Origin of the sequence: Neisseria sicca (assembly GCF_017753665.1) — a bacterium.
In the GTDB taxonomy this organism is placed as follows: domain Bacteria; phylum Pseudomonadota; class Gammaproteobacteria; order Burkholderiales; family Neisseriaceae; genus Neisseria; species Neisseria flava.
Window position 1 is genome coordinate 1,671,465 of the sequence record NZ_CP072524.1, and the last position, 57,137, is coordinate 1,728,601.

Consider the following 57,137-nt stretch of genomic DNA (forward strand, 5'->3'; position numbering starts at 1 on the left):
TCAGCGCGTAAAACAACGGCGGCTGCGGCATTTCCACCGCGCGCGTTTCCTTCAAACCCTGCGGCAGCGCGGCAAACACCGCCTGCCCCGTCGGATAGTGGTAATAACGCGACGTAAACGAGAGCAAATCACGCCAGTTTTCAGGCAGCGGCGGCTCGTCCGAAAAGGCCGTCTGAACACCCAAAATCCGCGCCGCGTCCATATCGGGCGCAATATCCGTTTCCCACACAATCCCGACCACGGTTTTGTTGCGGAAAGGCACAAGCACCCGCGTTCCCTGCGGCAGCCGCTCGGAATGGGAATAAGTCAAAAGGCCGTCTGAAAGCGGCACGTTTACGGCGATACGGTGGTAGTTCATACAGGCAGACAAATCGTTTTTTTGCGTATTTTAACAGCCGAAAGCTATTTTCAGACGATAAATTGAGCCTCAATACAATGCAGGCATGACAGAGGTTTGATACAATGCGGTTTTCTTGACACACGCCTATACTTAAAAATGAAAACCAAATTAATCAAAATCTTAGCCCCCATCGCTCTGATCTCACTGACCGCGTGCGGGCAAACCCCCGTTTCACAGGCAAATGCAGCGCCCTCTTCAGCCGCCAAGCCCGCCGCCCCCGTACAAGGCAAAGTCGGCGAAGCCTTGAAAGCCCGCCTCGAAAAAATTTACGAATCCCAAGGCCTGAAAGTCATCAGCGTCAGCGAAACCCCTATTCAAGGCATTTATGAAGTCGTTGTCAGCGGCAAACAAATCATTTACACCGATGCCAAAGGCGACTATATGTTCGTCGGCGATCTCATCGACGTCAACACGCGCAAAAGCCTGACCGACGAACGCGCCGCCGATTTGAACAAAATCGACTTCGCCACCCTGCCTTTAGACAAAGCCATCAAAGAAGTGCGCGGCAACGGCAGCCTGAAAGTCGCCGTCTTCTCCGACCCCGACTGCCCGTACTGCAAACGCTTGGAACACGAGTTTGAAAAAATGACCGACATCACGATTTACAACTTCATGATGCCGATTCCAAGCCTGCACCCCGATGCCGCGCGTAAAGCCGAAATCCTGTGGTGCCAGCCCAACCCGACCCAAGCCTGGACCGACTGGATGCGCAAAGGCAAATTCCCGAGCGGCAAAACCAATTGCGACAACCCCGTTGCCGAAACCACTTCTTTGGGCGAACAATTCGGCTTCAACGGCACACCTACCCTCGTTTTCCCGAACGGCCGCAGCCAAAGCGGATACAGCCCCATGCCGCATCTAAAAGAAATTATCGAGAAAAACCAGAAATAAGGTTGCCTGCCCTACGACAAAGGTCGTCTGAAAACCTCTACATAAGGTTTTCAGACGACCTTTGTCTTTGATTATCGGCTTGTTTATCGGACGAATCCCGTTATTTCACCTTAGTCGCCATCAGCGTATGCAACCGGCGGTTGTCGGCGCGGGCAACGGTGAACTGCAAGCCGCCGATAACGACTTTCTCGCCGCGCACGGGCAGGTGTCCCAATTCCTGAATGACCAGCCCGCCGATGCTGTCGGCTTCTTCGCTGCTGTAATCCGTACCGAAAAAGGCATTGATGTCTTCGATTTCGGTTACAGCATTGATACGCCAGCGTTCGGTGGAAACGGCGTGGATGTTGTCCGCGCTTTCGTCTTCATCAAACTCGTCTTCGATGTCGCCGACGATTTGCTCGATGATGTCTTCAAAGGTTACCAAACCTGATGTGCCGCCGTATTCGTCGATGACGATTGCCATGTGGTTGCGCTGCTCGCGGAATTCTTTCAAAAGCGCGTTCAGCGATTTGCCTTCGGGTACGAAAACGGCGGGACGAAGGATGGATTTGAGGTTGAACTGCTCGGGATTGAACATGTATTTGAGCAGGTCTTTGGCGTGCAGGATGCCGAGGACTTCGTCTTTGTCTTCGCCGATGACGGGGAAGCGGGAATGGGCGGTTTCGATGACGTAGGCGGTGATGCGCTCGATGCTGTCGTTTTCTTTCAAAACGTTCATATGGCTGCGGGTAATCATGGCATCGCGCACTTCCAAGTCGGAAAAGTCGAGGACTTTTTCCAGCCGCAAAAGTGTATCCGCGTCAAACACTTCCTGCTCGTGCGCCTGCCGCAGCAGGCTGAGTACGTCTTCGGCGGAATCAGGCTCGCCGGCAATTCGGGAAATCAAACGTTCGAAAAATGTCGGTTTCGACTGGGTGTCGTCCATTTCAGTATTCGTCCTCTTGGTAGGGGTTGGGATAACCTGCCGCCTGCATCAGGCGGATTTCGAGTGCCTCCATTGCTTCTGCCTCGGCCTCTTCGATGTGGTCGTAGCCCATCAGATGCAGCGTGCCGTGCATGGTCAGGTGGGCAAAATGCTGCTCGGCGGTTTTGCCCTGCTCAGCGGCTTCTTTTAACACGACTTGCGGGCAGATGATCAAATCGCCGCAGAGGTCGTCTGAAACTTGATCGGGCAGAATTTCGCCTTCGTTCAAGGCAAAACTCAACACATTGGTGGCGTAGTCTTTGCCGCGGTAATCGCGGTTGTAGGCGCGGGCTTCTTCTTCGTCCAGAAGAATCAAGCTGATGTCGGCGCGACGGTATTCGTTTTTCAACGCCGCCCATGCCCAGCGATAGAAATCGCGTTCGCTCGGAAGATTGGCGGCGGTTGAGGCGTTTTCAAAATTCAGGCAGAAACGTTGCCGCTGCAACGATAAGAAGGGATATTTTTTGGCGCGCTTCATGCTGTAAGGCTGTTGGTTTAAAATGTTTTTAGAGAATAAGTTTTATTTTACGGCAGTATGCACTACCATCATGCCAGTACACATTATAATTTATTTCCTTGCAACAGATATAGTTTAACGGCTTTTCCGACAGCTTCTCAGCGGAATACCTTTCAACCACGGTAATTTCAAATGAACAAATTTCTTTTCCCCATACTGATTGCCCTGACCGCCTGTTCCCCGCAAAACAAAATCGAAACATCGACCGCCAAACCGGCAGAAGTGAAAGTAGGAAAAAACAGCGGCGATACGGTCAAAATGACAGGAACAGTCCATTATTCGCTCGAACAGGCAGAATTTACCGCCGACGGAAAAACCTATTTCCTCAACGGCGGCGACAGCCTGATGGACCAAGTAGAAAAGAACCGCCTGAGTTCCGGCTCATATAACGTTACCCTGAACAATGTCTGCATTCTGGGAAAAGTGCTGACCAAAGAACAAAACCAAGGCAACGGATTTGGTCCTTTGGGCAAGTACAGTCAAGCAGTTACCGTAGAAAGTTTGTGTTAGACTGTCGAACTTCCCGCCCCATGAATTAGAAAATCAGAAACAGCAAATGAACCCGAAAAAACTCGTTATCGCCAGCCGTGAAAGCCTGCTTGCCATGTGGCAGGCAAAACATATCCAAGGTCGTCTGAAAACCCTGTATCCCGACTGCGAAGTCGAAATCTTGGGCATGACCACGCGCGGCGACCAGATTTTGGACAAAACCCTGTCGAAAATCGGCGGCAAAGGCCTGTTTATCAAAGAGCTGGAACAAGCCTTGCAGGACGGACGCGCCGATTTGGCAGTGCATTCGATTAAAGACGTGCCGATGGACTTGCCCGAAGGCTTCGCCCTTGCCGCCATCGGTGAGCGCGCCAATCCGTTTGACGCATTCGTATCCAACCAATACGCACGTTTGGAAGAAATGCCCAAAGGCGCCGTCGTCGGCACATCCAGCCTGCGCCGCGAAGCCCAGTTGCGCGCCCGCTATCCGCACTTAGTCATCAAACCCCTGCGCGGCAACGTGCAAACCCGCCTGTCCAAACTTGACAACGGCGAATACGATGCCATCATCCTCGCCGCCGCCGGATTGCAGCGTTTGGAACTGGACGAACGCATCCGCCTGATTCTCTCCGAAGCCGACAGCCTGCCCGCCGCCGGACAAGGCGCGTTGGGCATCGAAATCGCCGCACACCGCACCGACCTTTTGGACGTCTTGAAACCCTTAAACCACGACGTCACACACGCCTGCGTGACCGCCGAACGCGCCCTCGCCCGCGCTTTGGGCGGAAGCTGCCAAGTGCCGCTTGCCGCGTATTGCACCGAAGAAGACGGACTGCTCACCCTGCGCGGACTGGTCGGACACCCCGACGGCTCGGTAATCTTGCAGGCAGACGCGCAAGCCCCCGCCGCCTACGCCGACGCGCTTGGACGCGCAGTCGCCAAAAAGCTGGCGGACGACGGCGCGCAAGAATTGATTGAAGCCGTTTTGAAAGAACAAGCCGAATAAATCGGTTCGCAAGAAAAGGTCGTCTGAAAAACGTTTTCAGACGACCTTTTGCCATTCGCCGTCAAACTTGAAAGACGGCGCAAATAAGCGCAAAATGTTAACAAGTTAACCTATGAAGCGCGCAGCTTCCTTCTTTCCGACATCAAACAAACCTGCTGAAAAAGATTGGAAAACAAATGAGTAAAAAACTCCACCCGCAGACGCTCGCCATACGCGGCAGCAAAGAGCAAACCGAATACCGCGAACACAATCAGGCATTGTTCCTCACCAGCAGCTTCATGTGGGACAACGCCCAACACGCCGCCGATTTGTTTTCTAAAAAAATCAAAGGGTTCACTTATACCCGTACTGCCAATCCGACCACAGCCGCCTTTGAAAAACGCATTGCCGCCTTAGAAGGCGCGGAACGCGCGGTCACCACTTCGACCGGCATGTCCGCGATTCAGGCGGCGTTTTTCACCTTCCTGCAGACGGGCGACCATGTGATTTCCAGCCGCAGTCTGTTCGGCACGACCGTCGGCTTTATTAATAACATCGTCACCAAATTCGGCATCGAAGTGAGCCATGTGTCGCCGACCGATGTGGACGAATGGAAAGCCGCCGTCAAAGCCAACACCAAACTACTGTTTTTGGAAACACCGTCCAACCCCTTGGGCGAAGTGGCCGACTTGGAAGCCTTGGCGGAATTGGCGCACAGCATCGGCGCGCTTTTGGTGGTGGACAACAGCCTGCTGTCGCCCGTCGGCTCGCAGCCTTTGAAACACGGCGCGGATATTTCCGTTTCCTCCGCAACCAAATCCATCGACGGACACGGACGTGTGATGGGCGGCGTGTTGGCAGGTTCGGAAGAACTGATGACGCAGGTCGCCATGTATTGCAACTCTTGCGGGCTGGCGATGTCGCCGTTTAACGCATGGCAGTTGTTGAGCGGCGTAGAAACCCTGTCGCTGCGTTTGGAAAAACAGTTCGACAACGCTCTGAAAATCGCGCAATGGCTGCGGACACAGCCGCAAGTCCAAGCCGTGTACTACACCGGATTGCCCGACCATCCGCAGGCGGAGCTTATCCGCAAACAGCAAAACGGCGGCGGTATCGTGGTGGGTTTTGAAGTCGCTGACCAAGAAGCCGCGTGGAAAGTCGTCGATAGCGTCGAACTCTTCTCCCGTACCGCCAACCTCGGCGACGTGCGCTCGACCATTACCCACCCGTGGACAACCACACACGGCAGAATGCAGCCCGAAGAAAAACTCGCCGCCAATATCCGCCCCGGACTGGTTCGCCTGTCCGTCGGCTTGGAATACGTCGATGACTTGATCGACGATTTGAAACAGGCGTTGGCGCGTTAAGCCAAACGCCCGACGGACGGTATTTACCTGAGCCATTACATTTCAGACGACCTCTTGGCGTTTCAAAGGTCGTCTGAAAACATTAAAATACACACAACATCAAATAAGGAAATCGATTATGAGTGAAGCGGAATTTTCCGATTGGGCGATGAAAATCTGCCTGACCGGACTGGTTATCTTCTTGGGCTTTATCGTCTGGAACTTGGGTAAGGAATCCAAGGCAGGCAAATTCGGCATCGCGATTTTGTTCCTGGTCTTGGGCTTGGGCGTGTTCGGCTTTATTTTCAAAGAGGTGCTGATTAAATTCATCGCCCTGCCTTGAGTAGGTAAACAAAGAAGAATAAGGGAAAGGTCGTCTGAAAGAGCCCGTATCCGGGGTTTTCAGACAACCTTTGCATTTTGACAGCAAAGTTTAAGGTAGGAGTTTGGTACATCATTAAAGTATTACTGCCCGGAATTTGGCATGGCAAAGTCAATCAGATGGGTGAAGAAATGTTGATACCCATAAATACATGGCAACTTCAATAGAAAATCTCCTTACCGCTATTCCTGATTTGAATTCACGCCATATTTAGCAACGATGCCCGACAAAGCAGGCAGATGAAACTTTGGTAACAAGCGCATCAATTAAGCTGAAATCGCGGGCAAAGCATTAAAAGATAAAAAATAAACCCTTACTTTTTAGTAAGGGTTTATTAAGAATTTGGCACGCCCACGGGGAATCGAACCCCGGTTACCGCCGTGAAAGGGCGATGTCCTAACCGCTAGACGATGGGCGCGGATAAATAATGTTTTTTGGCGCACCCGGAGCGATTCGAACGCCCGACCCTCTGGTTCGTAGCCAGATACTCTATCCAACTGAGCTACGGGTGCATTTTCATCACTTCGCTTCTGCGCTGTGAATCAAGAAGACCGAATATTATAGAAACCTTTCCCTATTGTCCAGCCTTTAAATTCAATTTTCCCAGATAAAACATTAACATTTTGAAAATTAAAGAAATTAAATTACCTTAAAATCCCGGTTCCAGACAAATCCTGAGCCATTTTGGCGGCGGCATTGTCTGTCATACCGCCGACAAAATCTAAAATTTTCATATATGCCTGATACAGGCTGTCCGTTTCAAGTATGGGATTATGGTTTTTCAGAAGATCCAAGATTAAAGATTGGCGGACATCTAATTTCCGCTCAACCAGCAAGGCATGGGCAGCAGGGACAAACAAATCGAGTATCGACCCTAAGCACGGGAAAGTGGCAATTTCGGTCATCAGTTTGGTACGGTGGCGAAAGATGCGCGTGCGTGCGAGTTCTTTGGCTTTTTCCAAAGTGTTTTGGACCTGCGGGCTACACAAGGAAATCAAGTCTTTTCCTTTAAATTCGCCGCTTAATAAATCGGATTGGTGTTTCATGAAGGTTTGCGCGGCATCTTCGATGGCTTTGCCTATGGCAATGCCGCGCAGCATGGCGCAACGTTGGCGGCTGGATTGGGCATGCCATGTGCTTTCTTCAAAGGTCAGCTCAGACAAGACGCTTTCGACTTCGGTATCGGTCAGCAACTCAAGCTCCACTGCATCTTCCAAATCCAGCAATGCGTAACAGATATCGTCTGAAGCCTCCATCAGGTATGACAGCGGATGGCGTACCCATTGGTCGCAGCCTGCTTCGAGCAACCCCAACTCTGCTGCAACTCGGCGGATAAACGGCAGCTCGGTTTGATAAATATTGAATTTGGAACGCCCGCGCGGACCTTGGCTTGTCCACGGATATTTTATCAATGCGCCGATTGATGCCGCACTCAAACGCATCCCGCCCGCATCGGGATACATTTCCAAATTGGCGACAATGCGCAGACTGTGGGCATTGCCTTCGTAAGTTTGCACGTCGCTCAATTCGGCTTCGTTCAGCGATGTCAGAAAGCGGAGATTTTTTTCCTTTCTGAACCAATGGCGCAATGCGTCCTCACCCGTGTGCCCGAACGGAGGGTTACCCAAATCATGCGCCAAACAGGCGACTTGGACGACAGCGCCAATATCGCCCGGAGTATTGTTTTCAGGCAGGAATCCGCCGGCTTGCAACATGACACCGACGCGGTTACCCAAACTGCGTCCGACGCTGGCGACTTCGACACTATGTGTCAGCCGGTTGTGCGTCAGGTCATGTTCGGCAAGCGGGTGGACTTGGGTTTTCCTGCCCAACCGCCTGAATGCGCCGGAAAACACGACTCTATCGTAATCAATGTGGAAATCGGTACGCAGGGCATCGATACCCTCTTGTGTGGACGGCGTAACCGTAGGGATAATTTCGCCGTTTTTCGCACGGAAGCGTTGCGGGGAAAGCAGTTGGGACCAAGTCATTGCCATTGGGGTAATCCTGTTTGCGGTTGATTGAATATTTTTCAGGCGTTTTCAGACGACCTTTTAGGACGAGGATTGAAGGAACCGTGCTGCTCCCCGGTTCGCCAAAGCGTCCGCCTTTTCGTTTTCGGAATGCCCCGCGTGGCCTTTCACCCATGTCCACTGTAATTCGTGTTTATGCGACAAGGCATCGAGTTCTTTCCACAAATCGTCGTTTTTCACCGGTTTTTTGGCGGCGGTTTTCCAGCCGTTTTTCTTCCAGCCGTGTATCCAACCTTCCATACCGTTTTTGACGTATTGCGAGTCGGTACAAATCACGACGCGGCACGGTCGTTTGAGCGCCTTCAACCCTTCTATGACGGCGGTCAGCTCCATTCGGTTGTTCGTGGTTTCAGCCTCACCGCCGCACAATTCTTTTTCATGATTTCGGTAGCGCATCAATACGCCCCAGCCCCCAGCTCCCGGATTGCCTTTGCAGGCTCCGTCTGTATAAAGGTAAACGGTATCATCCATATATCGGTTTGTTTTGCAATTTGCACAATAAAGGCATTCATCTTATCACAAGGTTTGAATCCGCCAAGCGGCTTTGCCCCAAACAGGCATATAATATGCACCTTATCGAAAACAGATTGGAAGGACCGACAATGGATGGACAAATGGAACTTTTTTGCTATAAGGAACTGCCGGTTTGGCAGGCAGACGGGATTCCCGACGCGCTGCGGGCGGGTCATGCGTTTGACGAAGGGGAATGGGCTTGCCTGAACGTATTGCAAGGTCGTCTGAAATATTCGGAAGCAGACCATGCAACAAACACCGAGCTGACTGCCGAAGACGGCGATCAGATGATTGCGCCGCAGCAACAGTTTACGATCGAGCCTTTGACGGACGACGCGGAAATCAAGCTCTCGCTTTATTGCGCGGCAAAGGATTATTTCAATAAGAAATACGGCATGAGCGCGACCCATTCGGCAGTAGTGGCGGCTGAAAATATCGTTCCTGCGGGCAAGGCTTTGGATATGGGCTGCGGTCAGGGGCGCAATGCGCTGTTTTTAGGTTTGAAGGGATTCGATGTAACCGCCGTGGACAACAATCCGCAGGCGGTGCAAAACGTCAACGAGTTGGCGCGTATCGAAGGCTTGGACGTGCGGGCGTTGGAATATGATTTGAATGCCGCCAACCTTCAAGACCATTTCGACTATATCGTAGCGACGGTTGTGTTTATGTTCCTGCAACCGCGCTTTGTGCCTCAAGTGATTGCCGATATGCAGGCGCACACCAACCCCGGCGGCTACAACCTGATTGTTTCGGCGATGGACACCGAAGACTTCCCCTGCCCCATGCCTTTCCCGTTTAAATTCAAAGAAGGCGAGTTGCGCGAATACTACCGCGACTGGGAGATTGCCGAATACAAGGAAGAACTCGGCGCGATGCACGCGAAAGACGCGGCGGGCAATCCAATACAGTTTAAGTTTGTCACTATGTTGGCGAAAAAGCCTGAAGCGTAAACGAACAGGGTCGTCTGAAAGGTTTTCAGACAACCTTTTGATATCCGCTTTGTTACGGCGCTTTGAACTTTTCCTACCTGCAATCCGACCGGCAACCTCAAATCCGGATTGTGTCGGATAGAAGCGGTTTCCACCCAAACATGCCTTATCGTCAACTTCAAAAACAAAAAGGTCGTCTGAAATCTTTCAGACGACCTTTTATAATCAAATAATCAGTTGCTCAACACATCCACACCTTTGGGCGGGGTGAACTTAAATGCGCCGCGCGAGAGGTTGGGCTTGGTGTTCAAGCCGCCGAAGCTGATAGAGGTTTGGTTGCCGAAGCTGTCTTTCAGCTGCATGGCGGCGAGGTTGTCGCCTTTGAAGCCGATGCGGATGTATTGGTAGCCGGCGTTGTTTTTCTTAGGCGTTGCCAAGACGTAGTCGATGCCGTTGGACGAGCCGTCTTCTTTGAGGGAATAGCTGCTGTCAAGGGCGGTTTTGTTGGAGAGGATGGCAGCGGGGCTGTCGCCGATGGTTTGGTCTTGGGCGGACTTGGTCACTTGCGCCAAATCAACGTCGTAGAGCCAAATGGTTTGACCGTCGCCTACGATGGTTTGTTTGTAGGGCTTGGTGTATTCCCATTTGAAGAGGCCCGGACGCAGGATTTTGAAAGTACCGTGTGCGGTTTGGGTTTTCTTTTTGCCTTGGACGGTTTGGGTGAAGCTGCCGCTGATACCGTCGGCGTCATTGTTGAATTTTTTGAGTGCATCTACTGCGCCTGCCTGCGCGAAACCGATGGTTGCGGTCAGGGCAGAAGCAGCGAGAAGTTTGAACAGGTTGTGTTGTTTCATCATTATTTTTCCTTGTTGGAAGGGGTGTGGCGCCCAGTATCGATGTTACAAAATAACAATGCAAGCCGCTTATGGGCGGTTTACATTTTGCAAACAGTGTTTTCCGAGGGCTAATTTTTTGAAGCTGCGGGATTTTTTCCTGCGGAAAAGACAATCGGGTTTCACACTTCTTTAATGTATGCCGATTGTGCAAACTGTGGTATTTAATGGTTTTTGACGCGCAACGCCAAATTGTAAAGATTATATTCCTTATATTGTTTTTTTTAAACGCTATAATATTTGTTTTCCGAAAAACGGCGGACTTGGAATGAAACCTGATATCTATGCGTTGCTGGAACTTGCCCTGCTTTCAGACGACCCCGATGAAAAAGGACGGCTGACGGATGAGGCGTTTGCCGCCGTTCAGAACATAGACGGTGCTGAAGCAAACGCTGCGCCGTTGGACTTCCGCCACGCGGGACGGCCGCCGAAGCCTGTTTTGGTCGCGCCGTCGCAACTGACGCCGCGCAAGATGAACACGACCGAAGGCTATGCGGCGATGCTGCACGCGATTGCGCATATCGAGTTCAACGCCATCAATCTGGCTTTGGACGCGGCATACCGTTTCCGCACGCTGCCGTTTCAGTTTGTGCGCGACTGGGTACGGGTGGCGAAGGAAGAGGTGTACCACTTCCGCCTGATGCGCGAAAGGCTGCGCGCTTTCAGTTTCGATTACGGCGATTTCGAGGCGCACAACCATTTGTGGGACATGGCGTATAAAACCGCCTACGATCCGCTGCTGCGCATGGCATTGGTGCCGCGCGTATTGGAAGCGCGCGGGCTGGACGTTACGCCGGGGATACGCGCGAAGGTGGAGCAGCGCGGCGATTCGGAAACCTGCGGCGTGTTGGACATCATTTACCGCGACGAAGTGGGCCATGTCGCCATTGGCAACCATTGGTATCAATACCTCTGCCGCGAACGCGGCTTGGAACCTGTCGCCCTGTTCCGCGGTCTGATTGCCCGTTACGATATGTTTATCTTCCGCGGCTATGTGAACATCGAAGCGCGCGAAAAAGCAGGCTTCAGCCGCTTCGAGCTGGATATGTTGGAAGATTTCGAGCAGGGTTTGAAACAAGGCAAAAAGGTCGTCTGAAAACCCCGAATCCGGATTTTCAGACGACCTCTGTTGAGGAACGTTATGTCTCACCATCACGAACACCATCATCACGCACACGCCCACACCCATACAGCCAACAAAAAAGTATTGCGCGTGTCGTTTATCATCATCGCCGCCTTTATGCTGCTGGAAGCGTTCGGCGGCTGGCTGACTCACTCGCTCGCGTTGCTTTCCGACGCGGGGCATATGTTCAGCGACGCATTTTCCTTGGGCGTGGCGTTGTGGGCGTTCAAACTCGGCGAAAAAGAAACCACGCTGCAAAAGACCTTCGGCTACAAACGTTTTGAAATCCTCACCGCCATGTTCAACGGCTTGTCGCTGATGGTCATCGCCGCCCTGATTTTCTATGAAGCCGTCAAACGCCTGCTTTATCCGCCCGAAATCGCCACGCTGGGGATGCTTGTTATCAGCGTCGTCGGGCTGCTGGTCAACATCGGCGTGGCGGTTTACATGCTGAAAAACAGCGACACCGAAGCTAACGTCAACATGCGCGGCGCGTATCTGCACGTTTTAAGCGACCTTCTCGGCTCGGTCGGCGCGATTGCCGCCGCCGTACTCATGATGGCGTTCGGTTGGAAATGGGCGGATCCGCTCGCCAGCGTGTTCGTTGCCGCGCTAGTCGGACGCAGCGGCTGGAACCTGCTCAAACAAACGCTGCACATCCTCATGGAAGGCGCGCCCGAAAACATCCACACCGACGACCTGCTCGCCGTCATCCGCAACACCGATGGCGTCAAATCCGTCCATGACTTACACGTCTGGACGATTACCAGCAATATCAACGTATTATCCTGCCACATCGTCGTGGACGGCAGCATGACCGTTGCCGAATCCGAACAAATCGCCTACCGCATCGAACACGAGTTGTCCCACAAAAACATCGGACACTGCACCATCCAAATTGAAAGCGAACACCACCCGCATCCTGACAGCGTCTTGTGTGTCAACGAAACCGACGGCGCACACCATCACCACCACTAAACCCAAAGGTCGTCTGAAACCCTTTTCAGACGACCCCATCAAAAAACCAAAGGAAAACACATGATACAAGCCGTATTGTTCGACCTCGACGGCACGCTCGCCGACACCGCCCTAGACCTCGGCGGCGCACTCAACACCCTGCTCGCCCGCCACAACCTACCCGCAAAAAGCATGGACGAAATCCGCACCCAAGCCAGCCACGGCGCGGCAGGTCTGCTCAAACTCGGCGCAGGCATCACCCCCGACAATCCCGACTACGCCCAATGGCGCACCGAATACCTCGACGAATACGACAGCCGCTACGCCCAAGACACCGCCCTCTTCGACGGCGTGAACAAACTCATCGCCGAACTCGACAAACGCGGCATCAAATGGGGCATCATCACCAACAAACCCATGCGCTTCACCGATAAACTCGTCCCCAAACTCGGCTTCGTCATCCCGCCCGCCATCGTCGTCAGCGGCGACACCTGCGGCGAATCCAAACCCAGCGTCAAACCCATGCTGTATGCGTGCGAACAAATCCACGCCGATCCGCAACACACGGTTTACGTCGGCGACGCCGAACGCGACATGCAGGCCGGACGCAACACGGGCATGAAAACCGTCCTCGCCGAATGGGGCTACATTGCCCCCGAAGATCGTACCGAAACTTGGCAACCCGACTACCGCATCGCATCGCCTTTAGATTTGCTGAAGATTCTGTAAAACGAAAAAAGGTCGTCTGAAAATTTTCAGACGACCTTTTCTACATCACATTCAAATCAAACCGGATTACAGTTTCCACTCGCTCAGTTTGGCAGCGTAGGCTTCCAAGTCTGCAATCGGACGAGTTGCCACACCGCTCTCCATCGCTGCTTTGGCAGTAGCGGAAGCAACGCGCGGCAGCAGGCGGGAGTCGAACGGGGTCGGAATCAGGTATTCCGCGCCGAATTCGAATTTTTTACCGTAAGCGGCAACCACTTCTTCGGTTACCTCTTCCATTGCCAAATCTGCCAAGGCGTACACGCAGGCGCGTTTCATTTCTTCGTTGATGGTCGTCGCGCCGACATCCAACGCGCCGCGGAAGATGAATGGGAAGCACAATACATTGTTCACTTGATTCGGGAAGTCGGAACGGCCGGTGCCGATGACCACGTCAGGACGGGTTTCTTTTGCCAGCGGCGGCAGGATTTCGGGATTCGGGTTTGCCATGGCGAACACGATAGGCTTGGCGTTCATGGTGTTCAACATTTCAGGCGTCAGCAGGTTCGCGCCGGAGAGGCCCAAGAAGATGTCTTTGCCTTTGACGGCATCGGCAAGTACGCGTTGACCGTTGTCTTCAATGGCGTAGAACTGTTTGGACTCGTCCATGCGGTCTTTATCTTCGCGGGTTTTGTAAATCACGCCTTTGGAGTCGCAAACGGTTACGTTTTCGCGTTTCAGACCCAAATCGAGCAGTTGGTTCAAGCAGGCAATCGCAGCCGCACCCGCGCCGGAGCAAACCAAAGTCGCTTCTTCGATTTTACGGCCGGTATAGCGCAGGGCATTCAATACGGCGGCGGCGGTGATGATGGCGGTACCATGTTGATCGTCGTGGAATACGGGGATTTTGCAGCGTTTGCGCAATTCGCGTTCAACGTAAAAGCACTCCGGCGCTTTGATGTCTTCGAGGTTGATACCGCCGAAAGTCGGCTCCAGTGCGGCGATGATGTCCACCAGTTTTTGCGGGTCTTTTTCATCGATTTCGATGTCGAATACGTCCACACCGGCGAATTTTTTGAACAATACGCCTTTACCTTCCATCACAGGTTTGCCTGCCAATGCGCCGATGTCGCCCAAGCCCAAAACGGCGGTACCGTTGGAAATCACAGCGACCAAGTTGCCCTTGGCGGTATATTTGTACGCATTTTGCGGATCGGCATGGATTTCCATACAAGGAGCCGCGACGCCCGGCGAGTACGCCAAAGCCAAGTCTTTGGACGTGGCTAGCGATTTGGTGGGGGTAACGGAGACTTTACCCGGCACGGGGAATTCGTGAAATTTCAGTGCGGCTTCTTTTAATGAGTTTTCCATTTTTCGATCCTGTTGCGAGAGAGATGTTGAGACGAGGTCGTCTGAAACGTTGGTTTCGGGACGTTTGCCGCTACAAAATCATTTATTAATAAATAAACCTATTTTGTAACGGGCTGTAATTCTATCATGTTCCCAATACGGCGCATACCGCTATTTTCTATCTGAAACAGCTAATTTTGAGGCAAAACATATACTTTCAGACAACCTTCATTCGGTTTTAAATATCTATGCCAAAACTGCGCGCCAACGCATGTTCGATATCTGCCCTTACCTCTTCCAAACTCCGGTTGCTGTCAATGATTGCATAGCGTTCGGGATGCGCGGCGGCGCGTTCGAGATAAACAGCACGCACTCGGGTGAAAAAATCCGCCTTCTCCTGCTCGAAACGGTCTTTCTCGCGCGTCTGTCCGATACGCGCCATCGACACTTCCAGCGGCACATCCAGCAGCAAAGTCAAATCAGGACCAAACCCGCCCTGCACCCAATTTTCCAGCGTTTCAATATCCTGAAGGGGCACGCCGCGCCCACCACCCTGATACGCGAAAGTCGCATCGGTAAACCGGTCGGAAACGACATGAATGCCGTCCGCCAGCGCAGGCAGGATAACGTCTTCAAGATGCTGCTGCCGCGCGGCAAACATCATCAAAGTCTCCGCGCGCAATCCCGCCTTGGTTTCAGGATTCAGCAAAATTTCGCGCAAAGCTTCTCCGACAGGCGTACCGCCCGGCTCGCGGGTGAACAATACGGGAAGGTCGCGGGATTCGAACCATTGGCGGATAACGGCAAGATTGGTCGATTTGCCCGCGCCGTCTATGCCGTCCAGAGTGATGAATTTGGGTTTCATAAGGTCAATTTTATTGAGAGAACAGATGTTCAAAAGGTCGTCTGAAAGCGAGATTATAAATGCTTTCAGACGACCTTGCCTTTTAATGCGGCGTTTCCCGCATATGGTTCCGACATTTCCGGGTTTTCAAATCAATGCAATTTCAAAACCCCGCAAACCTTGAATACTGCCTTCAGACGACCTTTTATCCTTTTAATCAACCGATAAAGCCTTTCACTTTGCAAAAAACAACAAAAATAATACAAAAATTTACAAAAAACACAGGAACTTATAAAATATAAAACAATAACAGTTGCAACAATAATCACAAATCATAATAATGTCATATATACCGTTCAGGCGTAAAAGCCTGCTGTATAAGCGTTACACAGAAAATATTACGGAGACTATGTCAATACACATCTAAACTCACATACAGAGACCTTTGCAAAAAAGCCCTTTCCCCGACAGCCGAAACCCAAACACAGGTTTTCGGCTGTTTCTGCCACTAATTGCTCCTGATTTTACCCAAATACCCCCTTAATCCTCCCCGGACGCCCCATAATCAGGCATCCGGGCCACCTTTTAGGCAGCAACAGGCACACTTAGCCTGTTAGCCGCTTTCAACAGGTTCAAACACATCGCCTTCAGATGGCTTTGCGCACTCACTTTAATCAGTCCGAAATAGGCTGCCCGGGCGTAGCGGAATTTACGGTGCAGCGTACCGAAGCTTTGTTCGACCACATAACGGGTTTTCGACAAATATCGGTTGCGTTTGGTTTGCGCTTCCGTCAGCGGACGGTTGCGGTGGGCTTTGCGCATAATGCCGTCCAGCAACTGGCGCTCTTTCAGATGTTGCCGGTTTTCCGCACTGTCGTAGCCTTTGTCGGCATAGACGGTCGTACCTTCGGCTATACCTTCCAGCAAAGGCGACAGGTGGTTGCACTCATGGGTATTGGCGGGGGTGATGTGCAGTTTCTCGATATAGCCTTCCTCATCGGTACGGGTATGTTGTTTGTAACCGAGTCTGTATAAACCGTTTTTCTTTGTCCAACGAGCATCTTTATCTTTACTCGGTGTGGTTTGGCTGCTGACTTGTCCTTCCTCGTCAACTTCTATGGCCTGACGCTGTTTGCTGCCGGCGGTTTGAATAATGGTGGCGTCAATGACGGCGGCGGATGCTTTCTCTATTTTTAGGCCTTTTGCGGTCAGTTGGCGGTTAATCAGTTCCAGCAATTCGGACAGGGTGTCGTCTTGCGCCAGCCAGTTGCGGTAGCGGCATAAGGTGCTGTAATCGGGGATGCTCAACTCGTCAAAACGGCAAAACAGGTTGAAATCGATGCGGGTGATGAGGCTGTGTTCGAGTTCGGGATCGGAGAGGCTGTGCCATTGTCCGAGCAGGACGGCTTTGAACATGGACAACAGGGAATAGGCGGGACGGCCGCGGTGGTCTCGGACGTAACGGGTTCTTTGACGATTCAGGTACTGCTCGATCGGCTGCCAATCAATCACCTGATCCAACTTCAATAGTGGGAAGCGGTCGATGTGTTTGGCAATCATGGCTTGTGCGGTTTGCTGGAAGAAGGTGCTCATGGAAAATCCCCTAAATGTCTTGATGGGAATTTAGGGGATTTTGGGGAATTTTGCAAAGGTCTCATACAAGGATAAATTCCGATGAAAACCCGTTTTACTTTAACTTCTCTTGCCCTGGCTTCTCTTATGATGATGGGCAATACTGCAATGGCAGCGCCGATCAACAGCGGCACTTCAGATTTCTTCAATGTTAAATTGACATTGACCGGCTCCTGCGAAACCTTCGTCGTAAATCATGGTCAGGCAACTCCAATTGCTTCTGCTGCCGATCCAATTGCAGGAGCAGATATTGATTTTGGTGAACATAAAGCTCAAAAAAACAGCGCTGAATTAACAGGCAACAACTCAGGCAATACAACACAAGGTATCCAGGTTAATTGCAGTAAAAATACCGTATTCAAAGTACATTTAGAACCTCAAAATCACCAAAGTGCAGACGGCAGTGGCAAGCTGAAAGGTTTATTAGGCACCTCCAATACAGACGAAATCGAGTATCAACTTTACAAACCAGAAATTACCGGAGTTGGTCTCAATGAAACAATTGGCGGAATTTCAGCTATTAAGTGGGGCAAAGAACAAAACTCTCTCTCTGACTGGTAAAGGCTTGGATACACCCATCATGCTTCCTGTATTTGCAAAAATCCCACAAGATAAATTGTCCGACAAAACCCCCGACACCTACCAAGACCGCGTAAAAGTAACCCTGACCTACTAATCCGGTTTACTCCCTCAAAACAAAACAACTAAAAAATCCTCATGCAAAAAGCAATCAGCACACTTGTCGGTATGCTGACGGCGGCAGCGGTTTTACCAAACCATGCCGCCGGTTTGCAAGTCAGTCCGACATCGCTTTCCCTGCCCGCCAAACAGCGGGCGGGCATTTTTACTTTGGGAAACAAGGGCGCAGAGCCGTTGACGGCACAAGTGCGCGTATTCCGCTGGACGCAGGACGCAAACGGCGGTGAAGTGCTCGAACCTACCGATGCCGTCATTGCCAGCCCGCCCATGGTCAAACTGGAAACGGGTGCGCAGCAGCAGTTCCGCGTGATGCGCGTCAAACCGTCCGACAAACAGGCTGAAGAAGCCTACCGCCTGATTGTGGACGAGCTGCCCGCTCCCAATGCGAAACCGCAAAAAGGTATCCAGTTGGTGATGCGCTATTCGCTGCCGCTGTTTGTCAACGTTCAAAACAATGCCGAACCGAAGCTGCAATGGCGTGCTGAAAAAGCCGCGAACGGCAAAACGGTTTTGGTTGCCGAAAATACAGGCAACGCCCATGCGCAACTGAGCAATATTACGTTTCAGACGACCTCTGCCAAAGACGCATTGACGCTGGCAAGCGGTCTGGCGGGCTACGTCCTCCCGGGCAACACTTGGAAACGCGAGCTGGAAGTTTCCCCCGCTTCTTTGAACCAAGGTCGTCTGAATGCCACGGTAAACGGTATGCCGATCCAAACGGAGGTACGGTTTGCCGCCCCATGACCTAAGGACACGGCTTACGCGGCTGAGTACCGCGCTGATGCTGTGTTTCTACGCCCTGCCCTCTCCTGCACAGGACATCCTGACGCAGGCGGCGCCTGCTGCCTACGAGCAGGCGTGGCTGACCGTTTACCCGCAGGTCAAAGTCAACGGCAGCATACGCGACGGCATCGAACCCTTCATGTCGCGTAACGGCGTGCTGTATGCGCGCCCCGAATCCCTGCGCGCCTACGGCATTGCCCTGCCCGACGCAGAAGCTGCCGAGGCAGGCAAAAACGGCGTTGTGCCTGAAATACAGGACGGCGCGTCCGCCCCGGGCGCAGATACATGGTTCGAACTCTCCTCCGTCCCCGGTTTGCAGGCAAAATACGATGCCGCCGCGCAAACCCTTGATCTCACCGCCCCCTCGAATGGCAGCCCGACCTGAAAACCGCCCGAATCGGCGTACCGCAGGAAAACCGCTACGCCATCGCCAAACCCGGCTTTGCCGCCGTTCTGAACTACGACACCAATATCTCGCGCAACAACTCCGGCAGCGGCACGCAGGGCGTTTTCGGTGAAATGCGCCTGAGTACGCCTTGGGGCTATCTGAACCACACTCAATTTGCCAACCGAAGCCACAACAAAGAAAGCGGCTCCCGCAGCAACACCGCTCGCTTGGATACCTACTGGCGTACCGTCTGGCCCGAACAAGGCATATCGCTGACCGTGGGCGACACCCTGACCGGACAAATCGGCTCATGGGGCGGCACACGCATCGGCGGCATCAAAATTTCCCGCACTTACAATACCCGCCCGTGGAAACAAACCGCCCCGCTACGTTCCTACCTCGGTAAAAGCACCCTGCCCGGCACGGTCGATCTCTATATTGACGGCGTCAAACAAATGAGCCGCGACGTCGAAGCGGGCGAATACGAACTCATCCTACCGCCGTCCATCAGTGGCCGCAGCAACGCCCAAGTCGTCGCCACCGACGTACTGGGGCGCACCGTCGTCGTCGATATGCCGCTTTACGGCGGCAGCGGACTTTTAGCAAAAGGCTTGAACGAATGGTCGTTTGAAGCAGGCTACGTCCGCCGCGATTACGGCATCCGTTCCGCAAAATACCAATCCGACCCCGCCGCCTCCGGCACGCTGCGTTACGGCGTCAGCAATACCCTGACCGCCCAAATCCACGGCGAAGCCGCGCGAGGCTACCGTCAGGCGGGTATTGCCGCCGATACCGTATTGGGTTCGCTCGGACAACTCAATCTTACCTACGCCGAAAGCCGCTTCGCAGGCAAAACAGGACGACGCGGCAGCGCGTTTTTCAGCACCCAATGGGACAAACTTTCCCTCAGCGCGGGCGCAAGCCGCACCAACGGACAATTTGCCGAACTGGGCGACACCGCATACGGCGCCGACTTTTTCAAAGCTACACGCCACCCCGCCACATCCGCCTCCGCATCCGCAGGCTGGAGCAGCGACAAACTCGGCTCATTCAGCCTATCCTATGTCCATTCCCACACCGAAGGCAGTCCCGCCGACGGCGTAGGCTCGTTCGGCTGGAGCCGCAGCTTCAAAAACCGCACCTCGCTCTACGCCGGCGCCAATAAAAACTTCCGCAACAAACGCGAACTGAGTTTCCACGCAGGCCTCTCCGTCAGCCTTGACAACGGCTACTCAACCTCCGCAGGCATCAGCAAAAACAAACACAACACCAGCTACCAAGCAACCCTGAACAAAACCAGCAGCGGCATGGGCAGTACCAGCTGGGGCATAGGCTGGCAGCAAAACGACAACGCAAACGGCAGCCGCAGCAATACCTTCAACGGCAACATCCGCCATCAAAACACCTACGGCGACGGCTGGGCAAACGTTTACAGCCAAAGCGGCAACAGCAACTGGAACGCAGGCTGGAGGGGCGGCCTCGTCCTCATGGGCGGCAGCCTCTTCGCCACCCGCCAAGTCAACGACAGTTTCGCCGTCGTCAGCACCGGCGATATGGCGGACGTCCCCATCCGCGCAGGCGGTATGCCCGTAGGCAAAACCAACCGCAAAGGGTTGGCACTGATCCCCAGCCTCTCCGCCTACCAAAAAAACACCGTCAGCGTCGATATTGCCGAGTTGCCGCTGGACGTCCAGCTTGAACACACCGTCGCCGAAATCGCCCCGCCCGAACGCTCGGGCATGCGCGTCGAATTCAAAATCCAGCATACCCGCGCCGCCACCATGACGCTGAAAGACGCACAAAACCAATTACTCCCGAGCGGCGGCAGCATTACTGCCGAAGACGGCACACCGGCAGCCGTAACCGGCTTCGACGGCAAAACATATATTGAAAACATGAAAGAAGGCAGAAACCGCTTCACCGTTATCCTCCCCGAAAACGGCGGCACTTGCACATTTGAGGCGAACTACCCTGAAACACACAATCCGGATTCCATCCCGGAACTGGGAGACATCATATGCAGATAAATATAAAGAGAGGTCGTCTGAAAACAAACCCTGCAGGTTTCATTCAAACTTCGCGACTACTCCCCAAAACCATATTCGCCGCAGCCTTATGTCTGATGTTTGCCCCTACCCAAACATGGGCGCACAACGGTGTAGTGGGCGACTATATGAAATGTACCGCGTCTGTCAGCAGCATCTCAGGCGCAGGTGGCAACGTCTTGTCCTTTGGTACGCCTACCCAAGGCATCAATCTGCTTGAAGGACAGATTCCTGAAGTACAAGCTACCATTACCTATGAATGCCTCAACCTTAGACCCTATACTACCCACACACGCCTATGCTTCAACATCGACGGAGGCAATCATTCCCCATCTCAAAACAACCCTAGATTGCTTGCGCATCCGAAACGTCCCACCAATACCTTACAATTCCAGCTCTACAAACCCGACGGCACCGTCTGGGGTAGTAACGCGCCCAACAGCAACGCCAAGCCCTATATGACCGAGATGCTGGTAATCGGTCCCGACGGTACCAAATCAGGTCAAATTACCCTCACCGCCAAACTCCTCAACCATCAGGAAACCGCCGCACTTTACGCTGACGGAAGCCCGTATGAAGCTGTCTTCAATGGCATATCCGCCTCACTAAACTGGAATACGACTTATTGGGGACAACATCCTGCCAACTGCGGTGCATATTACTCATCCAGCGACAGTTTCCCCTTTACGGTACAGGCACATGCCAGCCCCGTCTGCGAATTCATCTCCGCCGACGACATCGACTTCGGCACACACACCGCGGGCAGTACCAACCTGAAGCAGTCGGGCAACCTGACCGTCCGCTGCACCAACGGCACGCCCTACACCGTCGGTCTGATTCCTTCCAACGGTAATCAGGAAGGCAGGGGCGAGATGAAATCTACCAATCCCGCCAACACCGACAAAGTCCCCTACCGCCTCAAAAAAGGTAACAGTTCCGACCTCTGGGGCAACCAATCTTCGGGCACAGGCAGCGCGCAAAGATTTACCGGCGACAGCAGCAATCAGACGCACACGATCTCGGCAGAAGTCCAAAACACCGACTACACCCCGGGCGAATATAAAGACAAAGTAACCGTCGATATCCGATACTGATCCGATAGGTCGTCTGAAAAGAAAAAACAGCATAGTTATAGAAGACTCCAATCCGCCGCTATTCCTGTTTGCAAAGGAATAGCGGCGGATGTTCTCATTTGGACTCCGCCAAAAAGACCGTCTGTAAACCTTCAAAACTTTTCAGACGACCTTCAAACCGATATGATGGCAAATCAAACCAACAAAGGAGCAAACACCATGTCAAACAATGAATACACTCAAATCGGCTGGATCGGCCTGGGGCAGATGGGCAATCCGATGGTAACACGCCTACTCGATGCAGGCATCGAAGTCGGTGTTTACAACCGCTCACCCGATAAAACCACCGACTTGCAAACCAAAGGCGCGAAAGTTTACCCAAGCCGCGCCGAACTTATCCGCGCGTATCCCGTCATTTTCCTGATGGTTTCCGACTACGCCGCCATCCTCGATATCCTCGACGAAGATACCCGAAAAGAGCTTGACGGCAAAATCATCGTCAACATGAGCACCATCGCCCCGTCCGAAAACCTCGCTATCAAAGACATCGTCGAAGCGGCGGGCGGACAGTTCGCCGAAGCCCCCGTCTCTGGCTCGGTTGTCCCCGCCACCAACGGCACATTGCTGATTCTCTTCGGCGGCGAAGAGAATATTTTAAATCCGCTGCAAAAAGTGTTCGGCATCCTCGGCAAAAAAACTTTCCACTTCGGTAACGTCGGCAAAGGCTCCGGCGCGAAACTCGTACTCAATTCGCTCTTGGGCATCTTCGGCGAGGCATACAGCGAAGCCATGCTGATGGCGCGGCAATTCGGCATCGATACCGACACCATCATCGAAGCCGTCGGCGGTTCTGCCATGGATTCGCCCATGTTCCAAACCAAAAAATCCCTGTGGGCAAACCGTGAATTTCCGCCCGCCTTCGCCCTCAAACACGCCTCAAAAGACCTCAACCTCGCCGTCCACGAATTGAAACAGGCAGGCAATTCGCTGCCCGCCGTTGAAACCGTTGCCGAGAGCTACCGTCAAGCCGTCACAGCAGGTTACGGTGAACAAGACGTTGCCGGCGTTTACCTGAAACTGGCGGAACATCAGAAATAGAGTGGTCGAATCCGGCAGTAAGGTCGTCTGAAACCCATATCCCTTTTCAGACGACCTTGCTTGTTGGATTAGCGTATTGCGACCATTCAAATACATTGCACATCATCCCGTTGCCCCATCTTTCAGAGGAAATTTCATGCGCTCATTCCTTTCCCTCCTTGCCGCAGGCTTTACTCTCCTTACCCTGACCGCCTGCCAACCCGAAGCAGAACATACTGCTTCCGATGAAAAAATCAAAACCGCCTCCGCTCCGTCTGTCGACTGGTCGGTACCGCAACTGTCCAGCAACGTTTGGAAAATCAGTAAAGCAGGTCAGCCCGACTCTTACCTTGTCGGCACCATCCACATCGGTAAAAAAGAAGCCGTCCTATCGAAAGAAGCCGAAAACCTGCTTGCCTCCGTCGAACAACTGACTACGGAAGTCGACTTATTGCCGGAAGAAAATCCGGAAACGCAACAACAATACCAACAGTTTTTCAACCAAGCCACCGACACCAAATCTCTGAAAGCCAAGCTCGGCGATAAAGTCTTCCAATCCCTGCAAGAGGCCTTCCGCATAAATCCCGAAACCGCCCCCTTGGCGGATGCTGTCGACGGCATGAAACCTTGGGCAGCATTCCTATTTGCCCAAAGCGTTTACCCCGCCGAATACAGCTCCACGACAGGCGTGGATATGTTGCTTTCCAAGTCAGCCCAAAAAACAGGCAAGCCGCGCCGCTTCCTCGAAACCATGCCTCAATTAGCGGAAAGTTTTTCCGCCTTTCCCGAAGAAACCATCATCCGTATTTTGAAAACAACCACGGACGACAACAAAGACTTTCTCGAACAAACCCATGAAATGTACGGTCTTTACGAAAGCGGCAACTTTGACGGTTTCGCCGATACCCATAAAAAATACGAACAGCAATCCCTGAAAAAATACCCCGAAATTGCCCCTTTGATGCTGAACTGGTTTCAAAACGACTTATTAGTCGGCCGCAATTTGAAATGGCTGCCTGAAATCAAAGCCCAATCTGCTGAAAAAAGTACGCTGTTCGCCGTCGGCATCATGCACCTGATGTCCGAACAAGGGTTGATCGAATTACTGCGCAAAGACGGTTACGAAGTAACGCCCATGCCCAAAATATTGATGTGGTAACACAAACACAACAAGAGGTCATCTGAAACCCGAATCCCCAGTTTTCAGACGACCTCTTGCAGGCAATACATATTCCCATACCCAAACACCACTATCCAAGGAAATCTCCCATGCAAAAACCCGACATCATCCAAATCGCAGGCCCCGCAGGGCTGCTCGAAACCATCTACCTTCCAGCCGCGCAAACTCCTGCACGCGGCGTGGCAGTCATCAACCATCCCAATCCGTTGCAAGGCGGCACGAACACCAACAAAGTCATTCAAACCGCCGCCAAAGCCTTATCTCAGCTCGGTTTTCACTGTTACCTGCCCAACCTGCGCGGCGTGGGCAACAGCGAAGGTGTTCACGACTACGGACGCGGCGAAACGCAAGATTGCATCGCCGTCATCGACCACGCACGCGCGCAACATCCCGAAGCCGAACAGTTCGCATTGGCGGGCTTCTCCTTCGGCGGCTATGTCGCCACCTTCGCCGCCCAAGAGCGCGAGCCGGATTTACTGCTGCTCATCGGCGCGGCAGTACACCACTACACCGACCGCCCCGAGCCTGCCTCCGTCCCCGATGTATCGAAAACCCTGATGATTCATGGCGCGGAGGACGAAGTCGTTGAAATCAGCAAAGCTTGGACATGGGCGGAACCGCAAGGTTTGCCTATCATCACCATCGCCGGCTCATCCCACTTCTTCCACGGCAAACTCATCGTCCTGCGCGATACCATCACCCGCTTTGTCCCATCGGTTTTGGGTTAAGCAGATTCCCATATAAAAACGTCGTCTGAACATTTTCAGACGACGTTTCCAGTATACAACCCGCCACTCGGGGTATCGTTTTTCAGGGTTTGATGCCTTTCCTCCATTTATAGTGGATTAACAAAAATCAGGACAAGGCGACGAAGCCGCAGACAGTACAGATAGTACGGAACCGATTCACTTGGTGCTTCAGCACCTTAGAGAATCGTTCTCTTTGAGCCAAGGCGAGGCAACGCCGTACTGGTTTAAATTTAATCCACTATACTTGAACCCTGCCTGCTGCCGCACAAATATAGGTCTCCTGCAAGCAGTCGTTCTTTCCATCAAACAATCTAAAGATATTTGAGAAAAGGTCGTCTGAAAACCTAAATCTGTTTTCAGACGACCTTTCGCTTTTCAAACGAATAGCATCAAATATCCAATTCCGCCGTATCGCCTTCGCGCTCCATCCATGCGCGGCGGGCGGCGGCTTCGCCTTTTCCCATCAGTTTGACGAAGATGTTGCGTGTTTCGTCATCCGCGCCTTCGGGGATTTGTACCTGCAACAGGCGGCGGGTGTCGGGGTGCATGGTGGTGTCTTTGAGCTGGTCGGGGTTCATCTCGCCCAAGCCTTTGAAGCGGCTGATGGAATAGGCGGTTTCTTTGACGCCTTCTTTTTGCAGCCGCTCCAAAATGCTGTCGAGTTCGTTTTGGTCGAGGGCGTAGAATTTGCGGGCGGGTTTGCTTTTGCCTTGTGCGTTGACGTCGACGCGGAACAGCGGCGGCTGGGCGACGTAGATGTGTCCGTCGGCGACCAGTTTCGGGAAGTGGCGGTAGAACAGGGTCAGCAGCAAAACTTGAATATGCGAGCCGTCCACGTCGGCATCGGATAGGATGGCGATTTTGCCGTAGCGTAGGCCGCTTAAATCGGGATTGTCGTTGATGCCGTGCGGATCGACGCCGATGGCGACGGAAATGTCGTGGATTTCGGCGTTGCCGAAGAGTTGGTCGGGGTGGACTTCGAAGCTGTTGAGCACTTTGCCGCGCAGGGGCAGGATGGCTTGGGTGGCTTTATCGCGGGCGAGTTTGGCGGAGCCGCCGGCGGAATCGCCTTCGACGAGGAAGAGTTCGTTTTCGCGGATGTCTTCGCTTTCGCAGTCGGTCAGTTTGCCGGGCAGGACGGCGACGCCGCTGCCTTTTTTCTTTTCGATTTTTTTAACCGAACGCATCCGCGCCTGTGCCTGACGGATGGCGAGTTCGGCGATTTTTTTGCCGAAGTCCACGTTTTGGTTCAGCCACAATTCCAAAGGGTCGCCCGATACGGCGGCAACGAGTTTCAACGCGTCGCGGTTGGTCAGTTTGTCTTTGGTCTGACCTTGGAACTGCGGGTCGAGGATGCGGGCGGAGAGGACGAAGGCGGTTTTGCTGAACACGTCGTCGCTTTGTACTTTCACGCCGCGCGGTAGGAGGTTGTGCAGATTGATGAAGTTGTTGACGGCGTTGAACACGGCTTGTTTCAAGCCTGCTTCGTGCGTGCCGCCCAGCGGGGTGGGGATGAGGTTGACGTAGCTTTCGTTGGCGCACGAGCCTTCTTCCAGCCAGGTCAGGGCAAACGCGGCACCTTCGCCGATGCTGAAATCGTCGTTGTGGTCGTCTGAAATGTAGTTTTCGCAGGAGAACAGCGGCACGGCTTCCTGCGCGTCGGCAATCAGGTCGGTCAGATAGCTTTTCAGACCGTCGGGGTAGTGCCAGGTTTGGGTGTGCGCTTCGTCTTCGCCTTTGACCGGGCGGGTCAGGGAAACGCGCACGCCCGGCAGCAGCACGGCTTTGGCGCGCAGCAGACGTTCGAGTTCGGGAATGCTGTAATTCGGGCTTTCAAAATATTTGCTGTCCGGCCAGACGCGCACTTCGGTGCCGCTGTCTTTGACGGCGCATTTGCCCACTTCCGCCAACGGTTCGACCACGTCGCCGCCGGCAAACACGATGCGGTGGATTTTGCCTTCGCGTTTGACGGTTACCTCAAGACGGGTGGAGAGGGCGTTGGTCACGGACACGCCCACGCCGTGCAGACCGCCTGAAAAGGCATACGCGCTGCCGCCGTCTTTTTTGTTGAACTTGCCGCCCGCATGCAGACGGGTAAACACGAGTTCGACCACGGGTACGCCTTCGACAGGGTGCAGCCCGACGGGAATGCCGCGCCCGTTGTCGTGTACGGAAAGCGAACCGTCGTCGTGGATGCGCACGTCGATTTCAGTGGCGAAACCGCCCAACGCCTCGTCCGCCGCGTTGTCGATGACTTCTTGGCAGATGTGGGTCGGGCTGTCGGTGCGGGTGTACATGCCGGGACGTTCTTTGACCGGCTCCAAGCCTTTGAGGACGGTGATGCTGGATTCGCTGTATTGGTTGTTTTTAGTCATAGGGAAAGAGGTCGTCTGAAAGGAAGAACAACGCTTTCAGACGACCTGAAAGCGTTGCGTTTCGTTGTTTTATCGGTTGTCAAAAGGCAGGCGCGCGGTAAAGTCTTCGTAGCTTTCCATGCCGCGCAGGAAGCGGGAGGAGAGTTCTTTTAATGCCCCCAAGTAAACGTCGCGTTTAAAATCAATCACTTCGTCAACGGGAGCCCAATATTGGTGCCAACGCCAGCCGTCAAATTCGGGATGGTGGCAGGCGCGCAGATTGATGTCGCTGTCGCGCCCGACCAGCCGCAAAAGATACCAAATCTGCTTCTGCCCGCGATACGAACCGCGCCATTCGCGGCGTACCCAGTGGCTCGGCACGTCGTAACGCAGCCAGTCGCGCGTGCGGCCGACGATTTTGATGTGTTGCGGCAGCAGTCCGACTTCTTCGTACAGCTCGCGGTACATGGCGGTTTCGGGACTTTCGCCCGGCTTGATGCCGCCTTGCGGGAACTGCCACGAATGTTCGCGCACACGCTTGCCCCAAAAGACTTCGTTGCGGTTGTTGATTAAGATGATACCGACATTGGGGCGATAGCCTTCTCTATCTAACACGGTGTCGCCCTTCGTTAAATTAAAATTAAATCATGCGATTTTCCCATAAATCGGGCGGGTTTGACAAATCGGGAGACCGTATCGGCGGGCATTTGAAACCAGATACGGCAGGTTCCTTCAAACGCATCTGAAACATATATACTTCCTGCCTTATCTCAATTACCCCTCATGTAATAATCTTTCTTTTGAGCCAAAGCAAGGCGGCGCGTCCGCATTTTAGGTTTAATACACTATTATTTTTTATCCGATAAGACCGTACACCGGCATCCCCCGACACTGCCCTACCGCGACAGTTTTGCCGTCTTAAGAAACGGCGTTCCCACCTCAATCCACTTTAAGGAAAATCATGGCTTCGCGCGATTTATACCCACAGGAAATTTTACAGGTCGTCCTCGATAAAAGCTGTGCCAAGGCACAATCCAGCGTTTCCACGCTGGCAGTTTTGAGCGTTTTGGCGGGCGGATACATCGGCTTCGGTTATCTTGCCTATTTGAAAGTGGTCAGCGGCATTCCGCACGAATGGGGCGGCTTGGCGACTTTGCTCGGCGCATCGATGTTCCCCATCGCCTTGATCTGCATCCTGCTCGGCGGCGGCGAGCTGGTAACGAGCAATATGATGATTATGTCTTTGGGACGTTTGGCAGGGCGGATTTCCACAAAAATGCTGCTGCGCAACTGGGTCGTCGTGTGTCTGAGCAATTTAGTAGGAACGCTGGCGATGGCTTTTTTCCTCGGACACTATGTCGGCATGACCGAAGGCAGCGTGGCGGAAAAAACGATTGCGGTGGCGGAAGCCAAAGTCCATATGGATTTCGGCAGGGCTTTCGTCTCGGCGGTCGCGTGTAACTGGATGGTGTGTATGGGCGCTTGGCTGCACTTTGCCGCCAAGCATACGGCAGGGCGGATGTTGGCGATTTGGTTTCCCGTGATGATTTTCGTATTAAACGGTTTCCAACACCTTGTCGCCAATATGTTCGTCATCCCCGCCGGTATTTTGGCGGGCGCAGATATTACATGGGGGCAGTTTTTCTTCAACATGATTCCCGTATTTTTAGGAAATACCTTTGGCGGGGCATCATTTGTCGGCGCGTCGTACCTTTATACTTATAAAGATACGCTGAAAGATTGTGCCGAGTCTTGAATAGATTGGTATTGAAAAGACTTAGAAATGCAAAGGTCGTCTGAAAACAGGATAAAACGTTTTCAGACGACCTTTGTCTTAGGTTATTATCCCACTCCACCCTTTCAGATCAGAAAGTACATCATGAATACGCTGAACAAAACCCTGTTATCCGTTTCCGTCGCGCTGGGCTTAAACGCCTGCGCCAACGTCCAAACCGCCAAAACCTACGACTTGGACTTTTCCAAACAGAAATACACCGAACAAAGCATCGAAGTGAATGGTCAGGCGGTTAAATTCCGCGCTTACGAAAACGTGGTTTACGTCCGCAATCCTGTCGACACCCGCTACGAAATCATCAATATTTACGTCCCCGAAGCCTATTACAACGGTGGCGAGATAGACGGTTTTACCGCCGAAACCGCACCGATTTTCCTGCCCAACCAAATCGGCGGCTATATGCCTGCCGAACCGGGCAAACCTGCTTTGGAAGGTAAACGCGGCGAACCTGAAGACGGCCAAAAATCACCGAACGCCGCGCTGACCGCCCTTTCTAAAGGCTATGTCGTTGCCTCCCCGGGCGCACGCGGCAGAACGGAATCTACCGGTAAAGCACCTGCCGCCATTGTCGATTTGAAAGCCGCCGTCCGCTATCTGAAAGCCAACGACAAAGCCATGCCCGGCGATGCCGAAAAAATCATTTCCAACGGCACAAGCGCGGGCGGCGCGATGTCCGCCCTCTTAGGCGCGACAGCCGACCAAAAAGATTACGAAAAATATCTGAAAGCATTGGGTGCGGCAGACGGCAGCGACAAGGTTTTCGCCGTATCCGCCTACTGCCCGATTACCGATTTGGACCATGCCGATATGGCTTACGAATGGCAGTTCAACGGCATTAACGACTATAAAAAAATGAATATTTCCATGCTCGACTACCGCGTCAAACGCGAGCTGGTCGCCGGCACGCTGACCGATGACGAGAAAAAACTGTCCGACCTCCTCAAACCGCTGTACCCCGCCTATCTCAACAGCCTGAACCTGAAATCCCCCGAAGGCAAACCACTGACGCTGGATGCCCAAGGCAACGGCAGCTTTAAAAACCATATTGCCGGCCTGCTCGCCCAATCCGCCCAAATCCAGCTTGACGCGAGCAAAGACCTAAGCGACCGCAAATGGCTGACCGTCCGCAACGGCAAAGTCGTCTCCGTCGATTTCGATGCCTACGCCAAAGCCGCCGGACGGCAAAAAACACCGCCCGCCTTTGACGGCGTAGATTTGAGCGCGGGCGAAAACCAACTCTTCGGCACCGATACCGTCGATAAACGCCACTTCACCGCGTTCTCCATGCAACACAACACCGCCGCCAACGCCGAAATCGCGGACGAAGAAACCGTCAAAATCATGAACCCGCTCAACTACATCGGCAAACCGGGCGCGAACCTGCCGCAAAACTGGCGCATCCGCGTCGGCACCAACGACCGCGATACCTCGCTGGCAGTCTCCGCCATATTAGCCGCCAAGCTGCAAAACAACGGCTACACCGTCGATTACGCCCTGCCTTGGGATGTCCGACACGGCGGCGATTATGACTTGGACGAACTGTTTGCCTGGATGAAGCAAGTCAGCAGCAGCCCTGCGAAATAATGCCCATCAGACAAATAAAAAGGTCGTCTGAAAACCAGAATCTTGGTTTTCAGACGACCTTTTGTTTCATTCAAATTAATGAGGCAATTCACCGCTGCGGATTTTCTGTTTGAAATCCTGCGTTTCTCTGACAATTACTTTCGCCATCAGTAAGAGAGCGATTAAGTTGGGCAAAGCCATCAATCCGTTAAACGTATCAGAAGCAAGCCATACCAAATCGAGGCTCAAGACAGTTCCCAGCATGACCGAGGCAACGTAAACGACACGGTAGAGATTCGCAGATTTTTCGCCGAATACATATGCCGCACATTTCTCACCGTAGTAACACCAGCCCAAAATGGTCGAATAGGCAAAGAAAATCAAACCGATGGTAACGATCCAGCCGCCAAAGCCTGGTAGCATTTTTTGGAAGGTAACGGTAGTCAGCGCCGCGCCGCTCAATTCCGGTTTGACGAACTCACCGCCCGCACCGAGCAAACCCATCACCAATACAATCCCTGTAATCGAGCAGACGACGATGGTGTCCAAAAACGTCCCGGTCATAGAAACCAATGCCTGACGGACGGGATGATCGGTTTTCGCAGCCGCGGCGGCAATCGGTGCGGAACCCATACCCGCCTCGTTAGAAAACACGCCGCGCGCCACGCCGTAGCGGATCACCGTTCCGATTGCGCCGCCTGCCACAGCCTGCGCGCTGAACGCATCAGAGAAAATCAGCTTGACAGCGGGTGCCAGTAAGTCCGAATTTACAGCAATAATGGCAATGCCGCCTAAAACGTAAAACACCGCCATCGCAGGTACGATAAACGAAGCAGCTTTAGCGATACCTTTAATACCGCCCAAAACGACGATAGCGGTCAAAATGGTCAGGACGACGCCGGTATAACCCGGTTCTACGCCGAAGCTCGTCTGAACGGCCTGCGCAACCGAGTTGGACTGTACCGAACTGCCGATACCGAACGAAGCGAATGTGCCGAATAAAGCAAACGCCAATGCCATCCATTTCCAGTTTTTGCCCAAGCCTTTTTCGATGTAATACATCGGCCCGCCGGACATCTCGCCTTTGGAGTTGGTCACGCGGTATTTCACCGCCAACACGCCCTCGGCGTATTTGGTCGCCATACCGAAAATGGCAGTCATCCACATCCAAAATACCGCACCCGGACCACCGGTAACCACGGCGGTCGCCACACCGGCAATGTTGCCTGTACCGATGGTGGCGGACAGGGCGGTCATCAAAGCGGCGAAATGGGAAATATCGCCTTCGTGGTCTTCGCCGTCATCCTTTGTTTTCTGCGGCATAAACGCCTGCTTGAGCGCGTAACCGAGCATAGAAAATTGCAGGCCTTTGAGCATAACGGTCAACAAAACGCCCGTTCCGACCAACAACACCAGCATAACAGGTCCCCAGACCCAGCCGCTGACTGTTTCAAAAAACGCTTTTAAATTCTCCAAAAATAATTGCATGGTTTTCTCCTCATTGTGTTTTTAGTGTTCGGTCATTTCAGCATAAAGCGTTAAAAAACGCAACGGTCTGATGATATGCTCCTTATTTTCTCCATAAATCTAAACTCATCACGTCGGATCTCAATGCAGAGAACATTAAAATAAAAATACCCGTCTGACATCAGTCTGCGCAAATGGAAATCCGTATTTCAGCATTACAAAAAACCAATAAACATCATATACTTAAAATACCTATCCTCCTCTCTGCACAAATTTAAAAAGATAGAGCCTTCCATTTCAATTCACGATAAATTTCAGACAACGGCGGATTCGCATTTGAAGTGCAACTTTCCCTAACAGAAAAAGGCCAGTATGCGGTAGCATACGGCCTTTCCTGCAAGAAAGATTGCCATGAGCTACACGCAACTGACCCAAGACGAACGATATCACATCCAATACCTGTCCCGCCACTGCACCGTTACCGAAATCGCCAAACAGCTTAACCGCCACAAAAGCACCATCAGTCGCGAAATCAGACGGCACCGCACCCAAGGACAGCAATACAGTGCCGAAAAAGCACAGCGGCAAAGCCGGATTATCAAACAGCGTAAGCGAAAGCCCTATAAGCTCGATTCGCAGCTGATTCAACACATCGACACCCTTATCCGCCGCAAACTCAGTCCCGAACAAGTATGCGCCTACCTGCGCAAACACCACCAAATCACGCTCCACCACAGCACCGTTTACCGCTACCTCCGTCAAGACAAAAGCAACGGCGGCACTTTGTGGCAACATCTCAGAATATGCAGCAAACCCTATCGCAAACGCTACGGCAGCACATGGACCAGAGGCAAAGTGCCCAACCGCGTCGGCATAGAAAACCGACCCGCCATCGTCGACCAAAAATCCCGCATCGGAGATTGGGAAGCCGACACCATCATCGGCAAAGATCAGAAAAGCGCATTACTGACCTTGGTCGAACGCGTTACCCGCTACACCATCATCTGCAAATTGGATAGCCTCAAAGCCGAAGACACTGCCCTGGCAGCCATTAGGGTATTAAGGGCACATAAAGCCAGAGTGCACACCATCACCATGGATAATGGCAAAGAATTTTACCAACACACCAAAATAACCAAGGCATTGAAAGCGGAGACTTATTTTTGCCGCCCCTACCATTCTTGGGAGAAAGAGCTGAATGAAAACACAAACGGACTCATACGCCAATATTTCCCCAAACAAACCGATTTTCGGAACATCAGTGATCGGGAGATACGCAGAGTTCAAGATGAGTTGAACCACCAGCCAAGAAAAACACTTGGCTACGAAACGCCAAGTGTTTTATTCTTGAATCTGTTCAAACCACTAGTACCATAGTGTTGCACTTGAAATCCGAATCCAAGAACCTTCTTGCCGTTAAAAACAACAACTCAATATTTAAACCAACAGGCAAAAAAGGTCGTCTGAAAGCCCCTTATTTCTTTCAGACGACCTTGAATTCCCGCTTTGTATTGTTTTCGGGTATTTTATTGCAGGGTAAAGCCTGCTTTGAAATCCAGCTTCGGCACGCCGATGATAAAACGCTCGCCGATACTGTCTTCAAACTCGTATGCACCTTCGATACTGCCCCAAGGCGTGCTGATTTGCGAGCCGCTGTTGTACTCGTATTCCTCACCCGGATACAGGACAGGCTGCTCTTCGATCAAACCGCCGTGTCCGACCTGCCCGATTTCCCCGTGCCCGTCGGTAACTTCCCAAAACCGCTGGCGCAATGTGATAACTTCATTACTGCGGTTGCAGATGGTGATTTGATAATTAAAAGCATAGCGATCACGATAAACATCGCTTTGTCCGGCGATATAACGCGGCTTTACACTGATTTCTATATTATTCATTTTGCTTCCCCGTGATGATGCGGTTCTATTTTTATTTAAAAGTGAGTGAAAGTGTGCCTGCCTTATATTTTTTTATCGGCAGTCATATATTTAATTGTGTGTGTTTAAAAAATCCAAGATGCCAGCCCTAATACCAGACCGGTCATCAGTGCGGCGATCAGGTCATCAAGCATAATGCCCAGCCCGCCGTGGATGCGGCTGTCGAACCATTTAATCGGCCAAGGCTTGAGCATGTCGAACAGTCGGAACACGATAAAAGCCGCAAGCCACCAGTTCCACCGGAAAGGCACGAAAGACAAAACCAAAATCATTGCTACGATTTCATCCCAAACGATACCTCCGTAATCCTGTATGCCCAGTTCTTTTTCGGTATAACCGCAAATGCGGATTCCCCAAACAAACATGGCGATACACAACAATGCCAAAACCCAGCCGCCGATTCCGATCAAATGAAGGACAAATGCCAAAGGCAAAGCCGCCAAAGTACCGGCTGTTCCCGGAGCAACGGGAGAAAGACCGCTGCCAAAACCAAAGCCCAAGAAGCATAAAGGACGCTCTTTGAGCCATGTGAAAGTAGGTTTAAATTCAGACAAAATGATCGAACCCCCGTGAAGTAAGCAATAATTCGCCGCCTTTTTTATCCTTTATTTTCAGACGGCCTGAGTTGTTTGTTTTCCCTATCCTTGTTACTGCCACACCGCATTGCGCTGCTGCGGCAAGGATTTCACTGCGACGGTCTGTGGAAGCGGTAAATACCAATTCGTAATCGTCGCCGCCCGATAAGGCGAAAGCCGTCCATTGTTCTTCAGACAGCGATGTTCTCAATTCATCGGGAACCGGCAACACATCTGTCGAAATTTCCGCCCCCAAAGACGACGCGGTCAAAATGTGCCCCAAATCCTGCGCCAGCCCGTCCGAAATATCTTGGGCGGCATGGGCAAGCGGCAAAAGTGCCAAACCCAAATCTACTCTTGGCTCCGGTCTGAGGAGTTTATCTTCGCAAAGTCCGAAGACTTCCGGCGGCAGGGTGCAGTTTTTCAGACGATGGTTTAATGCTGCCGCAGCCATACCGATTTGCCCGGACACCCAAATATCATCCCCTTCTTGCGCCGCATCGCGCCGCAGGGCTTGCCCTTGGGGTAGTTCGCCGACGATGGTAATGTTGAATACCAAATCACCTTTGGTCGTATCGCCGCCGATAAGCGTGATGCCGAAACGTTGTGCCAGCGAGAAAAAACTTTCGCAAAACCGCGTCAGCCATTCTTCGTCCAAATCGGGCAATCCCGCACTGAGCAGAACCCATTTTGGAACGGCACCCATCGCCGCCATATCGGATATGTTAACTGCAAGCATTTTCCATGCCAAATCTTCAGGAGAAACATCTGAAAAAAAATGTTTGTCCTTAATCAACATATCGGAACTAAAACACAAATCAAATCCGATACTTGGACGGATAATAGCTGCATCGTCCCCGATACCCAACACCAAACCTTCCGCCTGCTGTTTTTTCAAAAACTGTCTAATAAAGTCAAATTCTGTCATATTTAGTGTAAAAAATTGTCAACTCGTTTACATTACAGGAAACTGTCCGGCAAGACATCTCTTTTATAAATAGCGGTGTTCGTTGCATTATCACAAAAATTCACAACCAAAGGTCGTCTGAAAACACGATTTCGATAAGACGGAACGTTTTCAGACGACCTTTTCTGTTGCCAGCAACATTTCCACATTCCGCTCGGTCGCTTCGGCTATCTCTTCAACGGCAACGCCGCGAATTTCAGCGGCGATGGCGGCGATTTGGCGGATGTTGGCGGGCGTGTTGATTTCGTTTTTCAGCATAAACGGGCTGTCGGTTTCCAAGACGAAATCGGTGTCATTCAAGGTTTTGAGGGTTTCGCGTATTTTTCGTGCGTTCGGGTTGAGCAACAGCGAACCGATGCCGATTTTGAAACCTAATTTCGTCAACATGCGCGCTTCTTCCGCGCTGCCGGAGAAGGCATGAACGATGCCGCCTTGGACAAAACCTGTCTTCCTGACGGCGGCGGAGATGGCGGCGGTGGCTTTGAGATTATGGATAATCACGCGGCGGCGCAGGGTTTGTGCGATGGCAAGCTGGCGGCTGAAGACTTGGATTTGCCGTTCTCGCTGCGACGGCGTTTGGGTTTTGTCGTAAAAATCCAAGCCGATTTCGCCGACCCATGCCGTCGGACGCGCTTGCAATGCTTGTTCCAAACGCTGGAAATCTGGCTCGGAAACGTCGTCTGAAAACCAAGGATGGATGCCGAGCGCGATATGGATGTTGCCCCAAAGCGGGTTTTCAGACGACCTTTGCACCAAATCCGCCACGTCCTGCCAATCCTGCGGCCGGGTCGCGGGAACGATAAACCGCCCTACCCCCGCCTTCCGCGCGGCGGTCAGGATGTGCGGCAGGTTTTCGCGCAGGGCGGGATCGGCAAGGTGACAATGGGTGTCGGTGAGGTTCATCGATTTCACACTAATTTTAGTCTTACCAATTCTTTGTGAACATCTTCCACCCCCCAGCCTTGTGATACGGCGAGGGTCATGAGCGCGGTGGCGGTTTCGAGGTTGCATTTGCCGCCGTTGATGATGCCCGAGTTGCGGAACGCGTTGCCTTGCGCGTAAACGGCGGCGGTTCTGCCTTGTTGGACTTGGCTGATGTTGAGCAGCAGTTTGCCTTGCTGCGTGAAGTCTCGGACGGCGCGGATGAAGCCTTCGTCTGCGGGTGTGTTGCCGTGTCCGTAGCTTTGCAGGATAAGGGCTTGGGCAGGAAGCTGTCCGAGTCCGTCCGCAAGTTCTTGGACGGCAAAGCCGGGGATAAGCGTGCGGACGGCGATTTTTGCCTGCGGGTCGGGATAGCGGATTTTGAGGTCGTCTGAAACATTCGCCGCATCTTGGGAGGGCATACGGAGATTGTGCCAGCCTTGTGTTTCATCCCATTCGGCGATGGCACCGAAATGCGGATTGTCGAAGCCTGCGGCGGTTTCGGTGCTGACTTTGCTGCTGCCGACGGCGGGATACAGTTTACCGTCAAAGGCAATGACGGTTTGTTTGAGCTTGAGGCTAAAGGCGGCGACGGCGGTGGAGAGGTTGCGCGGGGCATCGCTGTTTTCGGCTGCGTAAGGCCATTGGGAGCCGGTCAGGACGATGGGTTTGCCCAAACCTTGCAGGGAGAGCGCGAGGAGGTTGGCGGTGTACGCCATGCTGTCTGTGCCGTGCAATATCAGGATGCCGTCGCAGGAAGGCAGTTTGGCGGCGATGATGTCCAGCCAGTCGCGCCAGTGTTGCAGGGTAACGGAGGCGGAATCAATCAAAGGATTGCAGACGTGCCACTCGAAGTCGAGGTCGTCTGAAAAAGGGGAAAGGGCTTGGCTGACCAGCGCGGTATCGGGGCGCAGACCTTCGCTGCTTTGGGTCATGCCTATGGTGCCGCCTGTGTAGAGGACGAAGATTTTTTGTTTCATGGGCATCATCGGGTCGTCTGAAAATAATGATGCGGCTTATTTAACTATATTTCGGACAGGCTGGCAATTTGGCGGCGCGGACGGTTTTCAGACAACCTTGAAATGAAAAAGCACCCTGAGACTGTCGATATTTAATTTTCCAAGTAGATTTTTATTCACGAAGCGTGAGACTCAGGACGGAAGCCGCAACAAGGTCAGAGACCTTGCGAGAATTTCCAACGCGGAAGATACCGCTTTGGATAAAAAACACGGAAACTATTAAATATCGGCAGCCTCTTTAGGGTGCTTGATTTTATCGTTCGCTTTGCGCGGCTTTTTTGGCTGCCTTGGCGGCTTTGCGCTCCGCTCGCTTTTCGCTCAACTTGGTACGGTAGAACTGAAGGCGTTGGCGTTTTTTCCACCAGAACCATGCCAACACCAATGCCAATACGCCCAAAACAACGAAGATGCCGGATTGCAGGCTGCGCATTTTTGCCATCAGCCAATCGATGTTGTTCGCGCCGTATTCGCCCAAATAAATCCACACCGGCACGGAAATCAACGCGGCAAGCCCATCCATCAGGATGAAGCGGGTATAGGAAACTTTGCGGCTGATGCCTGCGGTCACGAAAACGGCGGTACGCAAACCGGGCAGGAAGCGGGCGACGAACAATACCCAGTTGCCGTATTTGTCGAATTTTTCCTGCACCTGCGCGTAACGCTTCGGCGTCATCACGCGGGCAATGGGTTTGAACTTGAGAATTTTCTGTCCCCACACGCGTCCGGCGACAAACATAAATCCGTCGCCTGCCAACACGCCGAGCATACCGACGACAACCATCCAATGCGAATTGGTGTACCCCAAACCGGAAATCACGCCGCCTGTCACCAGCGTCAAATCTTCGGGAATCGGTACGCCAAAGCCGCAGATGACCAAAACGAAAAACACGGCTGCGTAGCCGTATTGGACAAAAAAGGCTTCTAAAAAGGCAAACATGGCGTATCCGTCGGTTGTAATGTGGAGGGGAAATTCATTTGAACTGAATGTCGTATTTTACCAAAGATAGGGTCGTCTGAAAGAAATAACAAGGAAGGTTATGAAAATAGGTGTGAACAATATGAATTGATGTGTTTCAGACGACCTCGAATCCTAAAAAACACAATCAAAATGGATTAACCTTAAACCGGCATGGCGTTCCCCCGCCTTGCCCTGATTTAAAATCAATCCACTGTACCGCCGTTCCCGCTTGCGTGGAAACGACGGCAGTTCCAAGGTTTGCTAAAAACCTGATTGATTTTTTGACGGCATTACTGCTTGCCGGTGATGGCTGCCGCGATGCGTTCCGCACCCTTTTTCGCCCAGTCCGCCTGACGCGCTTCGACCATGACGCGCACGACCGGTTCGGTACCCGATGCGCGCAACACGACGCGGCCTTTGCCTTCGAGTTCTTTTTCCACTTCAGCCAATACGTCTTTCGAGGCTTCCTGCCATTTCTGACCTTTTTGGATGCGCACGTTGATCATGGTTTGCGGATACGGCTGCCAGTCGGCACAAACGGTGGCAAGGTCTTGGTTCAGGATTTGCAGTGCCGCCAAAACTTGCAGCGCGGAGATGATGCCGTCGCCGGTGTTGTGTTTGTCCATACACAAAATATGGCCGCTGGCTTCGCCTCCGATGAGCCAGCCGCGGTGGTTCAGTTGTTCCAATACATAGCGGTCGCCGACTTTGGCGCGGCAGAAATCGACGCCCTGCTCTTTCAGGGCGATTTCCATTGCCATATTGGTCATGACCGTGCCGACCACGCCGCCGATGTTGATGCCTTCGCGGGCACGGGCTTTGGCGATGACGTAAATCAGGCTGTCGCCGTCGTACACTTTGCCGTTGCGGTCAACCATCATCAGACGGTCGCCGTCGCCGTCCAGCGCAATGCCGTAGTCGGCTTCGTTCTGCAATACAGCGGCCTGCAAGGCTTTGGGATGGGTCGCGCCGCATTTTTCGTTGATATTGTAGCCATTGGGTTCGTCGCCGATGCTGACGACTTGCGCGCCGAGTTCGTGGAATACTTTGGGCGCAACGTCATAGCCTGCGCCATGTGCGGTATCGACCACCAATTTCAGACCGCGCAAATCCAAATGGCTGGGAAAGGTGGATTTGCAAAATTCGATGTAACGGTCGTCTGCGCCGTTGATACGGCGGGCGCGTCCGAGGCGGGCGGACGGCTGGGTTTTCATTTCCTCGTCGATTTTGGCTTCGATTTCCAACTCAATTTCATCGCTCAGTTTCACGCCGCCTTCGGCAAAGAATTTGATGCCGTTGTCGGAATAGACGTTGTGCGACGCGGAAATCATCACGCCGGCGGACAAACGCAGCGCGCGGGTCAGATAAGCCACACCCGGCGTAGGCAGCGGGCCGGTTTGGATGACGTTGACACCCGCGGCGGTAAAACCTGCCACCAGCGCGGCTTCGAGCATATAGCCGGAAATGCGCGTGTCTTTGCCGATAAGGACGGTCGGCTTCTGCCCGCCGTCATGCTGCACCAACACCTGCCCCGCCGCATAACCGAGTTTCAATACGAAATCGGGGGTAATCGGAAATTGACCGACTTCGCCGCGCACGCCGTCCGTGCCGAAATATTTTTTTGCCATGAGTTTACTCCGTGAGGATGTTTTTAGAATGGGGTTACCCGTAAATGTCATAACGGGCAGTATAGGGGGATTTTATGTAAAACTGTTGGGATTTATGTTTAGCGTCATTAGATTGAGCCTGAGCGGTATAGTTTCTTATCTTATCAAAACCCGAAACAAGTTAACCGGATTAAACAAAAGGGTCGTCTGAAACCGCCAAACTTGTTTTCAGACGACCTCTTTATCACTATAGTGGATTAACTTTAAACCAGTACGGCGTTGCCTCGCCTTAGCTCAAAGAGAACGATTCTCTAAGGTGCTGAAGCACCAAGTGAATCGGTTCCGTACTATCTGTACTGTCTGCGGCTTCGTCGCCTTGTCCTGATTTAAATTTAATCCACTATATTTCAGAGGCTGTCGACATTTCATTTTCAAAGTGTTTTTTTACTTCCAAAACAGAAGCCATTAAATGCCGGTAATGCCTAAGGCGTCCCACACCTTCAACGCATCCGCCGTCGCCTTCACATCATGCACCCGCACAATTTGCGCGCCGCGCGCTACGGACGCCAACGCCGCCGCCACGCTGCCGTGTACGCGTTCCGCCGCGTCTGCCTCACCGGTCAGCTCGCCTATCATGCGTTTGCGCGATACGCCGATGAGCAGTGGGAAACCCGTTTCCACCATCAATTCGGGCAAATGCCGCATCAGCGCGATATTGTGTTGCAAGGTTTTGCCGAAGCCGAAGCCGGGGTCGAGTATGATGCGTTGCGGGGCGATGCCCGCCGCGATGCATTCTGCTGCGCGCGCTTTCAAATACCGCGCCACCTCACCGACAACATCCTGATATTTCGGATTAATCTGCATGGTTTCGGGCAAACCCTGCATGTGCATCAGGCAAATGCCCGTATCCGCCTGACTCGCCAGCAATTCGACCGCGCCCTCATCAGTCAACGCTGCCACATCATTAATAATATCGACGCCGCCGAGCGCCAACGCTTTTTCCATAATCACCGTGCGGCGCGTGTCCAAACTGATGGGAACACCCCACCCTGCCACTTCCGCCAACACAGGCGCAACCCGCGCCCATTCTTCTTCAGGCGAAACATAATCCGCACCCGGCCGCGTCGATTCGCCGCCGATGTCGAGAATGTCTGCGCCTTCTTTTAAAAGCTGTTCGGCGTGTGCCAAGGCTGTTTGGGCGTTTTGCGAATACACGCCGCCATCGGAAAACGAATCGGGCGTCAAGTTGACGATACCCATGATTTTCGGTTTGTCCAAACCAATTTCAAACCTGCCTACCTGCCAGATGCGCGTGGTCATGATGGTGTTCCGTAAAATAATGAAGACGAAATTATAGGTCGTCTGAAAACATCATGCAGCTTTCAGACGACCCCGTTTTACAAATCCTGCCGTTTAATGCCAAAATCAGGTTTACCGTCCTAATCCGCCTGACAAAGGAAGCATCATGTACCAACACGTCGAATACTACCCCGGCGACCCGATTTTGAGTTTGGTCGAAACCTTCAAAAACGACCCACGCCCCGAAAAAGTCAATTTGAGCATAGGCATTTATTTCGACGACGAAGGCAAAATGCCCGTGTTGGAATCCGTGAACCGTGCCGAGACTGCCCGCGCCGCCACACCTGCGCCATCGCCCTATCTGCCGATGGAAGGCTTGAACACTTACCGCAGCGCGGTGCAGCATTTATTGTTCGGCAAAGACAACCCTGCGTTCGCGCAAGGACGCATCGTTACCGTACAAACACTAGGCGGCTCGGGCGCACTCAAAGTCGGCGCGGATTTCCTGCACCGCTGGTTCCCCGCAGCGCGCGCCTACGTCAGCGATCCGACTTGGGACAACCATCGAGGTATCTTTGAAGGCGCAGGTTTCGAGGTCGGTACTTATCCTTATTACGACCCTGCCACCGTCGACGTGAAATTCGACGAAATGACCGCGTTTTTCAACACCCTGCCCGAAAACAGCGTCTTAATCCTACACCCCTGCTGCCACAACCCGACCGGCGTGGATATGTCCGAACAGCAATGGGACGAAGTATTGCACATCATCAAAACGCGCAAACTGATTCCGTTTATGGACATTGCCTACCAAGGCTTCGGCGGCGATTTGGACAGCGATGCCTACGCCATCCGCAAAGCGGTGGAAATGGAATTGCCGCTGTTCGTCAGCAATTCCTTCTCGAAAAACCTGTCGCTCTACGGCGAGCGCGTCGGCGGCCTGAGCGTGGTTTGCCCGAATAAAGAAGAAGCGGAATTGGTGTTCGGACAACTCAAATTCACCGTCCGCCGCATCTATTCCAGCCCGCCCGCACACGGCGCCTATATCGCCGCCGACGTAATGAACAATCCCGAACTTTACGCCTTGTGGCAAAACGAAGTCTATGTCATGCGCGATCGAATCCGTGCCATGCGGCAGAAGCTTTACGACGTCTTGACCGCCCAAATTCCCGACCGCGATTTCACTTATTTCATCAAACAGCGCGGCATGTTCAGCTACACAGGATTGAGCGTGGAACAAGTCCGCAGGTTGCGCGACGAATTTGCCGTTTACCTGCTGAATTCGGGTAGGATGTGCGTCGCCGGACTGAATGCCTCGAATATCGCCTATGTCGCCGATGCGTTTGCCGAAGTGTTGAAATAAAACTCAAAAAACAAACAGGTCGTCTGAAACCCGATGTAGTTTTATTTGAAGTAAATCAAAAGGCCGCCCGAAAAATTTTCATCTTTCAGACGGCCTCTCTATAATTGGCGCACCCAACAGGGATCGAACCTGTGACCTCCAGCTTCGGAAACTGACACTCTTCCAACTGAGCTATGGGTGCAGGGAAGGCGTAAGATTAACGCAAATCCCGCCTGTTGGCAAAGCCTATTATGCAGGATGGCGCAAACAAGACAAATTCGCAGAAAATTCCCCGCAAATAATCAACAACATAACCAATCCACCCCTTAACAAATGGCAAAAAACTGCCGCCTTTGCGTATATTTTCCACAAGAGCGATTGGAAAGCCCCTGTGAATTCAGTATAATCCAGCAAAATATTGTTAACTGCGTTTAACACACCAAACTATAACTCAAAGCACAACCTAACCTAACGGCGAGGCCTACCAAATGAAACAACTCCGCGACTCAAAAGCCCAAGGCTCTGCATTGTTCACCCTTGTGAGCGGTATCATCATTGCTATTGCAGTCATTTACTTCCTCATTAAATTGGCGGGCAGCGGCTCGTTCGCAGACGTTAACCAATCGTCCGAAGCCGCCACCCAAACCCGTATCCAACCCGTAGGACAACTCGCCTTGGGCGATGGCATTCCGGTAGGCGAACGCAAAGGCGATCAGATTTTCAACAAAATCTGTATCCAATGTCACGGTGCGGACAGCTCCGTCCCCAACGCACCTAAAATCGAAAACAACGGCAATTGGGCTCCCCGTATCGCACAAGGTTTCGACACGCTGTTCCAACACGCTCTGAACGGCTTTAACGCCATGCCTGCCAAAGGCGGCGCAGCCGATTTGACCGACCAGGAACTCAAACGCGTCATCACTTACATGGCGAACAAGAGCGGTGGCAACTTCCCTGATCCCGATGCCGCAGCACCTGCAGATCAAGCAGCTTCAGGCGATGCAGCCGCATCCGCACCGGTCGCTGCCGGCTCTGCTCCCGCAGCCGACGCACCTAAAGCCGAAGACAAAGGCGCAGCCGCTCCTGCAGCCGGCGGTGCAGACGGTCAAAAAGTTTACGAAGCCAACTGTAAAGCGTGTCACGGCGGCGCCATCCCCGGCGTTCCCCATGTCGGCAAAAAAGAAGACTGGGCTCCGCGTATCAAACAAGGTAAAGAGACCCTGTACAAACACGCGCTCGAAGGCTTCAACGCCATGCCTGCCAAAGGCGGCAATGCCGGTCTGAGCGACGACGAAATCAAAGCAGCGGTCAACTACATGGCTAACCAATCAGGCGCTAAATTCTGATTCATTCAGAAAACGCCATAAATGCTCCATCAAAAACGCACCTTCAAACAAGGTGCGTTTTTATTGGCTATACCACCTGCTTCCGCTTAACAAGAGACAAACAGAAAGCAGATGGCAACTCTAAGATTTTTATACTTGCATACAAGCCATACTCTAACTTTCCCTACCGAAACAGGAAAAGTGCAAGATTACCGTTACAGCAACAAAGTTATGCGAAATCCAAGCTGCTCTATAGCCCGCATTGTGCAGATATAGTGGATTAAATTTAAATCAGGACAAGGCGACGAAGCCGCAGACAGTACAAATAGTACAGCAAGGCAACGCCGTACTGGTTTAAATTTAATCCACTATACTTAAAAATCAGTGCTGAAGCCTGATCTCCCAAATGACAAAATTGCCGCAAACAACACCTTCATCATCATTCCCTATTTCACCACTCCTCCACTTACAAGATAGGGGGCAGGCTTGAATTTCAATTCATACCGATTTGCGGCAAGAATTCCAATTAAAAAGGTCGTCTGAAAACCAATGTTGGTTTTCAGACGACCTTTTTTGTTTTTTAGCTTATAGCTTATTTTGCCGCTGAAGCAGTAGACGCTGCTTCGGTTTTTGCACCAGTGGCTGCATTCTCACCCCATGCAGCAGGATATTTATAACCTTCGAAGCGTTTGTGAGCGTAGGCTTTGAACTCGTCGGAATTATAGGCTTCGGTTACATCTTTGAGCCATTGGCTGTCTTTGTCAGCGGTTTTGACTGCTGCCCAGTTGACGTAGGCAAAGCTCGGCTCTTGAAACAGGGCTTCGGTCAGCTTCATACCACTGCTCATGGCATAGTTGCCGTTAACGATGGCGAAATCAACGTCAGCGCGGCTGCGTGGCAGTTGTGCGGCTTCTAGTTCTACGATTTTGATGTTTTTCGGATTTTCAGCGATGTCGGCTTTGGAAGCAGTCAGCGGATTAACGCCGTCTTTCAACTTAACCCAGCCCAATTCGTTCAACATTACCAATGCACGGGCAAAGTTGGACGGGTCGTTAGGCGCAGAAACGCTGCTGCCGTCTTTAACTTCATCCAAAGATTTCAATTTACCCGGATACAGACCCAAAGGCGCAGTCGGCACTTGGAAAGTTTCAGTAATATCTAATTTGTGTTCTTTTTTGAAGTCGTCCAAATAAGGCTTGTGTTGAAAAATGTTGATATCCAGTTCACCTTCAGCCAAAGCGAGGTTAGGACGGACGTAATCGGTAAACTCAACCAGTTTGACGGTATAGCCTTTTTTCTCCAACTCAGGTTGGATTTGATCTTTGACCATGTCGCCAAAGTCGCCAACGGTTGTACCAAAGACGATCTCTTTTTTCGCCGTGCCATTATCGGCAACCGGTGATGCGGAGGATGCGGCAGGTGCGCTATCTTTCTGCCCACCACAAGCTGCAAGCATTACAGCAAGCGTAGCAGCAGAAAGGGTTTTAAAAAAAGTATTTACTTGCATATCTTACTCCTGATAATTCATTGAAACAGTTTTCAGACGACCTCTGCCGTCAAAAAACGAGAATTTTAAATCTATTTGGTAAAACTCAGGGTGTTTTTTGCAGGTTTTTCTGTTGATTCTTATTATTACCACAGTATATTCGAAATAAAACTCGGCACAATCCAAAACTTACGCGCTATGATAGCCTACAATTTTCCAAGTCAACAGATCTAGCTCGCGTTACCCAAAACGTACGAATAGATTAAAGAAGGTCGTCTGAAATCTTGTAGATAGGGTTTCAGACGACCTTCTATTTCATATTAAATAGATTTACATTACCAACGATTAAATAGAAAAGTCCTCGACAACTGGAGCATAAAGCGTTCTATCGACCACTTCACGTGTCAGCTTAGGCGCGAACAATTCTATAAAATCATATGCATAACCCCTAAGATAGGTATCTTTCCTAACGGCAATCCAAGTTGGAGACGACTCAAACAAATGCGAGGCATCCACTAATTCCAGATCCGTGTCATTCTCAGGATCGTAAGCCATCTTCGCCATCAACCCAACACCAAGACCCAAACGGACATACGTCTTTAAAACATCAGTGTCTGCTGCTGACAACACGACATCAGGCTGCTCCAACCTGGCTTTATTAAAAGCCCGGGCAATACTACTCCCCTGATTGAACGCAAATTCATACGTAATCAAAGGAAAAGAAGCCAAATCCTCAATACTTAAAGGATTTTTACAATCCAACAAAGGATGTTCATGCGGCACAATAACCGCATGATTCCATTCATAACAAGTTAATTTACCCAACTCCGGATGCTCATCGATACGCTCAGTTACAATCGCAATATCCGCCTCCCCATTGCTGACCATCTGGGCAATCGCTGCAGGACTGCCCTGCTTGATGGTCAGCGTTACTTTAGGATAACGTTTGACAAAATCTGCCACAATTAAAGGAAGAGCATAACGTGCCTGCGTATGCGTTGTCGCAACAACCAAAGAACCACTGTCGTGTTCGGTAAACTCATTCCCTATATTTTTAATATTCTGAACATCACGCAAAATCCGATCCGCAATTTCCAAAACAGCCTTTCCCGGTTGGGACACAGATACCACACGCTTGCCGCTTCGGATAAAAATCTGCACCCCCAACTCCTCTTCAAGAAGCCGGATTTGTTTAGAAATTCCTGGCTGGGAAGTAAATAGTGCTTCAGCAGCTTCAGATACATTCAGATTATGCCGGTACACCTCCAATGCATACCGTAATTGCTGTAATTTCATAAACGGCTCGTGTTCTATATATTTGTATGATTTGTGCGACAAATGGCAGACAATTTAACATATTTTTCCTAAATTGTCGGCAGCACCCTCACCTCAAATAAAAACTTTTGTTTTAAATAGTACTATACAAACCGATTATCGAAACCAACATTTCCCTCAGTACAAACTGTATCCTTCATACAACAACAAATGGCAACAAACTCCGATTTACCCATAAATAAATGACACAAACTTGATTTTTAGGCATGATTCGAAGCTAGGAAGCAGGCAGTTTCATGATTGTATGAGGCATTGAGTATTGACAGTAGGCACCATGCTTCTTTATAGTGCAAACTGATATATCCGATTTGCCGCTGCTTAGTATGCTGCGGCCTGTATATTGGTAATTTGCAGCGGTTCTTAAACACCCGCCGCATAACAATTTAGATGAGGGAATAAAATGACCAAACAGCTGAAATTAAGCGCATTGTTCGTTGCATTGGTTGCTTCCGGCACCGCAATGGCAAGCGAACCGCATACCAAACACGGCTACACCGTAAGCAGCCAATCTCAAGAAGTTGTCCGTAACAACTATGGCGAATGCTGGAAAAACAGCTATTTCGACAAAGAGACTCAAGGTCGTGTCGAATGTGGTGACCGCGAAGCAGTAGCCGCAGTCCAACAAGCTCCCGAATATGTTGACGAAACCGTATCTCTGTCTTCTAAAACACTGTTCGGCTTCGATAAAGATAACCTCCGCCCTGAAGCTCAAGAGAATCTGAACGCATTAGCCCAACGCCTGAGCAATGAAAACGTTCAAACTGTACGTATTGAAGGCCATACCGACTTTATGGGTTCAGAAGAGTACAACCAAGCTCTGTCCGAACGCCGTGCAAACGTAGTTGCCAACTACTTGGTTGGCCGTGGTGTTCCTTCCAGCAAAGTTTCCGCTACAGGCTTTGGCGAGTCTCAAGCTCAAATGACTGCTACTTGTGAAGCAGAAGTAGCAAATCTGGGCAAAAAAGTATCCAAAGCTAAAAAACGTGCTGCTCTGATTGCATGTATCGAACCTGATCGTCGTGTTGACGTGAAAATCCGCAGCACTGTTACCAAACAAGTTGCCCCGGGTCAAACAATTGAAGGTCAAGGTGAACGTCCTGCAGTAGATGAAGGTTGGATTCCTTCTCCCTACAACGGTGTACACGGTTACGCCAAACCTTAACTAAATTCAATTTTAATTCAAAACCCTGCATCTGCGGGGTTTTCTTATTATCCCCCCTCACTCTTACCCCCATAATATAGTGGATTAAATTTAAACCAGTACAGCGTTGCCTCGACTTGCCGTACTATTTGCCTCGCCTTGCCCTACTATTTGTACTGTCTGCGGCTTCGTCGCCTTGTCCTGATTTAAATTTAATCCACTATAATCAAAAAATCAATAAGCAAACCTTAATGAAAATCAGATACAAAAAAGGCATCCTAAGATTACTCAGGATACCCTCTTCAAGCCTCATATCATCAAGTAAAATTACTTAATCTCTATCTTCTCTTCTCCTCCCATATAAGGCTGTAAGGCGGCAGGAATATTGATGCTGCCGTCGGCGTTTTGATGGTTTTCCAAAACCGCCACCAAAGTACGACCAACTGCCAAGCCGGAGCCATTCAAAGTGTGTACCAAGCGGTTTTTGCCGTTTTCGTCTTTGAAACGCGCCTTCATGCGGCGTGCTTGGAAATCTTCGCAGTTGGAGCAGCTTGAGATTTCGCGGTAGGTATTTTGCGCGGGAACCCAGACTTCCAAGTCGTAGGTTTTGGTTGCGCCGAAGCCCATGTCGCCGGTACACAGGGTAATCACGCGGTAGGGCAGTTCCAAAGCCTTCAGGATGTTTTCGGCGTGACCGACCATTTCTTCCAGTGCTTCGTATGATTTTTCGGGATGAACGATTTGCACCATTTCCACTTTGTCGAATTGGTGTTGGCGAATCAGACCGCGCACGTCTTTGCCGTATGCGCCCGCTTCGGAGCGGAAACATGGGGAATGGGCGGTCAGCTTCAGCGGCAAATCGCTGCCTGCCACGATACTGTCGGCAACGGTATTGGTCAGCGTCACTTCGGCGGTCGGAATCAGGTATTGCGTTTTTTTGCTCTCGTCGCCGCCGCGGGTAACGTGGAACAAATCTTCTGCAAATTTAGGCAGTTGACCCGTGCCTTGCAGGGTGGTGTCGTCCACGATGTAGGGCGTGTAATGCTCGGTGTAGCCGTGTTTCAGCGTGTGCGTATCGAGCATGAATTGCGCCAACGCGCGGTGCAGGCGGGCGATTTGGCCTTTCATGACGGTAAAGCGTGCGCCGGACAGTTTCGCGCCACCTTCGAAATCCAAGCCTAAAGGTTCGCCCAAATCGACATGGTCTTTGATTTCAAAGTCAAATTCGCGCGGGGTGCCGACTTTGCGGACTTCGACGTTTTCGGTTTCGTCTTTACCGACGGGTACGCTTTCGTGCGGCAGGTTGGGAATGCTCAACAACCATGCGTCCAATTCTTTCTGAACGGCATCCAAATCGGCGGCTGCCTGCTCCAAATCGGTTTTGATTTGGGCGACTTGATCCATCGCTGCCTGCGCCTCTTCGTGTTTGCCCTGTCCTTTCAATGCGCCGATTTGTTTGGAAATGCTGTTGCGCGAGGCTTGCAGTTCTTCGGTTTTCACTTGGACGGCTTTGCGCTGCTCTTCCAAGGCATTGAAACGTGCGGTATCAAACTCGTAACCGCGCTGCGCCAAACGTTCGGCGACGGCTGTGGTGTGGCTGCGGAGCTGTTGGATGTCTAACATTTTGTTATTCTCTCAATAGAATTCAGAAATGGCATTATTGTAAACCAAATCGCCAATCTTTTCATGACAACACTTTTATTCAAAAACCCTTTCTTACATATCATGCATTGCAGAAAAAGCAAGAATGGGATAGAATCCATCGTTTTGTCAAACCTTGCCTTTTGCTTTCGCATGGCAAAAGGCTGTATTTAATCATCCATAAGGAGATAACATGCGTCATTATGAGATCGTGTTTATCGTTCATCCTGATCAAAGCGAGCAAGTGCCTGCTATGGTTGAACGTTACAAAACCATGATTGCCGAAGCCGGCGGTAAAATCCACCGCTTGGAAGACTGGGGCCGTCGTCAACTGGCTTACCCGATTAACAAAATCCACAAAGCACACTATGTTTTGATGAACATCGAAACTACTCCTGAAGTAGTTGAAGAGCTGGAAACCGCTTTCCGCTTTAACGATGCCGTACTGCGCCATCTGACCATCAAAACAAAACATGCTGTAACCGAAGCTTCTCCTATGCTGGGCGGCGAAAAAGCAAAAAACTTGCTGAACGGTGCAGCTGAAGAAGTTGCAGCAGCCGAATAAGATTGGATAATCTTACAAAGCTTACCGCCCTGATTTACAAGGTTGAATCCTTAAGATACACGCCGGCAGGAATCCCTGTTTTGGATATTATGTTAAAGCATGAATCTTGGCAGGAAGAAAACGGGCAAAAATGCCTGGTCAGTTTTGAAATTCCCGCGCGTATTTTAGGTAAGCAGGCTGAAGAATGGCAGTATCGGCAAGATACGATGGTAGAAGCAGAAGGCTTTCTCGCACAGCGAAGCAAACGCTTCCCAAGGCCGATACTCCGCATACAGAACATTAAAGAATATAAAGGTTAAACGACAATGGCTCGTCAATCATTCAAACGTAGAAAATTCTGCCGCTTTACGGCTGAAAAAATCCAAGAAGTCGATTACAAACAAGTTGATCTACTGAAAGACTTCATTTCTGAAAACGGCAAAATCATCCCTGCCCGCATCACCGGCACCAAAGCGCATTACCAACGCCAATTGGCTACTGCAGTCAAACGCGCACGCTTCCTGGCTCTGTTGCCTTACACCGATCAACACAAATAATTTTGGAGTTTAAATCATGCAAATTATTCTGTTAGAGAAAATCGGCGGTTTGGGCAACTTGGGCGACATCGTTACCGTAAAAAACGGTTACGCCCGCAACTTCCTGATTCCTGCCGGCAAAGCCAAACGCGCTACTGAAGCCAATATGAAAGAATTCGAAGCACGCCGTGCCGAATTGGAAGCCAAACAAGCCGAAATCTTGGCCGATGCTAAAGCACGTCAAGAAAAACTGGACGGTCAAACCATCACTATCGCTCAAAAAGCAGGTGTGGACGGTCGTTTGTTCGGTTCCGTTACCAATGCCGACATCGCTGCCGCGATTGTTGCTTCAGGCGTTGAAGCTGCAAAAGCCAACGTCCGCCTGCCTAACGGTCCTCTGAAAGCCGTGGGCGAGTACGAAGTTGAAGTGGCTCTGCACACTGACGCTGTTGCTGCGATTACCGTTGCTGTTGTTGCGGCTGCTGAGTAATAGACAGTCTTAAAAGGTCGTCTGAAAGGGAATGGAATGTATATTCCTGCCGTCTTTCAGACGACCTTTTTGCATAATTAAGACTACTTCTTTAGTGACTATAAATTCAGATATGAAAAAACTTATCCCTTTCATCGGAATATCAACCGCGTTGCTGCTTTCCGCTTGTAGTACAACCAAAACAAACGTTGAGTCTGCTAAAACGGTTGAGCCGATTAATCAAAGCAAAAACCAGCGTCCTGCTTTTGATTCTGCTGCGGAATCGGTTGCCAGCAGCGGCTTTAATGCCAATACCAATGTCCGCCAGTTTATCCGTTACGAGGCGGCGAAAAAGCAGTTTACGGAAGCCGAGCTGCAAAACTTCTTCAATGGCGTGGTTTACAAGGGTAATATCATCAATATCATGTACCGCCCGTCTACTTCGCGCCCTTGGTATGAATTCCGTACAGGCAACTCCGGTGCGACGAAATTCAACGGCGGCAAACAATTTTACGCCGCCAACCGTGCCGTTATCGATGATGTGGCGCGCAAATACGGTGTACCTGCCGAGCTGATTGTGGCGATTATCGGGATTGAGACCAACTACGGCAAAAACACAGGCAGCTTCCGTGTTGCCGATGCTTTGAGTACTTTGGGTTTTGATTATCCGCGTCGCGCCGAGTTTTTCCAAAACGAGCTGATTGAGCTTTTGCTGATGGCGAAAGAAGAAAAAGAGAACGTTTTTGACTTTAAAGGCAGCTATGCGGGCGCAATGGGTATGCCGCAATTCATGCCTTCGAGCTATCGCAAATGGGCGGTCGACTATGATGGCGACGGACACCGCGATATTTGGAACAATATCGGCGACGTTGCCGCTTCTGTTGCCAACTATATGAAGCAACATGGCTGGAAAACAGGTGGCAAAATGATTGTTCCCGTCAATCTGACGATTACGCCTGATTTGAAATCCATCATTGACGAGAAAACGGCTTTGAACCGTACCGTTGCGGATTTCAAAGCGATGGGTGTGGTTCCGCAAAAAGCGGTTGCCGACAACGAGAAAGCCGTTTTGTTCAGCTTGGAAACCAGTCCGGGCGTATTTGAATATTATCTCGGTCTGAATAATTTCTATACGGTTTGGCAGTATAACAACAGCCGGATGTATGTTACCGCCGTGCGTGATATTGCCAATGCAATCAACAACAACGGTTTGTAATATTCAAAAACCACCTTCTCCAAGGTGGTTTTTTATTTGAGGGCCTGAAAAAATCCACTCTAAATTCAAGCAATCAAACGGATTTTCATACCGTAATGCTTTTTGCCATGTCCGGAAACAAACTGTCCGCCGCGCGCAGGCGATAAAAATGCGTTGCCTTCGGCGGTAGGCTCGGCGCAGGTGTATTGTCCGTTTCGGTCACTCCAAAGTGCGTAAACGGGCAGATTTTGCGTTCGGATGTCGAGTTTCATTCCGTCAAACGCAACATGTGTATCTGACGGCGAGGCGACAAATTCCGTATGTGCAATATAGTCGGCATCGTAGGGCGCACCGTTGAAATCGAATTGGGTGCCGACGGCGGGGAAATAGGGATGGAAACCGGGCGAAGTGCGCACGGGCACATCGCCGTAATTGCAGACGGTCAACGCGGCGACTGCTTCGTTTTCGTTCGGCAGGCTGTAATCCAGCAGCCATTCGACGTTTTCGTAGCCCTTTGCCGTGCTGATCAATCTCAAGCCGACATCCGATTCGTTTTGATAACGGATTTCCCAAGTGGAGGTTCTGCCGAAACCGTGTTGCGCCAAATGGTTTTTACCGTCCGGTCCGAACTGCGGCAGTCAGACGTGCATCCCGCCGCGTAATTTTGTATCAGGACCGACTTGAACGCTGGTTTTCGGGAATAACACTTCCCGACCTTGTAAAACCAAGTTGTCTATATATGCGCCCATGGTGTTTATCTGCATGGATGCGGAATGGTTGCGTAAGATGATTTCAGATATGGCGGTTTGTTCTTCAGATTGTTTTAAATTTTGTAACATTCTAACATTTGTATACGTGCCATTACCGATATGCAGACAGAAAATCCTTAATAAAAATCAAAAAAATGCTAAAATACCAAGCATCTTCCAAGGTCGTCTGAAAGGCGTTCAACCACTTTTCAGACGACCTTCCGATTTATTTCCAGCAGAGAAAACCTTATGGCTTATCAAGTTCTTGCCCGCAAATGGCGTCCGAAAACCTTTGCCGATTTAGTCGGTCAGGAACACGTCGTCAAAGCCTTGCGCAACGCGCTGGACGAAGGCCGCCTGCACCATGCCTACCTGCTGACCGGCACGCGCGGGGTCGGGAAAACCACCATCGCCCGTATTCTGGCGAAAAGCCTCAACTGCGAAAACGCGCAACACGGCGAGCCTTGCGGCGTGTGCCAAAGCTGTACGCAAATCGACACCGGTCGCTACGTCGACCTGCTGGAAATTGACGCCGCCTCCAATACCGGTATCGACAACATCCGCGAAGTATTGGAAAACGCCCAATACGCACCGACCGCCGGTAAATACAAAGTCTATATCATTGACGAAGTGCATATGCTCTCCAAAAGCGCGTTTAACGCCATGCTGAAAACGCTGGAAGAGCCGCCTGAACACGTCAAATTCATTCTCGCGACCACCGATCCGCACAAAGTCCCCATCACCGTTTTGAGCCGCTGCCTGCAATTTGTCTTGCGCAATATGACTTCGCAGCAGGTTGCCGACCACCTTGCCCACGTTTTAAACAACGAAAACATCGCCTACGAACCCGCCGCCTTGCAACTCTTGGGTCGTGCCGCCGCAGGCTCGATGCGTGATGCCTTAAGCCTGCTCGATCAGGCTATCGCCATGGGTTCGGGCAGCGTTGCCGAACAAGACGTCCGCCAAATGATTGGCGCGGTGGATAAACAATATCTGTACGAACTGCTGGCGGGTATCGTCAACCAAGACGGCGAAGCCCTGCTGGCGAAAGCGCAGGAAATGGCGGCGCGCGCCATCGGTTTTGACAGCGCGTTGAGCGAACTTGCCATGCTGTTGCAACGCCTCGCCTTGATACAGGCGGTTCCTTCCGCTTTGGCTCATGATGATCCTGAGCGCGAAACCCTGCTGCAACTGAGCCAGGCACTCAGCGGCGAACAAATCCAGCTTTATTATCAATGCGCTATCCACGGCAAACAGGATTTAAGCCTTGCGCCCGACGAATACGCCGGCTTCGTCATGACCCTGCTACGTATGCTTGCGTTTGCGCCGCTGGCAGCGGATGCGCACGACGTTGGCGGACATATCGAAAATACTGAGCTGCATTCTGCCGAAACGGGTGTCCATACCGCAAAGAAGCCTTTGCAACTTCCCCAGTCTGAAGCCGCCAAACCGCCCGTTCAGACGACCCCTGCGCCTGCCACGTCGTCTGAAAACAAGGTTTCCGAACCGGTTTCAACTCAAGGAAACAACGACGTCCCACCTTGGGAAGACGCGCCGAGCGAGGCAGAAACCGTAACAGAAACGCCTGCGCAAACGGCGGATGCGAGCGTTCAGACGACCTCTGACGCAGCAGAGACAAACACTTCGTCCGCAAACGAAGCAGAAACGCCGTCTCAGACGACCCCTCAAGACGAAACGTCGTCTGAAAATCAAGTTTCCGATAACGAGGCAGCAAACAACGAAACCGACGTTTCCTTGTCTGAGACGTCGTCTGAAAACCCCATTCAGATGACCCCGATTGAAGAAGCCGTGGACGCAGAAGCATTTGCGCATGAAGCCCCCGTAGCGCCTTTCTACGATTACGGTGCGCCCGATCATGACTACCCCGTAGAAGACAGCGCGGAAATGCCCCCGCCGCCGGATTGGGAACACGCCGTCCCTGCCGATACGGCAGAATCGGAAGCCGAAGAAGACCACGACGACGACGAAGGCACGCAGTTCGCCCCGTTGCCCGAGTTTTCCACCGAAAATTGGGCGGCAATCGTCCGACATTTCGCCCGCAAGCTCGGCGCCGCGCAAATGCTGGCGCAACACGCCGCATGGACGAACTACGACGCAGGCAGCCATCTGATGATGCTGTCGATGACCGACGAAGCCCGCGCGACCGCCAACAAAGAGCGGCTCGACAAAATCAAAAACACGCTTGCCGAAGCCTACGGTCTGCCATTGAAATTGCAAACCGAACCGTGGCGCGACGATGCGGGCTGGGAAACCCCGACCATGCGCCGCCAACGCCTCCAACTTGAAGGCATGCAACAGGCACAGGATTTGCTCGAAGCCGACGAAACCGCGCGTCAGGTTTTAAAAGTTTTCGAAGCCCAATGGCAGCCCGATTCTTTGGAACTGGCGGAGCAGGCGGAATAACGGCATCGAGAATTTCCGTTTCCCTTCGGATACATAAACATTCAGGTCGTCTGAAAACCATCAACCCGCTTTCAGACGACCCTTCGCACCAAACGCTATAAACCCATAACCTTAACGATTCAACCACAGGAGTTTTAAATATGTTCGGAAAAGCCGGATTAGGCGGCCTGATGAAACAGGCGCAGCAAATGCAGGAAAACATGAAAAAAGCGCAAGCGAAACTTGCCGAGACCGAAGTAGAAGGCGAAGCAGGAAACGGCTTGGTTAAAGTCGTGATGACCTGCGCCCACGTCGTGCGCAAACTCGAAATCAGCCCCGACCTGATTCAAGAAGCCGCAGACGACAAAGAAATGCTCGAAGATTTGGTGCTCGCCGCCATCAACGCCGCTTCTGAAAAAGCCGAAGAAACCACCAACAAAACCATGGGTGCATTCACCCAAGGCCTGCCCGCAGGCATGGGCGACTTCTTCCGCTAAATCCTCGCCGTAAAAGCAAACAAAGGTCGTCTGAAACGCTGAAAAGCAGTTTCAGACGACCTTCGGATTATCAGTTTGACAAATCGATACCCGTCCAATATTTTCAGACGACCCCTGCCCGCTTTGGTAAAATATAGTGGATTAACTTTAAATCAGGACAAGGCGACGAAGCCGCAGACAGTACGGATAGTACGGCAAGGCGAGGCAACGCCGTACTGGTTTAAAGTTAATCCACTATACACCATACAATCAACCGCCCTTTTCCACTATTCCCCAGCAACGCCAACCGCCCATGACCAACCAGCGCATCAACCACGAACCTGTCTTCCTGCTTGCTTCCGCCCCTTGGCGCGAGAGCAGTTTGTGGGTGGAAGTGTTCAGCCGCCGTTACGGGCGCGTGGCTTTGTTGGCGAGAAGTGCGCGCAAGCGGCAGAGCGAGCTGCGCGGCGTGTTGGTGCCGTTTGTACCGATCAGCGCCTCTTGGTACGGTTCGCAAGAGTTGAAAACGCTGCATCGTGCAGAGTGGATAGGCGGCTGGCCGCAGCCGCAAGGCAGGGCTTTGTTCAGCGGCCTGTATATCAACGAACTAATGCTCAAACTGACGGCTCGCGAAGACCCGATGCCCGAGCTTTATGACGCACTGGAAGCAGTGATGCGGGCGGTATGCGGCGAAAGCAGCCATACCGCCGCGCTGCGGCGTTTCGAATGGGCTTTACTTACCCGCTTGGGATTCGCGCCCGATTTGTTCCACGATGGCAACGGCGAAGAAATCCGCGCCGAAGAAACCTACTGGCTGACGCCTGAAAACGCGGTCGTCCCCATCGAAGAAGCCGAACGCTTCAATCCGCGCAACTATGGCGTGGCTGTCGGCGGCGACATTTTGATCCAGCTGCGCGAGGGCGATTTCACCCACCCCGAAAGTCTCGGACAGTCGCTAAAAATCACGCGCCTGCTGATTGACAACCTCCTGCCCGAAGGCATTAAATCCAGACAGGTTTTGCAACAGCTCCAGCAATTCAGTTTCGGCGTTTAATCCTTTTCAGACGACCTTTTCATTTCGATTTTTTCTCT

The 57,137-nt window shown here is 51.8% G+C and carries 56 protein-coding genes, 3 tRNA genes and 3 pseudogenes (1 of these 62 only partly in view); 33 read left to right on the plus strand and 29 right to left on the minus strand.

Translation table 11 applies throughout. The features are described from left to right. Positions 1–358 carry the 5' end (the start) of a primosomal protein N' gene (locus J7445_RS07820; RefSeq protein WP_209282923.1) on the minus strand. The gene continues 1,811 nt to the left of window position 1, outside the view, so 358 of the gene's 2,169 nt are visible here — the first part of the coding sequence; its start codon is at positions 356–358; the stop codon falls past the left edge of the window. Between the two features lie 138 nt (positions 359–496). Between J7445_RS07820 and J7445_RS07825 the strand changes: the two genes are divergently transcribed. Continuing rightward, on the plus strand, positions 497–1,291 hold the full coding sequence (locus tag J7445_RS07825) for a DsbC family protein (RefSeq protein ID WP_209282924.1): 795 nt from the start codon (positions 497–499) through the stop codon (positions 1,289–1,291). Between the two features lie 100 nt (positions 1,292–1,391). Here the strand turns inward: J7445_RS07825 and J7445_RS07830 are convergent, their stop codons facing one another. Continuing rightward, positions 1,392–2,216, minus strand: a complete 825-nt coding sequence (locus J7445_RS07830) for a CorC family transporter (protein WP_209282925.1) — start codon at positions 2,214–2,216, stop codon at positions 1,392–1,394. Position 2,217: 1 nt separating this feature from the next. Then, on the minus strand, positions 2,218–2,733 hold the full coding sequence (gene ybeY, locus J7445_RS07835; RefSeq protein ID WP_209282926.1) for an rRNA maturation RNase YbeY: 516 nt from the start codon (positions 2,731–2,733) through the stop codon (positions 2,218–2,220). Between the two features lie 171 nt (positions 2,734–2,904). Here ybeY and J7445_RS07840 point away from each other — a divergent pair, with 171 nt between their 5' ends. The 4 genes from J7445_RS07840 (at position 2,905) to J7445_RS07855 (ending at position 5,935) form a co-directional block, all read left to right on the plus strand. Continuing rightward, positions 2,905–3,282 carry a hypothetical protein gene (locus tag J7445_RS07840; RefSeq protein WP_209282927.1) on the plus strand — a complete coding sequence of 126 codons (378 nt, stop codon included), beginning with the start codon at positions 2,905–2,907 and terminating at the stop codon, positions 3,280–3,282. A gap of 46 nt (positions 3,283–3,328) precedes the next feature. Then, positions 3,329–4,267 (plus strand): hydroxymethylbilane synthase, encoded by a 939-nt coding sequence (gene hemC / locus J7445_RS07845; protein ID WP_209282928.1) that lies wholly within the window; start codon positions 3,329–3,331, stop codon positions 4,265–4,267. A gap of 176 nt (positions 4,268–4,443) precedes the next feature. After that, positions 4,444–5,613 (plus strand): O-succinylhomoserine sulfhydrylase, encoded by a 1,170-nt coding sequence (gene metZ, locus J7445_RS07850; protein ID WP_209282929.1) that lies wholly within the window; start codon positions 4,444–4,446, stop codon positions 5,611–5,613. A 118-nt stretch (positions 5,614–5,731) separates the two neighbouring features. After that, positions 5,732–5,935, plus strand: a complete 204-nt coding sequence (locus J7445_RS07855) for a DUF2788 domain-containing protein (RefSeq protein WP_003768561.1) — start codon at positions 5,732–5,734, stop codon at positions 5,933–5,935. Positions 5,936–6,317: 382 nt separating this feature from the next. Here the strand turns inward: J7445_RS07855 and J7445_RS07860 are convergent. From J7445_RS07860 to rnhA, 4 genes are all read right to left on the minus strand, one after another. Next, a tRNA-Glu gene (locus tag J7445_RS07860) sits at positions 6,318–6,392 on the minus strand. A gap of 17 nt (positions 6,393–6,409) precedes the next feature. After that, a tRNA-Arg gene (locus tag J7445_RS07865) sits at positions 6,410–6,486 on the minus strand. A gap of 132 nt (positions 6,487–6,618) precedes the next feature. Then, a complete protein-coding gene (locus tag J7445_RS07870) occupies positions 6,619–7,971 on the minus strand; it encodes a deoxyguanosinetriphosphate triphosphohydrolase (RefSeq protein WP_070656193.1) in 1,353 nt (450 codons plus the stop codon). Positions 7,972–8,028: 57 nt separating this feature from the next. Continuing rightward, the gene (rnhA, locus tag J7445_RS07875; protein WP_070656195.1) at positions 8,029–8,478 is read right to left on the minus strand and encodes a ribonuclease HI; all 450 of its coding nucleotides are present in this window, start codon (positions 8,476–8,478) and stop codon (positions 8,029–8,031) included. A gap of 131 nt (positions 8,479–8,609) precedes the next feature. Between rnhA and tehB the strand changes: the two genes are divergently transcribed. Then, positions 8,610–9,470 carry an SAM-dependent methyltransferase TehB gene (gene tehB / locus J7445_RS07880; RefSeq protein ID WP_209282930.1) on the plus strand — a complete coding sequence of 287 codons (861 nt, stop codon included), beginning with the start codon at positions 8,610–8,612 and terminating at the stop codon, positions 9,468–9,470. Between the two features lie 212 nt (positions 9,471–9,682). Here tehB and lolA read toward each other — a convergent pair whose 3' ends face one another. After that, positions 9,683–10,306, minus strand: a complete 624-nt coding sequence (gene lolA, locus J7445_RS07885) for an outer membrane lipoprotein periplasmic chaperone LolA (RefSeq protein WP_049229426.1) — start codon at positions 10,304–10,306, stop codon at positions 9,683–9,685. A gap of 304 nt (positions 10,307–10,610) precedes the next feature. On the opposite strand from lolA, the gene J7445_RS07890 reads away from it, so the two are divergent. Genes J7445_RS07890 through J7445_RS07900 form a run of 3 tightly spaced genes read left to right on the plus strand, consistent with a single transcriptional unit; the run spans position 10,611 to position 13,151 of the window. Beyond that, positions 10,611–11,438, plus strand: coding sequence for a ferritin-like domain-containing protein (locus J7445_RS07890; protein WP_209282931.1), 828 nt, complete (start codon positions 10,611–10,613; stop codon positions 11,436–11,438). A gap of 45 nt (positions 11,439–11,483) precedes the next feature. Continuing rightward, positions 11,484–12,443, plus strand: coding sequence for a cation diffusion facilitator family transporter (locus tag J7445_RS07895; RefSeq protein ID WP_209282932.1), 960 nt, complete (start codon positions 11,484–11,486; stop codon positions 12,441–12,443). Between the two features lie 60 nt (positions 12,444–12,503). Further along, on the plus strand, positions 12,504–13,151 hold the full coding sequence (locus tag J7445_RS07900) for an HAD family hydrolase (protein WP_209282933.1): 648 nt from the start codon (positions 12,504–12,506) through the stop codon (positions 13,149–13,151). 66 nt (positions 13,152–13,217) lie between these two features. On the opposite strand, the gene J7445_RS07905 is transcribed toward J7445_RS07900, so the two are convergent. The 3 genes from J7445_RS07905 to J7445_RS07915 form a co-directional block, all read right to left on the minus strand. Next, entirely contained in the window at positions 13,218–14,498 is a 1,281-nt protein-coding gene (locus J7445_RS07905; protein WP_209282934.1) for a malic enzyme-like NAD(P)-binding protein, read from the minus strand. 217 nt (positions 14,499–14,715) lie between these two features. Next, on the minus strand, positions 14,716–15,342 hold the full coding sequence (tmk, locus tag J7445_RS07910; protein WP_209282935.1) for a dTMP kinase: 627 nt from the start codon (positions 15,340–15,342) through the stop codon (positions 14,716–14,718). Positions 15,343–15,906: 564 nt separating this feature from the next. Continuing rightward, positions 15,907–16,914 (minus strand): IS5 family transposase, encoded by a 1,008-nt coding sequence (locus tag J7445_RS07915; RefSeq protein ID WP_209282936.1) that lies wholly within the window; start codon positions 16,912–16,914, stop codon positions 15,907–15,909. Between the two features lie 81 nt (positions 16,915–16,995). On the opposite strand from J7445_RS07915, the gene J7445_RS07920 reads away from it, so the two are divergent. The 8 genes from J7445_RS07920 to J7445_RS07950 all read left to right on the plus strand — a co-directional run bounded on the left by J7445_RS07920 (position 16,996) and on the right by J7445_RS07950 (position 24,926). Continuing rightward, positions 16,996–17,514, plus strand: coding sequence for a spore coat protein U domain-containing protein (locus tag J7445_RS07920; protein WP_244969466.1), 519 nt, complete (start codon positions 16,996–16,998; stop codon positions 17,512–17,514). Positions 17,515–17,670: 156 nt separating this feature from the next. Then, entirely contained in the window at positions 17,671–18,396 is a 726-nt protein-coding gene (locus J7445_RS07925) for a fimbrial biogenesis chaperone (protein WP_209282937.1), read from the plus strand. After that, the gene (locus J7445_RS12270) at positions 18,383–18,820 is read left to right on the plus strand and encodes a hypothetical protein (protein WP_244969467.1); all 438 of its coding nucleotides are present in this window, start codon (positions 18,383–18,385) and stop codon (positions 18,818–18,820) included. Before J7445_RS07925 ends, J7445_RS12270 begins: the two co-directional genes overlap by 14 nt. 134 nt (positions 18,821–18,954) lie before the next feature. After that, positions 18,955–20,850 carry a fimbria/pilus outer membrane usher protein gene (locus J7445_RS07930; protein WP_244969468.1) on the plus strand — a complete coding sequence of 632 codons (1,896 nt, stop codon included), beginning with the start codon at positions 18,955–18,957 and terminating at the stop codon, positions 20,848–20,850. Continuing rightward, a complete protein-coding gene (locus J7445_RS07935) occupies positions 20,841–21,962 on the plus strand; it encodes a Csu type fimbrial protein (RefSeq protein ID WP_209282938.1) in 1,122 nt (373 codons plus the stop codon). The genes J7445_RS07930 and J7445_RS07935 overlap by 10 nt, the downstream gene beginning before the upstream one ends. A 198-nt stretch (positions 21,963–22,160) precedes the next feature. After that, on the plus strand, positions 22,161–23,039 hold the full coding sequence (locus tag J7445_RS07940) for an NAD(P)-dependent oxidoreductase (protein WP_101810922.1): 879 nt from the start codon (positions 22,161–22,163) through the stop codon (positions 23,037–23,039). A gap of 136 nt (positions 23,040–23,175) precedes the next feature. Then, positions 23,176–24,177 (plus strand): TraB/GumN family protein, encoded by a 1,002-nt coding sequence (locus J7445_RS07945; protein WP_209282939.1) that lies wholly within the window; start codon positions 23,176–23,178, stop codon positions 24,175–24,177. Positions 24,178–24,287: 110 nt separating this feature from the next. Then, positions 24,288–24,926, plus strand: coding sequence for an alpha/beta hydrolase (locus J7445_RS07950; RefSeq protein ID WP_209282940.1), 639 nt, complete (start codon positions 24,288–24,290; stop codon positions 24,924–24,926). A 410-nt stretch (positions 24,927–25,336) separates the two neighbouring features. On the opposite strand, the gene parE is transcribed toward J7445_RS07950, so the two are convergent. After that, on the minus strand, positions 25,337–27,322 hold the full coding sequence (gene parE, locus J7445_RS07955; protein WP_209282941.1) for a DNA topoisomerase IV subunit B: 1,986 nt from the start codon (positions 27,320–27,322) through the stop codon (positions 25,337–25,339). Positions 27,323–27,391: 69 nt separating this feature from the next. Beyond that, positions 27,392–27,916, minus strand: coding sequence for an RNA pyrophosphohydrolase (locus J7445_RS07960; protein ID WP_003743450.1), 525 nt, complete (start codon positions 27,914–27,916; stop codon positions 27,392–27,394). A 346-nt stretch (positions 27,917–28,262) separates the two neighbouring features. Here J7445_RS07960 and J7445_RS07965 point away from each other — a divergent pair, with 346 nt between their 5' ends. Then, entirely contained in the window at positions 28,263–29,057 is a 795-nt protein-coding gene (locus J7445_RS07965) for a formate/nitrite transporter family protein (RefSeq protein ID WP_209282942.1), read from the plus strand. A 123-nt stretch (positions 29,058–29,180) separates the two neighbouring features. Then, the gene (locus J7445_RS07970) at positions 29,181–30,680 is read left to right on the plus strand and encodes a subtype B tannase (protein ID WP_209282943.1); all 1,500 of its coding nucleotides are present in this window, start codon (positions 29,181–29,183) and stop codon (positions 30,678–30,680) included. A gap of 75 nt (positions 30,681–30,755) precedes the next feature. Here J7445_RS07970 and J7445_RS07975 read toward each other — a convergent pair whose 3' ends face one another. Beyond that, positions 30,756–32,147, minus strand: coding sequence for an alanine/glycine:cation symporter family protein (locus tag J7445_RS07975; RefSeq protein ID WP_101810802.1), 1,392 nt, complete (start codon positions 32,145–32,147; stop codon positions 30,756–30,758). Between the two features lie 390 nt (positions 32,148–32,537). On the opposite strand from J7445_RS07975, the gene J7445_RS07980 reads away from it, so the two are divergent. Next, a complete protein-coding gene (locus J7445_RS07980; protein WP_209282944.1) occupies positions 32,538–33,503 on the plus strand; it encodes an IS30 family transposase in 966 nt (321 codons plus the stop codon). A 149-nt stretch (positions 33,504–33,652) separates the two neighbouring features. On the opposite strand, the gene apaG is transcribed toward J7445_RS07980, so the two are convergent. The 9 genes and pseudogenes from apaG to folP all read right to left on the minus strand — a co-directional run bounded on the left by apaG (position 33,653) and on the right by folP (position 41,427). Then, complete coding sequence (gene apaG, locus J7445_RS07985; protein WP_003743457.1) at positions 33,653–34,021, minus strand: Co2+/Mg2+ efflux protein ApaG; 369 nt, start codon at positions 34,019–34,021, stop codon at positions 33,653–33,655. A 104-nt stretch (positions 34,022–34,125) separates the two neighbouring features. Next, positions 34,126–34,614 carry a phosphatidylglycerophosphatase A family protein gene (locus tag J7445_RS07990; protein WP_209282945.1) on the minus strand — a complete coding sequence of 163 codons (489 nt, stop codon included), beginning with the start codon at positions 34,612–34,614 and terminating at the stop codon, positions 34,126–34,128. Continuing rightward, a complete protein-coding gene (gene thiL / locus J7445_RS07995) occupies positions 34,607–35,563 on the minus strand; it encodes a thiamine-phosphate kinase (protein WP_019269852.1) in 957 nt (318 codons plus the stop codon). Before thiL ends, J7445_RS07990 begins: the two co-directional genes overlap by 8 nt. Positions 35,564–35,713: 150 nt before the next feature. Further along, complete coding sequence (locus J7445_RS08000) at positions 35,714–36,505, minus strand: TatD family hydrolase (protein WP_209283368.1); 792 nt, start codon at positions 36,503–36,505, stop codon at positions 35,714–35,716. 5 nt (positions 36,506–36,510) lie between these two features. Beyond that, a complete protein-coding gene (locus J7445_RS08005; RefSeq protein WP_209282946.1) occupies positions 36,511–37,503 on the minus strand; it encodes an asparaginase in 993 nt (330 codons plus the stop codon). Positions 37,504–37,795: 292 nt separating this feature from the next. Then, the gene (locus J7445_RS08010; RefSeq protein ID WP_070539802.1) at positions 37,796–38,479 is read right to left on the minus strand and encodes a DedA family protein; all 684 of its coding nucleotides are present in this window, start codon (positions 38,477–38,479) and stop codon (positions 37,796–37,798) included. A gap of 311 nt (positions 38,480–38,790) precedes the next feature. Further along, positions 38,791–40,128 (minus strand): phosphoglucosamine mutase, encoded by a 1,338-nt coding sequence (glmM, locus tag J7445_RS08015; RefSeq protein ID WP_107824734.1) that lies wholly within the window; start codon positions 40,126–40,128, stop codon positions 38,791–38,793. A 149-nt stretch (positions 40,129–40,277) separates the two neighbouring features. Continuing rightward, positions 40,278–40,515: pseudogene (locus J7445_RS12560) on the minus strand (hypothetical protein); the annotation flags it as partial. A gap of 57 nt (positions 40,516–40,572) precedes the next feature. Further along, positions 40,573–41,427 (minus strand): dihydropteroate synthase, encoded by an 855-nt coding sequence (folP, locus tag J7445_RS08020; protein ID WP_209282947.1) that lies wholly within the window; start codon positions 41,425–41,427, stop codon positions 40,573–40,575. Between the two features lie 145 nt (positions 41,428–41,572). Between folP and J7445_RS08025 the strand changes: the two genes are divergently transcribed. Next, positions 41,573–42,766: an amino acid aminotransferase gene (locus J7445_RS08025; RefSeq protein WP_209282948.1), complete on the plus strand. Its 1,194-nt coding sequence runs from the start codon at positions 41,573–41,575 to the stop codon at positions 42,764–42,766. 105 nt (positions 42,767–42,871) lie between these two features. Here J7445_RS08025 and J7445_RS08030 read toward each other — a convergent pair. After that, positions 42,872–42,947 (minus strand) — tRNA-Arg (locus J7445_RS08030). Positions 42,948–43,233: 286 nt separating this feature from the next. Between J7445_RS08030 and J7445_RS08035 the strand changes: the two genes are divergently transcribed. Together J7445_RS08035 and J7445_RS12565 are read left to right on the plus strand one after the other, a co-directional pair. Continuing rightward, entirely contained in the window at positions 43,234–44,091 is an 858-nt protein-coding gene (locus J7445_RS08035) for a c-type cytochrome (RefSeq protein WP_019269847.1), read from the plus strand. Positions 44,092–44,338: 247 nt separating this feature from the next. Then, positions 44,339–44,447, plus strand: a pseudogene (locus tag J7445_RS12565) (IS5/IS1182 family transposase); the annotation flags it as partial. Positions 44,448–44,662: 215 nt separating this feature from the next. On the opposite strand, the gene J7445_RS08040 reads toward J7445_RS12565, so the two are convergent. Together J7445_RS08040 and J7445_RS08045 are read right to left on the minus strand one after the other, a co-directional pair. After that, complete coding sequence (locus J7445_RS08040; protein ID WP_209282949.1) at positions 44,663–45,577, minus strand: MetQ/NlpA family ABC transporter substrate-binding protein; 915 nt, start codon at positions 45,575–45,577, stop codon at positions 44,663–44,665. A gap of 324 nt (positions 45,578–45,901) precedes the next feature. Further along, positions 45,902–46,852: a CysB family HTH-type transcriptional regulator gene (locus J7445_RS08045; protein ID WP_029609518.1), complete on the minus strand. Its 951-nt coding sequence runs from the start codon at positions 46,850–46,852 to the stop codon at positions 45,902–45,904. Between the two features lie 439 nt (positions 46,853–47,291). Here J7445_RS08045 and J7445_RS08050 point away from each other — a divergent pair, with 439 nt between their 5' ends. After that, on the plus strand, positions 47,292–48,053 hold the full coding sequence (locus J7445_RS08050) for an OmpA family protein (protein WP_070655080.1): 762 nt from the start codon (positions 47,292–47,294) through the stop codon (positions 48,051–48,053). Between the two features lie 306 nt (positions 48,054–48,359). On the opposite strand, the gene serS is transcribed toward J7445_RS08050, so the two are convergent. Continuing rightward, complete coding sequence (serS, locus tag J7445_RS08055; RefSeq protein ID WP_019269843.1) at positions 48,360–49,655, minus strand: serine--tRNA ligase; 1,296 nt, start codon at positions 49,653–49,655, stop codon at positions 48,360–48,362. Positions 49,656–49,866: 211 nt separating this feature from the next. Here serS and rpsF point away from each other — a divergent pair, with 211 nt between their 5' ends. From rpsF to mltB, 5 genes are all read left to right on the plus strand, one after another. After that, positions 49,867–50,238, plus strand: coding sequence for a 30S ribosomal protein S6 (rpsF, locus tag J7445_RS08060; protein ID WP_003757376.1), 372 nt, complete (start codon positions 49,867–49,869; stop codon positions 50,236–50,238). A 2-nt stretch (positions 50,239–50,240) separates the two neighbouring features. Next, a complete protein-coding gene (gene priB, locus J7445_RS08065; protein ID WP_003757378.1) occupies positions 50,241–50,537 on the plus strand; it encodes a primosomal replication protein N in 297 nt (98 codons plus the stop codon). Between the two features lie 6 nt (positions 50,538–50,543). Continuing rightward, complete coding sequence (rpsR, locus tag J7445_RS08070; RefSeq protein WP_003678863.1) at positions 50,544–50,774, plus strand: 30S ribosomal protein S18; 231 nt, start codon at positions 50,544–50,546, stop codon at positions 50,772–50,774. Between the two features lie 16 nt (positions 50,775–50,790). After that, on the plus strand, positions 50,791–51,243 hold the full coding sequence (rplI, locus tag J7445_RS08075) for a 50S ribosomal protein L9 (RefSeq protein ID WP_019269842.1): 453 nt from the start codon (positions 50,791–50,793) through the stop codon (positions 51,241–51,243). 112 nt (positions 51,244–51,355) lie between these two features. After that, positions 51,356–52,438 (plus strand): lytic murein transglycosylase B, encoded by a 1,083-nt coding sequence (gene mltB / locus J7445_RS08080; RefSeq protein ID WP_019269841.1) that lies wholly within the window; start codon positions 51,356–51,358, stop codon positions 52,436–52,438. A 65-nt stretch (positions 52,439–52,503) separates the two neighbouring features. Here the strand turns inward: mltB and J7445_RS08085 are convergent, their stop codons facing one another. Both J7445_RS08085 and J7445_RS12275 read right to left on the minus strand, forming a co-directional pair. Continuing rightward, positions 52,504–53,022 carry an aldose epimerase family protein gene (locus tag J7445_RS08085; protein ID WP_244969469.1) on the minus strand — a complete coding sequence of 173 codons (519 nt, stop codon included), beginning with the start codon at positions 53,020–53,022 and terminating at the stop codon, positions 52,504–52,506. 33 nt (positions 53,023–53,055) lie between these two features. Beyond that, entirely contained in the window at positions 53,056–53,256 is a 201-nt protein-coding gene (locus tag J7445_RS12275; RefSeq protein ID WP_019269839.1) for a hypothetical protein, read from the minus strand. A 159-nt stretch (positions 53,257–53,415) separates the two neighbouring features. Between J7445_RS12275 and dnaX the strand changes: the two genes are divergently transcribed. The 4 genes and pseudogenes from dnaX (at position 53,416) to recO (ending at position 57,099) form a co-directional block, all read left to right on the plus strand. Then, positions 53,416–55,590: a DNA polymerase III subunit gamma/tau gene (gene dnaX, locus J7445_RS08090; RefSeq protein ID WP_209282950.1), complete on the plus strand. Its 2,175-nt coding sequence runs from the start codon at positions 53,416–53,418 to the stop codon at positions 55,588–55,590. Positions 55,591–55,730: 140 nt separating this feature from the next. Beyond that, on the plus strand, positions 55,731–56,066 hold the full coding sequence (locus tag J7445_RS08095) for a YbaB/EbfC family nucleoid-associated protein (RefSeq protein ID WP_003744574.1): 336 nt from the start codon (positions 55,731–55,733) through the stop codon (positions 56,064–56,066). 129 nt (positions 56,067–56,195) lie between these two features. Continuing rightward, a pseudogene (locus tag J7445_RS08100) lies at positions 56,196–56,321 on the plus strand (IS5/IS1182 family transposase); the annotation flags it as partial. Positions 56,322–56,358: 37 nt separating this feature from the next. Beyond that, a complete protein-coding gene (gene recO / locus J7445_RS08105) occupies positions 56,359–57,099 on the plus strand; it encodes a DNA repair protein RecO (RefSeq protein WP_209282951.1) in 741 nt (246 codons plus the stop codon). Positions 57,100–57,137 lie beyond the last annotated feature (38 nt).

Coding starts and splice junctions, on each gene's coding strand:
- J7445_RS08005 (WP_209282946.1), bottom strand. CDS start 37,503: ATGAAACAAAAAATCTTCGTCCTCTACACAGGCGGCACCATAGGCATG.
- glmM (WP_107824734.1), bottom strand. CDS start 40,128: ATGGCAAAAAAATATTTCGGCACGGACGGCGTGCGCGGCGAAGTCGGT.
- J7445_RS08035 (WP_019269847.1), top strand. CDS start 43,234: ATGAAACAACTCCGCGACTCAAAAGCCCAAGGCTCTGCATTGTTCACC.
- J7445_RS08095 (WP_003744574.1), top strand. CDS start 55,731: ATGTTCGGAAAAGCCGGATTAGGCGGCCTGATGAAACAGGCGCAGCAA.
- J7445_RS07940 (WP_101810922.1), top strand. CDS start 22,161: ATGTCAAACAATGAATACACTCAAATCGGCTGGATCGGCCTGGGGCAG.
- J7445_RS07890 (WP_209282931.1), top strand. CDS start 10,611: ATGAAACCTGATATCTATGCGTTGCTGGAACTTGCCCTGCTTTCAGAC.
- serS (WP_019269843.1), bottom strand. CDS start 49,655: ATGTTAGACATCCAACAGCTCCGCAGCCACACCACAGCCGTCGCCGAA.
- J7445_RS07915 (WP_209282936.1), bottom strand. CDS start 16,914: ATGAGCACCTTCTTCCAGCAAACCGCACAAGCCATGATTGCCAAACAC.
- J7445_RS07855 (WP_003768561.1), top strand. CDS start 5,732: ATGAGTGAAGCGGAATTTTCCGATTGGGCGATGAAAATCTGCCTGACC.
- J7445_RS07895 (WP_209282932.1), top strand. CDS start 11,484: ATGTCTCACCATCACGAACACCATCATCACGCACACGCCCACACCCAT.
- J7445_RS08045 (WP_029609518.1), bottom strand. CDS start 46,852: ATGAAATTACAGCAATTACGGTATGCATTGGAGGTGTACCGGCATAAT.
- recO (WP_209282951.1), top strand. CDS start 56,359: ATGACCAACCAGCGCATCAACCACGAACCTGTCTTCCTGCTTGCTTCC.
- J7445_RS07830 (WP_209282925.1), bottom strand. CDS start 2,216: ATGGACGACACCCAGTCGAAACCGACATTTTTCGAACGTTTGATTTCC.
- rpsR (WP_003678863.1), top strand. CDS start 50,544: ATGGCTCGTCAATCATTCAAACGTAGAAAATTCTGCCGCTTTACGGCT.
- folP (WP_209282947.1), bottom strand. CDS start 41,427: ATGACCACGCGCATCTGGCAGGTAGGCAGGTTTGAAATTGGTTTGGAC.
- tmk (WP_209282935.1), bottom strand. CDS start 15,342: ATGAAACCCAAATTCATCACTCTGGACGGCATAGACGGCGCGGGCAAA.
- J7445_RS08000 (WP_209283368.1), bottom strand. CDS start 36,505: ATGAACCTCACCGACACCCATTGTCACCTTGCCGATCCCGCCCTGCGC.
- J7445_RS07920 (WP_244969466.1), top strand. CDS start 16,996: ATGAAAACCCGTTTTACTTTAACTTCTCTTGCCCTGGCTTCTCTTATG.
- J7445_RS07900 (WP_209282933.1), top strand. CDS start 12,504: ATGATACAAGCCGTATTGTTCGACCTCGACGGCACGCTCGCCGACACC.
- J7445_RS07975 (WP_101810802.1), bottom strand. CDS start 32,147: ATGCAATTATTTTTGGAGAATTTAAAAGCGTTTTTTGAAACAGTCAGC.
- parE (WP_209282941.1), bottom strand. CDS start 27,322: ATGACTAAAAACAACCAATACAGCGAATCCAGCATCACCGTCCTCAAA.
- J7445_RS07980 (WP_209282944.1), top strand. CDS start 32,538: ATGAGCTACACGCAACTGACCCAAGACGAACGATATCACATCCAATAC.
- ybeY (WP_209282926.1), bottom strand. CDS start 2,733: ATGAAGCGCGCCAAAAAATATCCCTTCTTATCGTTGCAGCGGCAACGT.
- J7445_RS07825 (WP_209282924.1), top strand. CDS start 497: ATGAAAACCAAATTAATCAAAATCTTAGCCCCCATCGCTCTGATCTCA.
- J7445_RS07870 (WP_070656193.1), bottom strand. CDS start 7,971: ATGGCAATGACTTGGTCCCAACTGCTTTCCCCGCAACGCTTCCGTGCG.
- J7445_RS07950 (WP_209282940.1), top strand. CDS start 24,288: ATGCAAAAACCCGACATCATCCAAATCGCAGGCCCCGCAGGGCTGCTC.
- J7445_RS08010 (WP_070539802.1), bottom strand. CDS start 38,479: ATGTTTGCCTTTTTAGAAGCCTTTTTTGTCCAATACGGCTACGCAGCC.
- J7445_RS07965 (WP_209282942.1), top strand. CDS start 28,263: ATGGCTTCGCGCGATTTATACCCACAGGAAATTTTACAGGTCGTCCTC.
- rplI (WP_019269842.1), top strand. CDS start 50,791: ATGCAAATTATTCTGTTAGAGAAAATCGGCGGTTTGGGCAACTTGGGC.
- hemC (WP_209282928.1), top strand. CDS start 3,329: ATGAACCCGAAAAAACTCGTTATCGCCAGCCGTGAAAGCCTGCTTGCC.
- tehB (WP_209282930.1), top strand. CDS start 8,610: ATGGATGGACAAATGGAACTTTTTTGCTATAAGGAACTGCCGGTTTGG.
- J7445_RS07935 (WP_209282938.1), top strand. CDS start 20,841: ATGCAGATAAATATAAAGAGAGGTCGTCTGAAAACAAACCCTGCAGGT.
- J7445_RS07925 (WP_209282937.1), top strand. CDS start 17,671: ATGCAAAAAGCAATCAGCACACTTGTCGGTATGCTGACGGCGGCAGCG.
- metZ (WP_209282929.1), top strand. CDS start 4,444: ATGAGTAAAAAACTCCACCCGCAGACGCTCGCCATACGCGGCAGCAAA.
- rpsF (WP_003757376.1), top strand. CDS start 49,867: ATGCGTCATTATGAGATCGTGTTTATCGTTCATCCTGATCAAAGCGAG.
- J7445_RS07945 (WP_209282939.1), top strand. CDS start 23,176: ATGCGCTCATTCCTTTCCCTCCTTGCCGCAGGCTTTACTCTCCTTACC.
- lolA (WP_049229426.1), bottom strand. CDS start 10,306: ATGATGAAACAACACAACCTGTTCAAACTTCTCGCTGCTTCTGCCCTG.
- rnhA (WP_070656195.1), bottom strand. CDS start 8,478: ATGGATGATACCGTTTACCTTTATACAGACGGAGCCTGCAAAGGCAAT.
- J7445_RS07905 (WP_209282934.1), bottom strand. CDS start 14,498: ATGGAAAACTCATTAAAAGAAGCCGCACTGAAATTTCACGAATTCCCC.
- J7445_RS07840 (WP_209282927.1), top strand. CDS start 2,905: ATGAACAAATTTCTTTTCCCCATACTGATTGCCCTGACCGCCTGTTCC.
- J7445_RS08050 (WP_070655080.1), top strand. CDS start 47,292: ATGACCAAACAGCTGAAATTAAGCGCATTGTTCGTTGCATTGGTTGCT.
- apaG (WP_003743457.1), bottom strand. CDS start 34,021: ATGAATAATATAGAAATCAGTGTAAAGCCGCGTTATATCGCCGGACAA.
- dnaX (WP_209282950.1), top strand. CDS start 53,416: ATGGCTTATCAAGTTCTTGCCCGCAAATGGCGTCCGAAAACCTTTGCC.
- J7445_RS07930 (WP_244969468.1), top strand. CDS start 18,955: ATGCGCCTGAGTACGCCTTGGGGCTATCTGAACCACACTCAATTTGCC.
- J7445_RS07970 (WP_209282943.1), top strand. CDS start 29,181: ATGAATACGCTGAACAAAACCCTGTTATCCGTTTCCGTCGCGCTGGGC.
- J7445_RS12275 (WP_019269839.1), bottom strand. CDS start 53,256: ATGTTACAAAATTTAAAACAATCTGAAGAACAAACCGCCATATCTGAA.
- mltB (WP_019269841.1), top strand. CDS start 51,356: ATGAAAAAACTTATCCCTTTCATCGGAATATCAACCGCGTTGCTGCTT.
- thiL (WP_019269852.1), bottom strand. CDS start 35,563: ATGACAGAATTTGACTTTATTAGACAGTTTTTGAAAAAACAGCAGGCG.
- J7445_RS08040 (WP_209282949.1), bottom strand. CDS start 45,577: ATGCAAGTAAATACTTTTTTTAAAACCCTTTCTGCTGCTACGCTTGCT.
- J7445_RS08025 (WP_209282948.1), top strand. CDS start 41,573: ATGTACCAACACGTCGAATACTACCCCGGCGACCCGATTTTGAGTTTG.